General features: G+C 46.4%; 57 protein-coding genes, 1 tRNA gene, 1 other RNA gene and 1 riboswitch (1 of these 60 only partly in view). Of the genes, 39 read left to right on the forward strand and 20 right to left on the reverse strand.

Features of this window, described 5'->3' with window-relative positions; translation table 11 throughout:
* Positions 1–8 precede the first annotated feature (8 nt).
* From BLS14_RS00290 to BLS14_RS00320, 7 genes are all read left to right on the forward strand, one after another.
* Positions 9–1,064: an ABC transporter substrate-binding protein gene (locus BLS14_RS00290; RefSeq protein WP_090948932.1), complete on the forward strand. Its 1,056-nt coding sequence runs from the start codon at positions 9–11 to the stop codon at positions 1,062–1,064.
* A gap of 27 nt (positions 1,065–1,091) precedes the next feature.
* Complete coding sequence (locus BLS14_RS00295) at positions 1,092–1,868, forward strand: ABC transporter ATP-binding protein (protein WP_064639210.1); 777 nt, start codon at positions 1,092–1,094, stop codon at positions 1,866–1,868.
* 16 nt (positions 1,869–1,884) lie between these two features.
* On the forward strand, positions 1,885–2,658 hold the full coding sequence (locus BLS14_RS00300) for an ABC transporter permease (RefSeq protein ID WP_063564881.1): 774 nt from the start codon (positions 1,885–1,887) through the stop codon (positions 2,656–2,658).
* Between the two features lie 237 nt (positions 2,659–2,895).
* Positions 2,896–3,705 (forward strand): DUF92 domain-containing protein, encoded by an 810-nt coding sequence (locus BLS14_RS00305; RefSeq protein WP_090950164.1) that lies wholly within the window; start codon positions 2,896–2,898, stop codon positions 3,703–3,705.
* 13 nt (positions 3,706–3,718) lie between these two features.
* Positions 3,719–4,297, forward strand: a complete 579-nt coding sequence (locus BLS14_RS00310) for a TetR/AcrR family transcriptional regulator (protein ID WP_063564880.1) — start codon at positions 3,719–3,721, stop codon at positions 4,295–4,297.
* A gap of 79 nt (positions 4,298–4,376) precedes the next feature.
* Entirely contained in the window at positions 4,377–6,311 is a 1,935-nt protein-coding gene (locus BLS14_RS00315; protein WP_090948934.1) for an ABC-F family ATP-binding cassette domain-containing protein, read from the forward strand.
* A gap of 165 nt (positions 6,312–6,476) precedes the next feature.
* A complete protein-coding gene (locus BLS14_RS00320; RefSeq protein WP_072732300.1) occupies positions 6,477–7,415 on the forward strand; it encodes a hypothetical protein in 939 nt (312 codons plus the stop codon).
* 189 nt (positions 7,416–7,604) lie between these two features.
* Here the strand turns inward: BLS14_RS00320 and BLS14_RS00325 are convergent, their stop codons facing one another.
* The 5 genes from BLS14_RS00325 to BLS14_RS00345 all read right to left on the reverse strand — a co-directional run bounded on the left by BLS14_RS00325 (position 7,605) and on the right by BLS14_RS00345 (position 11,701).
* Positions 7,605–8,645 (reverse strand): M42 family metallopeptidase, encoded by a 1,041-nt coding sequence (locus tag BLS14_RS00325; protein WP_090948936.1) that lies wholly within the window; start codon positions 8,643–8,645, stop codon positions 7,605–7,607.
* Between the two features lie 117 nt (positions 8,646–8,762).
* Positions 8,763–9,152, reverse strand: coding sequence for a LapA family protein (locus tag BLS14_RS00330; protein WP_090948938.1), 390 nt, complete (start codon positions 9,150–9,152; stop codon positions 8,763–8,765).
* A gap of 135 nt (positions 9,153–9,287) precedes the next feature.
* The gene (gene pepF, locus BLS14_RS00335; RefSeq protein ID WP_090948941.1) at positions 9,288–11,078 is read right to left on the reverse strand and encodes an oligoendopeptidase F; all 1,791 of its coding nucleotides are present in this window, start codon (positions 11,076–11,078) and stop codon (positions 9,288–9,290) included.
* Positions 11,079–11,278: 200 nt separating this feature from the next.
* Positions 11,279–11,464 carry a hypothetical protein gene (locus BLS14_RS00340; RefSeq protein ID WP_024629224.1) on the reverse strand — a complete coding sequence of 62 codons (186 nt, stop codon included), beginning with the start codon at positions 11,462–11,464 and terminating at the stop codon, positions 11,279–11,281.
* A gap of 3 nt (positions 11,465–11,467) precedes the next feature.
* Positions 11,468–11,701 (reverse strand): hypothetical protein, encoded by a 234-nt coding sequence (locus tag BLS14_RS00345; RefSeq protein ID WP_024629225.1) that lies wholly within the window; start codon positions 11,699–11,701, stop codon positions 11,468–11,470.
* A 163-nt stretch (positions 11,702–11,864) separates the two neighbouring features.
* Between BLS14_RS00345 and BLS14_RS00350 the strand changes: the two genes are divergently transcribed.
* Positions 11,865–12,062, forward strand: coding sequence for a cold shock domain-containing protein (locus BLS14_RS00350; RefSeq protein WP_017689394.1), 198 nt, complete (start codon positions 11,865–11,867; stop codon positions 12,060–12,062).
* Positions 12,063–12,211: 149 nt separating this feature from the next.
* Here BLS14_RS00350 and BLS14_RS00355 read toward each other — a convergent pair whose 3' ends face one another.
* Together BLS14_RS00355 and BLS14_RS00360 are read right to left on the reverse strand one after the other, a co-directional pair.
* Positions 12,212–13,381 (reverse strand): MFS transporter, encoded by a 1,170-nt coding sequence (locus tag BLS14_RS00355; protein ID WP_090948942.1) that lies wholly within the window; start codon positions 13,379–13,381, stop codon positions 12,212–12,214.
* 36 nt (positions 13,382–13,417) lie between these two features.
* Positions 13,418–14,758, reverse strand: a complete 1,341-nt coding sequence (locus BLS14_RS00360) for a hypothetical protein (RefSeq protein ID WP_063564873.1) — start codon at positions 14,756–14,758, stop codon at positions 13,418–13,420.
* Positions 14,759–14,937: 179 nt separating this feature from the next.
* Between BLS14_RS00360 and BLS14_RS00365 the strand changes: the two genes are divergently transcribed.
* Positions 14,938–16,017, forward strand: coding sequence for a tetraprenyl-beta-curcumene synthase family protein (locus BLS14_RS00365; RefSeq protein WP_175381611.1), 1,080 nt, complete (start codon positions 14,938–14,940; stop codon positions 16,015–16,017).
* 54 nt (positions 16,018–16,071) lie between these two features.
* A complete protein-coding gene (gene pfkA, locus BLS14_RS00370) occupies positions 16,072–17,043 on the forward strand; it encodes a 6-phosphofructokinase (RefSeq protein WP_053783630.1) in 972 nt (323 codons plus the stop codon).
* An 81-nt stretch (positions 17,044–17,124) separates the two neighbouring features.
* Here the strand turns inward: pfkA and BLS14_RS00375 are convergent, their stop codons facing one another.
* From BLS14_RS00375 to BLS14_RS00390, 4 genes are all read right to left on the reverse strand, one after another.
* Positions 17,125–18,486 carry an MATE family efflux transporter gene (locus BLS14_RS00375; RefSeq protein WP_090950166.1) on the reverse strand — a complete coding sequence of 454 codons (1,362 nt, stop codon included), beginning with the start codon at positions 18,484–18,486 and terminating at the stop codon, positions 17,125–17,127.
* Between the two features lie 205 nt (positions 18,487–18,691).
* Positions 18,692–19,873: a putative glycoside hydrolase gene (locus BLS14_RS00380; protein WP_079694852.1), complete on the reverse strand. Its 1,182-nt coding sequence runs from the start codon at positions 19,871–19,873 to the stop codon at positions 18,692–18,694.
* A 161-nt stretch (positions 19,874–20,034) separates the two neighbouring features.
* Entirely contained in the window at positions 20,035–20,223 is a 189-nt protein-coding gene (locus BLS14_RS00385) for a hypothetical protein (protein WP_170867818.1), read from the reverse strand.
* A 175-nt stretch (positions 20,224–20,398) separates the two neighbouring features.
* On the reverse strand, positions 20,399–21,211 hold the full coding sequence (locus tag BLS14_RS00390) for a YitT family protein (RefSeq protein WP_371121400.1): 813 nt from the start codon (positions 21,209–21,211) through the stop codon (positions 20,399–20,401).
* Positions 21,212–21,525: 314 nt separating this feature from the next.
* On the opposite strand from BLS14_RS00390, the gene BLS14_RS00395 reads away from it, so the two are divergent.
* From BLS14_RS00395 to BLS14_RS00410, 4 genes are all read left to right on the forward strand, one after another.
* Positions 21,526–23,118 carry a degradosome RNA helicase CshA gene (locus BLS14_RS00395; protein WP_063564799.1) on the forward strand — a complete coding sequence of 531 codons (1,593 nt, stop codon included), beginning with the start codon at positions 21,526–21,528 and terminating at the stop codon, positions 23,116–23,118.
* Between the two features lie 183 nt (positions 23,119–23,301).
* A complete protein-coding gene (locus BLS14_RS00400; protein WP_063564798.1) occupies positions 23,302–24,138 on the forward strand; it encodes a YesL family protein in 837 nt (278 codons plus the stop codon).
* A 51-nt stretch (positions 24,139–24,189) separates the two neighbouring features.
* Positions 24,190–24,381, forward strand: a non-coding RNA gene (gene ssrS / locus BLS14_RS00405) — 6S RNA.
* 186 nt (positions 24,382–24,567) lie between these two features.
* Positions 24,568–24,960, forward strand: coding sequence for a DUF1499 domain-containing protein (locus BLS14_RS00410; RefSeq protein WP_024629239.1), 393 nt, complete (start codon positions 24,568–24,570; stop codon positions 24,958–24,960).
* A 73-nt stretch (positions 24,961–25,033) separates the two neighbouring features.
* Here BLS14_RS00410 and tpx read toward each other — a convergent pair whose 3' ends face one another.
* On the reverse strand, positions 25,034–25,552 hold the full coding sequence (gene tpx / locus BLS14_RS00415; RefSeq protein WP_076292035.1) for a thiol peroxidase: 519 nt from the start codon (positions 25,550–25,552) through the stop codon (positions 25,034–25,036).
* A 148-nt stretch (positions 25,553–25,700) separates the two neighbouring features.
* Between tpx and BLS14_RS00420 the strand changes: the two genes are divergently transcribed.
* Complete coding sequence (locus tag BLS14_RS00420; protein WP_063564796.1) at positions 25,701–26,327, forward strand: rhomboid family intramembrane serine protease; 627 nt, start codon at positions 25,701–25,703, stop codon at positions 26,325–26,327.
* 70 nt (positions 26,328–26,397) lie between these two features.
* Positions 26,398–27,309, forward strand: a complete 912-nt coding sequence (locus BLS14_RS00425; RefSeq protein WP_024629242.1) for a glutamate biosynthesis transcriptional regulator GltC — start codon at positions 26,398–26,400, stop codon at positions 27,307–27,309.
* Between the two features lie 34 nt (positions 27,310–27,343).
* Here the strand turns inward: BLS14_RS00425 and BLS14_RS00430 are convergent, their stop codons facing one another.
* Both BLS14_RS00430 and BLS14_RS00435 read right to left on the reverse strand, forming a co-directional pair.
* Positions 27,344–28,024 (reverse strand): zinc metallopeptidase, encoded by a 681-nt coding sequence (locus BLS14_RS00430; protein ID WP_063564795.1) that lies wholly within the window; start codon positions 28,022–28,024, stop codon positions 27,344–27,346.
* A 29-nt stretch (positions 28,025–28,053) separates the two neighbouring features.
* Positions 28,054–28,482, reverse strand: coding sequence for a MerR family transcriptional regulator (locus BLS14_RS00435; protein ID WP_063564944.1), 429 nt, complete (start codon positions 28,480–28,482; stop codon positions 28,054–28,056).
* 354 nt (positions 28,483–28,836) lie between these two features.
* Here BLS14_RS00435 and BLS14_RS00440 point away from each other — a divergent pair, with 354 nt between their 5' ends.
* The 3 genes from BLS14_RS00440 to BLS14_RS00450 are packed head-to-tail and all read left to right on the forward strand — an operon-like array spanning position 28,837 to position 32,099.
* On the forward strand, positions 28,837–30,237 hold the full coding sequence (locus tag BLS14_RS00440) for an ammonium transporter (RefSeq protein WP_063564794.1): 1,401 nt from the start codon (positions 28,837–28,839) through the stop codon (positions 30,235–30,237).
* Positions 30,238–30,270: 33 nt separating this feature from the next.
* On the forward strand, positions 30,271–31,365 hold the full coding sequence (locus BLS14_RS00445; protein WP_371121402.1) for a DUF294 nucleotidyltransferase-like domain-containing protein: 1,095 nt from the start codon (positions 30,271–30,273) through the stop codon (positions 31,363–31,365).
* Positions 31,362–32,099 (forward strand): exonuclease domain-containing protein, encoded by a 738-nt coding sequence (locus BLS14_RS00450; RefSeq protein WP_063564793.1) that lies wholly within the window; start codon positions 31,362–31,364, stop codon positions 32,097–32,099. Before BLS14_RS00445 ends, BLS14_RS00450 begins: the two co-directional genes overlap by 4 nt.
* Here BLS14_RS00450 and BLS14_RS00455 read toward each other — a convergent pair.
* Positions 32,085–32,573, reverse strand: a complete 489-nt coding sequence (locus tag BLS14_RS00455; RefSeq protein WP_090948945.1) for a M67 family metallopeptidase — start codon at positions 32,571–32,573, stop codon at positions 32,085–32,087. The genes BLS14_RS00450 and BLS14_RS00455 overlap by 15 nt on opposite strands.
* A 184-nt stretch (positions 32,574–32,757) precedes the next feature.
* Between BLS14_RS00455 and BLS14_RS00460 the strand changes: the two genes are divergently transcribed.
* On the forward strand, positions 32,758–33,309 hold the full coding sequence (locus BLS14_RS00460; protein WP_064640973.1) for a TlpA family protein disulfide reductase: 552 nt from the start codon (positions 32,758–32,760) through the stop codon (positions 33,307–33,309).
* A 94-nt stretch (positions 33,310–33,403) separates the two neighbouring features.
* On the opposite strand, the gene cimA is transcribed toward BLS14_RS00460, so the two are convergent.
* Entirely contained in the window at positions 33,404–35,023 is a 1,620-nt protein-coding gene (gene cimA / locus BLS14_RS00465; RefSeq protein ID WP_090948947.1) for a citramalate synthase, read from the reverse strand.
* A gap of 546 nt (positions 35,024–35,569) precedes the next feature.
* On the opposite strand from cimA, the gene BLS14_RS00470 reads away from it, so the two are divergent.
* The 3 genes from BLS14_RS00470 to BLS14_RS00480 all read left to right on the forward strand — a co-directional run bounded on the left by BLS14_RS00470 (position 35,570) and on the right by BLS14_RS00480 (position 38,847).
* Entirely contained in the window at positions 35,570–36,874 is a 1,305-nt protein-coding gene (locus BLS14_RS00470; protein ID WP_090948949.1) for a DNA polymerase IV, read from the forward strand.
* 119 nt (positions 36,875–36,993) lie between these two features.
* Positions 36,994–37,236, forward strand: a complete 243-nt coding sequence (locus tag BLS14_RS00475) for a ferredoxin (protein WP_024629252.1) — start codon at positions 36,994–36,996, stop codon at positions 37,234–37,236.
* Between the two features lie 171 nt (positions 37,237–37,407).
* Positions 37,408–38,847: a L,D-transpeptidase family protein gene (locus BLS14_RS00480; protein WP_176854267.1), complete on the forward strand. Its 1,440-nt coding sequence runs from the start codon at positions 37,408–37,410 to the stop codon at positions 38,845–38,847.
* Between the two features lie 86 nt (positions 38,848–38,933).
* Here the strand turns inward: BLS14_RS00480 and BLS14_RS32410 are convergent, their stop codons facing one another.
* On the reverse strand, positions 38,934–39,071 hold the full coding sequence (locus tag BLS14_RS32410; RefSeq protein WP_162842436.1) for a hypothetical protein: 138 nt from the start codon (positions 39,069–39,071) through the stop codon (positions 38,934–38,936).
* A gap of 256 nt (positions 39,072–39,327) precedes the next feature.
* Between BLS14_RS32410 and BLS14_RS00485 the strand changes: the two genes are divergently transcribed.
* From BLS14_RS00485 to BLS14_RS00495, 3 genes are all read left to right on the forward strand, one after another.
* Entirely contained in the window at positions 39,328–40,425 is a 1,098-nt protein-coding gene (locus BLS14_RS00485; protein WP_064640972.1) for a quinone-dependent dihydroorotate dehydrogenase, read from the forward strand.
* 135 nt (positions 40,426–40,560) lie between these two features.
* A complete protein-coding gene (locus BLS14_RS00490; protein WP_063564788.1) occupies positions 40,561–41,376 on the forward strand; it encodes a GTP diphosphokinase in 816 nt (271 codons plus the stop codon).
* Positions 41,363–41,857 carry a DUF309 domain-containing protein gene (locus BLS14_RS00495; protein WP_063564787.1) on the forward strand — a complete coding sequence of 165 codons (495 nt, stop codon included), beginning with the start codon at positions 41,363–41,365 and terminating at the stop codon, positions 41,855–41,857. The genes BLS14_RS00490 and BLS14_RS00495 overlap by 14 nt, the downstream gene beginning before the upstream one ends.
* A gap of 211 nt (positions 41,858–42,068) precedes the next feature.
* Here the strand turns inward: BLS14_RS00495 and BLS14_RS00500 are convergent, their stop codons facing one another.
* Positions 42,069–42,617, reverse strand: coding sequence for a thioredoxin family protein (locus BLS14_RS00500; protein ID WP_063564786.1), 549 nt, complete (start codon positions 42,615–42,617; stop codon positions 42,069–42,071).
* A 228-nt stretch (positions 42,618–42,845) separates the two neighbouring features.
* Between BLS14_RS00500 and BLS14_RS00505 the strand changes: the two genes are divergently transcribed.
* The 6 genes from BLS14_RS00505 to BLS14_RS00530 all read left to right on the forward strand — a co-directional run bounded on the left by BLS14_RS00505 (position 42,846) and on the right by BLS14_RS00530 (position 49,815).
* Positions 42,846–44,534 carry an RsmB/NOP family class I SAM-dependent RNA methyltransferase gene (locus tag BLS14_RS00505; protein ID WP_090948954.1) on the forward strand — a complete coding sequence of 563 codons (1,689 nt, stop codon included), beginning with the start codon at positions 42,846–42,848 and terminating at the stop codon, positions 44,532–44,534.
* Complete coding sequence (locus BLS14_RS00510; RefSeq protein ID WP_090948956.1) at positions 44,531–45,277, forward strand: pseudouridine synthase; 747 nt, start codon at positions 44,531–44,533, stop codon at positions 45,275–45,277. The genes BLS14_RS00505 and BLS14_RS00510 overlap by 4 nt, the downstream gene beginning before the upstream one ends.
* A gap of 343 nt (positions 45,278–45,620) precedes the next feature.
* Positions 45,621–46,424, forward strand: a complete 804-nt coding sequence (locus BLS14_RS00515) for a Cof-type HAD-IIB family hydrolase (RefSeq protein WP_090948957.1) — start codon at positions 45,621–45,623, stop codon at positions 46,422–46,424.
* Positions 46,425–46,523: 99 nt separating this feature from the next.
* The gene (locus tag BLS14_RS00520; protein WP_090948959.1) at positions 46,524–47,579 is read left to right on the forward strand and encodes a hypothetical protein; all 1,056 of its coding nucleotides are present in this window, start codon (positions 46,524–46,526) and stop codon (positions 47,577–47,579) included.
* A 101-nt stretch (positions 47,580–47,680) separates the two neighbouring features.
* A complete protein-coding gene (locus BLS14_RS00525) occupies positions 47,681–48,235 on the forward strand; it encodes a GNAT family N-acetyltransferase (RefSeq protein ID WP_072732310.1) in 555 nt (184 codons plus the stop codon).
* Positions 48,236–48,684: 449 nt separating this feature from the next.
* Entirely contained in the window at positions 48,685–49,815 is a 1,131-nt protein-coding gene (locus tag BLS14_RS00530) for a glycosyltransferase family 4 protein (protein ID WP_090948962.1), read from the forward strand.
* Between the two features lie 89 nt (positions 49,816–49,904).
* Here the strand turns inward: BLS14_RS00530 and BLS14_RS00535 are convergent, their stop codons facing one another.
* Positions 49,905–50,963, reverse strand: a complete 1,059-nt coding sequence (locus BLS14_RS00535) for a YkvI family membrane protein (protein WP_063564779.1) — start codon at positions 50,961–50,963, stop codon at positions 49,905–49,907.
* A gap of 204 nt (positions 50,964–51,167) precedes the next feature.
* On the opposite strand from BLS14_RS00535, the gene BLS14_RS00540 reads away from it, so the two are divergent.
* The 4 genes from BLS14_RS00540 to BLS14_RS00555 all read left to right on the forward strand — a co-directional run bounded on the left by BLS14_RS00540 (position 51,168) and on the right by BLS14_RS00555 (position 52,966).
* Complete coding sequence (locus BLS14_RS00540) at positions 51,168–51,749, forward strand: xanthine phosphoribosyltransferase (protein WP_063564778.1); 582 nt, start codon at positions 51,168–51,170, stop codon at positions 51,747–51,749.
* 98 nt (positions 51,750–51,847) lie between these two features.
* Positions 51,848–52,177: a hypothetical protein gene (locus BLS14_RS00545; RefSeq protein WP_090948963.1), complete on the forward strand. Its 330-nt coding sequence runs from the start codon at positions 51,848–51,850 to the stop codon at positions 52,175–52,177.
* A gap of 123 nt (positions 52,178–52,300) precedes the next feature.
* Positions 52,301–52,519 carry a hypothetical protein gene (locus BLS14_RS00550; protein ID WP_063564777.1) on the forward strand — a complete coding sequence of 73 codons (219 nt, stop codon included), beginning with the start codon at positions 52,301–52,303 and terminating at the stop codon, positions 52,517–52,519.
* A gap of 117 nt (positions 52,520–52,636) precedes the next feature.
* Positions 52,637–52,966, forward strand: coding sequence for a carboxymuconolactone decarboxylase family protein (locus tag BLS14_RS00555; protein WP_062322073.1), 330 nt, complete (start codon positions 52,637–52,639; stop codon positions 52,964–52,966).
* 104 nt (positions 52,967–53,070) lie between these two features.
* Here the strand turns inward: BLS14_RS00555 and BLS14_RS00560 are convergent, their stop codons facing one another.
* The gene (locus BLS14_RS00560) at positions 53,071–53,535 is read right to left on the reverse strand and encodes a C40 family peptidase (protein WP_064639184.1); all 465 of its coding nucleotides are present in this window, start codon (positions 53,533–53,535) and stop codon (positions 53,071–53,073) included.
* Between the two features lie 5 nt (positions 53,536–53,540).
* Positions 53,541–53,672: riboswitch (cyclic di-AMP (ydaO/yuaA leader) on the reverse strand.
* Between the two features lie 413 nt (positions 53,673–54,085).
* On the opposite strand from BLS14_RS00560, the gene pelA reads away from it, so the two are divergent.
* From pelA to BLS14_RS00575, 3 genes are all read left to right on the forward strand, one after another.
* Positions 54,086–55,045 carry a pectate lyase gene (pelA, locus tag BLS14_RS00565; protein WP_090948966.1) on the forward strand — a complete coding sequence of 320 codons (960 nt, stop codon included), beginning with the start codon at positions 54,086–54,088 and terminating at the stop codon, positions 55,043–55,045.
* Between the two features lie 118 nt (positions 55,046–55,163).
* Positions 55,164–55,247: transfer RNA gene (locus BLS14_RS00570), tRNA-Leu, on the forward strand.
* A gap of 366 nt (positions 55,248–55,613) precedes the next feature.
* Positions 55,614–57,455, forward strand: partial view of a X2-like carbohydrate binding domain-containing protein gene (locus BLS14_RS00575; RefSeq protein ID WP_256336110.1) — the start only. 2,013 nt of this gene lie beyond the right edge of the window; only the first 1,842 of its 3,855 coding nucleotides appear in the window; its start codon is at positions 55,614–55,616; its stop codon lies beyond the right edge, outside the window.

Genomic DNA, 57,455 nt, shown 5'->3' on the forward strand with positions numbered 1-57,455 from the left:
GACGAACAATGATTAGAACGAATGGGGTGCATATTGTGAGAAAACCATCCACCTTAACTGGTGCGTTATTAATGCTCTTATCTATGTTATTGATATTATCGGGATGTTCCGCAAACGAATCGGTATCCGAAGCAAAGGGTGCCTCCGGCACAGAGGCCCAAAAAGTGAAAGTCCGGATCGCAGATACAAGTACGAACCCAACATTCAGGGTAGCCATTGCCAAAGGTTTCTTTGCAAACCACGGCATTGATGCAGAGAGCATTACGTTTGGTTCGCCAGCGGAAGGTGTAAATGCACTGTTTATCAAGCAGGTGGATATTGCGTACGGAGCTGACTTTCCTGTATTGAATGCTTTGGCAAAAGGGGATTACTCTGTCATTGCTTCCGCAGGTCAGGCTACGAATGAAGCGGCAGCTGCGTGGAAGTTGTATGCCAAGAATGATATACAGAGTGGAGCCGATCTGAAAGGTAAAAAAGTAAGTTTCATCCGCGGTACGTTTATTCCTTATCTGTGGGATGAATATTTGAAGGACCAGGGACTGGAACTAACTGATGTAACCCAGGTGGGTCAGGGAGCATTTGACGAAGCCTACATTGCACTAAAGCAGGGTGATCTAGATGCAACCTGGGTCATTGGTTCCGCCTTGACTGATAAATTCGATGCGCTTGAAGGCGTGCATCAGCTCACCGATATGTCCCAAACCCCTGTACGTCTTGGAATGGGACTCGTAGCAAGCAATGAATTCATCCAGGGGAACCCTGAGACAGTGAGTGGTTTTCTCGCGGCGCTGAATGAAGCCTCCGTGTATGCCCAGGCACATCCTGAAGAGGTTGCAGACCTGATGTATAAGGAAACCAAGCAGCCTAAGGAGGCCACATTGAAGGATCTGCCAATCAATCCATGGGAAGTTGGATTTACCCAGGCAGCTTATGACAGTCTGGCAGGGCAGAAGCAATATATGGTGGATAACGGGATCATCGAACACGATTTCGATCTCGATAACAAACTGAACCTGGAGCTCCTGAAGCAGGCACTGCCAGATAAAGTGACTTATAGCAAATAACTCGCAAATTGCATTGGAGGTGTTCTCATGTCCTTACCTGCAGATCAGCATACGATTCGTATTGAGCAGCTTCGTAAAACATACAATGCCCCCACCCATGGGGATGTACACTATATTATCAAGGATGTTGATCTGGTCATCAAGGGAGGGGAATTCTTTGTCCTGCTCGGTCCCAGCGGATGTGGCAAGTCCACGCTTCTAAATATGATTGCAGGCTTTATCTCTAAGTCGGGCGGTCAGCTCAAGGTGGATAATAAGGAGATTGATAGGCCAGGCAAAGATCGGGCCATGGTATTCCAGCAGGCGGATTCTTCTCTTTTCCCGTGGCTTACCGTAAGGGAGAATGTGGAGTTTGGACTTCGGATGTCCAAGGTGCCAAAATCTCAGCGGCGTACGATATCAGACCGATACATCGAGCTTGTTGGACTGGGTAGTCATGAAGCCAAATTTCCGAAGGAGCTGTCAGGTGGCATGAAGCAGCGGGTGCAATTGGCCCGGGTGCTAGCCAACGATTCGGCCATCCTGTTGATGGATGAACCCTTTGGAGCGTTGGATGCAATGACTCGGCGTACGATGCAGAAAGAGCTGGTCAATATTTGGCAGGAAACCCACAAGACCGTTATTTTTGTCACTCATGATATTCAGGAGGCGCTCTTGCTGGGTCAGCGGATAGGAATTATGTCAGTAGGGCCTTCTTCCAAGATAACGGATATTTACGACAATACTCTGTCTTATCCAAGGAACATTGCCTCATCTGAGTTCAACACGCTATATGATCAGATTCAAAGCCATTTTGAAGAATAATTGAGGTGATAGCAAGATGAGATGGTTGGAGAAGAAGTGGGTGTCTATCCCTCTATTGTGGGTGACGGTTATTCTGATTTGGCAGCTTGGAGCCATGCTCTATGGACCCGACGTGATTCCCGGTCCTTGGGATACGATTCTTGGTGCTCGCGAACTGATTGCTGACGGTACACTGATGCAGTATATCGGAATTAGCTTTACACGTGTGCTTGCGGGTTGGGTACTTGGCAGTGTGATAGCGATCCCGGTAGGGCTGATTATCGGCAAGGTTCATATGATCCGGCTGTTTGCCGAACCTTTCCTTAATTTTATCCGCTTTATTCCGCCGATTGCATTCATTACTCTATTCCTGGTCTGGTTCGGAATCGGGGAGCAATCGAAGATTGCACTCATCATGTATGCAACGTTCTTCATCGTTGTGTTAAACACGCTGACAGGTGTACTCTCCATTGAAGAAGACAAGGTCCGGTCAGCCCGCAGTATGGGAGCCAACGAATGGCAGATTTTGCTGCATGTCGTTGTTCCGGCGACGACTCCGTATATCTTCACGGGGGTACGACTGGCAATGGGCACTTCCTATATGGCTATTATCGGCGCAGAAATGATTGCTGCAAATGAAGGCGTGGGTTATCTGATCTGGAATTCCCGATTATTCTTTCGCACAGATTGGATCTTTGTCGGCCTGATTTCTCTGGGCTTTATGGGCTTCCTCACCGATCGGTTGTTCAATTGGTTTGGTCGCAGCGTGCTCTACCGTTATGGTGTAATTGGTGGGACGAAGCGGGTCTGAACTGGAACTTGAGGTGATGTAATCCTCGAATTCTTGGTCAAACGGAAGAAGGATCACTCATCTCAGTTTTATCGCAATATCATAGACCTGATTTGGTAGCTTGCAAAGCTGCTGAATCAGGTTTTTTGTATGCGGGGCTAGGGAGTTTCGGCATTGGGATCAAACCGTGGTATAATTGAATTTCAAAAATATAAAACGTCATGTGGGCCATGGATGATGCCACATGCAGGAGAACTTATGGACTGGATTATTGGCGCCGTATGCGCTTTTATTGTGGTGGGTGCTGCCTACGCGAAGAAGTCGCTAACCCTGTCCGGCTGCCTCGCGGCTGTGATCATGGGTACGATATATTACGGAGCGGGCAACCTGTTCTGGTTTGGAACACTGCTGTTGTTTTTTATTACCTCAACGCTGTTCTCCAAATTTCGCAAGGATCGCAAGCAGGAGCTTGAGAAATCGTATGCCAAGACGGGTAATCGTGATGCTGGACAGGTTATGGCTAACGGTGGAATCGGCATGTTTCTTGTTCTGGGGAACTGGGTCCTCCCACACCCAGCTTGGATGTATGCTTTTATCGGTGTCATGGCTACCGTTACTTCAGATACATGGGCAACCGAGTGGGGAAGTCTCAGCCGTAAGCCGCCACGCTCTGTCGTGACGTGGAAGGTGCTGACTCCAGGTACCTCTGGAGGTGTTTCATTACTTGGGACACTGGCTGCTGCCATAGGTGGAGCTTTAATCGGCGTGGGTGCGTTTTTATTTTCCTGGATTGCCGGGATTGGAAGCTTGAGTCTGCTCAGCTGGACGTGTGTCGGCCTTGTAGGCGGATTGGCAGGAGCTTTTGCCGATTCTTATCTGGGCGCAACGGTTCAGTATATGTATCGTTGTACTGTGTGCGGCCGTGAGGTCGAGGTAAGTGAGCATTGTGGACACAAAACCGTTCGATCGCGTGGTTGGTCTTGGATGAGTAATGATCTGGTAAACGTGCTCAGTTCGTTGATCGGCGGATGTTTGGCGATCGGTTTGGGTATCATTTTGGCGTCATAGGGAGGGAGTGCATTTGAGCACTGTGCAAGGAGACAAATCGGAGGCTATTCTGGATGCAGCTTACGGTATTTTCGGTTCAAAAGGATTCTATGAGACGAAAATGTCCGATATTGCGGACGAAGCGGGCATCGCGAAAGGCACCATTTATTTATATTTTAAAAATAAGGAACAATTATTTGTTGCTGTATCCAAGCGTGACTGCGACAATTTTATCAGTCGCCTGGTTTATGCGTTGAACTCACATCAGAGTACGGGGGATAAGCTCGGTGCGATCGCCAAGACTCACCTGACGTATTATTATGAGCGTCGCAATCATACCAAGATGTTTTTCATGGCACCCAATAATGATCCGGATCTGATGAAATTCATGAAGGCATTTATGAATGAATATATGAGCATGGTGCGTGAGGTGTTAGAGAATGCTGGCGTACCTGAGCCTGTGCTGCTTGCAGAAGCTTATATCGGGATTCTCGATCGGCTAAAGATGGATATTATGCTGAATCCAGAGTTTAACGAGGAACATCTGAACAAACGAATTGCCTTTGCAGCAGCTCTGTTTCTAGACGGATGTCGTTCCTTTTTGCAAGTATAGCGTGAGTGAGCGTAGTTGCATTGCATCTTAAGTGCAGCTTCATATTGAATTTATTTTACAGAGAAGTAGGTTACGACCAATGAACATAATGACGGTAGAGCAAGTTGCGAAAAGCTATGGTGAGAAAATATTGTTTAAAGACGCCTCATTCGGTATGGGCGATCAGGACAAGATTGGTGTCGTTGGTGTCAATGGAACCGGGAAGTCCACATTCTTGCGTGTCATTGCAGGTATGGAGCCAGCGGATGAGGGACAGATCTCGATTGGTAATGACGTGCGTATACAGTTCCTGGCACAGAATCCGCAGTTTAACCCGGATAATACGGTCTTGCAACAAGTATTCGAGGGCGACAGCCCGGAGATGAAAACGGTACGTGAGTATACAGAAACAATGGAGCTACTGGAACTTAATCCTTCCGATCCTGCGCTGCAAGAGCGTTTGCTGCGCTTGAACCAGGAGATGGAGCAGCTTCAGGTCTGGCAGATGGAAAGTGAAGCGAAGAGCATTCTGTCCAAACTGGGCATTCGTCAATTCGATGCGCTGATGGGTACGTTGTCTGGTGGACAGCGCAAACGGGTAGCGCTTGCCTCTGCACTGATTCATCCCTGCGAACTGCTCATTCTGGATGAGCCTACGAACCATATTGATAATGATTCCGTAGTTTGGCTGGAACAGTATTTGCAAAAACGACGCGGCGCCCTGCTCATGATCACGCATGATCGGTATTTCCTGGATCGTGTAGCAAATGTGATGCTGGAGCTGGATCATGGACGTTTATTCCGATATGAGGCCAACTATACTCGCTACCTGGAACTGAAGGCTGAGCGTGAAGAGCGTGAATCCGCATCTGAACAAAAGCGGCAAAATCTGCTGCGTACGGAGCTCGCCTGGATTCGTCGCGGTGCAAAAGCACGGACCACGAAACAAAAAGCGAGAATTGATCGTTTCGAAGAGTTAAAGGATCAACAAGGACCAAATCGGTCAGGCTCTTTGGAGGTATCGGTGGGTTCCACTCGTTTGGGTAAAAAAATACTGGAGATCGAGCATCTGTGCAAATCGGCAGATGGCCGCAAATTGATTGACGATCTGAGTTATATTGCGGTACCTGGTGACCGGGTGGGCATTGTCGGCCCGAACGGAAGTGGAAAGTCAACCTTGCTGCAAATGATTTCAGGCAAGCTTGAACCTGATGCCGGGGAGGTTGTTGTGGGCCCGACGGTTAATCTGGGCTACTTCACTCAGGAGCATCAGGAGATGAATGAATCTCTGCGGGTTATTGAGTACATCAAGGAAGTCGCCGAGAATGTGAAAACGGCCGATGGATCTCTTATTACAGCAGCTCAGATGCTGGAACGTTTCCTCTTCACCCCTGCGTCACAGTGGACACCAATCTCCCGTCTGTCAGGCGGAGAAAAGCGCCGTCTATACCTGCTGCGTGTACTGATGGCTGCACCGAATGTTCTGCTACTGGATGAGCCGACGAACGACCTGGACATTCAGACACTCGCTGTACTCGAAGATTACCTGGATGATTTCCCGGGTGTTGTATTTGTCGTATCCCATGACCGGTACTTCCTGGATCGGACGGTGGATAAAGTACTGTCTTTTGAAGGTGGTGGTGCTGTGCGTGTACATGTCGGGGACTATAGTGAATATGCAGAATGGATGCTGAAAAATGCCCCTGGATCTTCTCAGGAAAGTGCGACGGGAACAGCAGCTAAAGTGAAACCGGCTACGGTGGAAAGTAAACCTGCTGCCTCGGCGGCGAAACCTAAGCTGAAGTTCAGCTTCAAGGAACAGCGTGAATATGACCAGATTGATGAGAATATCGAGAAGGCTGAAGCCAATCTCGCCCGAATTAATAAAGAGATGGAAGAATCTTTCAGCGATTCAGCTCGTCTGCAGGAGTTAATGGCAGAGCAGGCGGAGGCGGAGCGTCATTTGGATGAACTGATGGAACGCTGGACCGTTCTGAATGAGCTTGCGGAACAGATTGAAAACAGCAAGTCTTAAAGTATATTTTATTGAATCGTCCTCTCTTCAAAAGCGACTTGCAGTTGTCTTTTGGGGGAGGGCGATTTTTTTGAATTGATGTAAATGAATTTATATGAAACGTTAACCATATTCAAACCGTTTATTAAATAAAGAATTCCATAGAATGGGGAGAACTCCATATCCATGTACAGAGAACTGAATGAACAATTGGCAGTGATCAAGGAAAAGGGAAGAATGTACGAGAAATGGAATGATCGGCTGGAGAAGCTGAATCAGGAGGAAGCGGAATGGAAAACGAAAGTACAGCAGCGTCTGGAGCACCTACAGAAGGAACAAAACGATGTTGATCGACTCAACAGCATGACTTTATCAGCATTCTTTTATCATTTAATCGGCAAAAAAGAGGATCGACTGGAGAAAGAAGAACTGGAGTTGATGGAAAGTAAGGCAGAGTACGATACAGCAAGCCAGATGTTAACGGATATCCAGGAGCAGCGTTCGCGTGTGCAACAGGAGCTGGACGGACAGCGGCAATATCAATTCTGGCAAAGTGATTACAAGGTGTTATGGGGCAAAAAGGAAAACGATCTGCTGGAGAAAGATGCAGAATTGCAGCAAATGGCTGAGGATCGGGAACATCTCTCAGGAGAGCTTCAGGAGCTGAATGAGGCGGATCGAGAGGGGCAGTATCTGCTCGATGCACTTGAACGCGCTGAAAAGGCTTTGTCCTCTGCGGGAAATTGGGGAGTATACGACATGATGGGTGGGGGTATGATCTCGACTCATATTAAGCGCAGCAGAATGGATGATGCTCAGGTTGCCATTATGGATGCCGGAAGACGTCTTCGCCGATTTCAGAAGGAGCTAGAGGATGTGAAGATGGCTGTAAACACGGAATTACACCTTGGAGGCCTGCTTTCATTCGCAGACTATTTCTTCGATAATCTCTTTGTAGACTGGATGGTTCAAGACAAAATTCGCAAAGCAGAAACACAGGTGAAGGATGGACTGAGTGCAGTGCGAAGCACGATGCGTGTACTGAAGAATCAGATTCGGGAGCACAAGGTGATGTTGGAACTTCTGGAACGTAGGTATTGCGAACATATTGAACGAGCGAATTAAGCCATCTCAAAGAAGAAGGACACTTCCAGCTTGCCTCTAAACGGAGAAGCTGAAGTGTCCTTTTTTATATGATATAGGTGAATTATAGATGATCCATGTCGGCATGCCCAATAAGATCGAGATCACAACTCTGATCATTTATTCAAATGCTGTATTGCCATTCTACTTGTCCATGTGTGTGTTCACAATTTACTTGGTTGTAATATATGCAGCGAGCAGTCTCGCTGTATTCAGGACAGCGTCTTTATGCGTACGTTCCATGGAGTGAGAAGCATGAACGCCCGGACCAATCAACGCAGCGCGAATGTTATTTCCTCCACGTAATGCTGCGCTGCCATCGGAGCCGTATTGTGGATAAATATCAACCACATAATCAAGGTTTGCTTGTTTGGCAAGTTCGATCAGTCGAGTGGTCATATCGTAGTCATATGGTCCGGACGAATCCTTGGCACAGATGGATACATCCGTCTCTTTGCAGCTAAGGTCGTCACCCATTGCGCCCATGTCTACAGCAATCAATTCGCTGATTTCGGCAGGAATATAAGAAGCTCCGTGTCCAACTTCTTCGTAGTTCGAGATAAGTAGCGAAACGTTATGTATTGGTTTCCAGTTTTCTCGATGTGCAGATTCCAGTATACCGAACAAGGCAGCTACGCTGGCTTTATCATCAAGGTGACGCGATTTGATATATCCGCTGGGGGTAATGACCGCACGGGCATCGAAGGAAATAAAGTCCCCTACAGAGATACCCAATGCTAGAACATCTTCCTTGGAAGAGACCACTTCATCAATACGCACTTCCATATGGCTCTCGCTTCGCTCAAACGTGCGTGCATCTGGATAGACGTGTACAGATGGGTGCAGGGAGAGGATGGTGCCTGTATAGGTCTTTCCATCACGTGTGTGGATGTTGCAATACTCATTCTCGATACTGTTCATGGTAAACCCACCGACAGAAGTGAGCTTCAGTGTGCCGTAGGAAGTGATGGAACGCACCATGGCTCCCAATGTATCCACATGTGCGCTCAGTCCGATCGTTCTGGAAGAATCCTGCCCAGGCAATGTGAGCACAGCTCCGCCTTTGTTGTTCAATTCAAAAGCGATATTAAGTGATTCAGCTTCCTTGCGGATCATCTCAATAATATCGTGGGTATAGCCACTAGGGCTGGGAGTATCGAGTAACTTTTTCAGAAAAGATAGGACATAGGATTCGTCAATGGTAAAACTCATATAGAAATTTCCTCCTCGTTAATAAATATGCAGAAAGTTGTTCTAAAAAGAGAATACAGCCTGTCTGGCAGAATGTACAATTCCATTCTCGATAGCCAGCAGGCTGCCTCTGATGTGTTACAGCGTACCCGAAGGATTTCCTTTTCGTTGACTCTGAATGGAATCGGACTCCACAGAAGCGTTGTCCGAATCGGTCGTTCCGAATGTATCCATCGATTTAAACGAATCCAGAGAGGAGGAAGAGCTGCTTGCTGCGGAGCTTTCCAATTCGGATACACGCAGCTTCAATTGCTTGTTCTCGCGTTGCAGTCGATATTGGCGGAAGATGCCATAAGACCCTACAATGATTCCACCGATTAGGGTGCAGCCAAGAATGAGCAGAATCAGCGGGATTTGAACCGTGTTAAATAGCAGGTTGACTTGAATGGAATCCACATTAATGACCGCAAAAATTCCGGTAAGTAATGCAAAAACGAGACCTGCGATGAGTGCCCATTGCATTTTCATGGTGGTGCCTCCTTGTTGAACAATTCAGAACTATGTAAGCAATTACCCTAATTCATGGAGCTTGCATCTTGCTTGATTATAAAATCCCTTGCCCATTTGGGCAAGGGATCAGGTCACATGGACGAGAAAGCAACCTTATTTCGTTAGTTGTTCCATTTGCTCAATCAGTTCCTTGAACACACTCATAGCTTCGCGAATCGGCTCTGGCGTAGACATATCCACTCCTGCTTTTTTCAGGATGTTGATGGAATAGTTACTGCCACCGCTCTTGAGGAATCCAAGATAACGGTCCACGGCAGGTTGGCCTTCTTCCAGAATTTGCTTGGAGAAACTGGTCGCTGCTGAGAAGCCGGTCGCATATTTGTACACGTAGAAGCTGTTATAGAAGTGGGGAATTCGAGCCCATTCCATCTCAATATCTTTGTCCACAACCATGCTGTTTCCATGGTATTTGACGTTAAGGTCATAATAAATTTCCGAAAGCAACTGAGGTGTAAGAGCTTCACCCTGTTCAGCACGCTCGTGAATAATTTTTTCGAATTCTGCAAACATGGTTTGACGGAATACGGTGGTACGGAACTGATCTGCATAATACGTCAGCAAGTACAGCTTTTCCTTCGGATCCGTCGATTTATTGAGCAGATAATCCATCAACAAGGCTTCATTCGTTGTGGATGCAACCTCAGCCAGGAAAATGGTGTACTGTGCATCACGATACGTAAGTGTAGTGTCTGAATAGTGGGAATGTAGTGCGTGGCCCATTTCATGTGCCAATGTAAACATGCTATTCAGGTTATCTTTGTGATTCAACAAGACGTAAGGGTGGGTGCCGTAGGCTCCCCAACTGTATGCGCCTGAACGTTTATTCTCATTTTCGTATACATCAATCCAGCGATCATCATAGCCGGCCTGTAATGCGTCTGCATAATCCTTGCCAAGCGGCTTCAAGCCATCTTTAACCGTTTGTTTTGCTTCCTCGTAGGTAATGTCCATTTTGTATTCATCCACCAATGGGGCGAAAAGGTCATACATATGCAACTTATCTACGCCGAGCAATTTTTTGCGAAGGTCCATATAACGGTGTAACAGCGGAAGGCTCTCATGAATCGTATCCACAAGATTGGTATAGACATCCTTCGGAATGTTGTCGCCGTAAAGGGACATTTCCATGACGGAAGGGTATTTCCGAACATCGGCATAAAACATGTTTTTAGTTACGTTAGCGTTCAGAGCTGCAGCAATGGTGTTCTTTTGCTTAGCATAGGTTTCATACACCGCTTTGAAGGCACGTTCGCGAACTTCCCGATTCGGATTTTCCAAGAACTGAATATAGCTGCCATGAGTCAGTTCCACTTCGTTTCCATGCTCATCCTTGATTTTCGGGAACTTGAGATCTGCGTTGTTCAACATGCTAAAGATGGTCTGTGGTGCCTGGGATAGGTTGCCCACCTGTGCGAGCAATGCTTCCTCGGCTTGGCTCAGTACATGAGCCTTTTCACGTTTCATCTCTTCCAATGTGAACTTATAGGCAGAGAGTTTCTCGTTGGAGATGAGGGCATCCAACTGATCATCCGGAAGGGACAAGATTTCGGGTGTAACATAAGATAGTGCTTCACCAACCTGCACGCTTAACTTTTGTGCTTTTTGGGACAGGTTTTGATATGTAGGGTTAGCTGTGTCTTCATCTTGATGCATCCGTGCATACACAAAGAGGCGTTCGGTTTTGAGACTGATCTCATCTTCGAGTTCAAAACAGCTTTTGAGTGTCTCAGGTTTGTTCAGTTTGCCCTTGAATTCGGAGGCTTTCTTGGTCAAAGACGATACTTCTTCATATTCCTGATCCCAAGCTTTCTGATCGGCAAATAGATCTTCCAGTTTCCATGTTTGTTCAGTAGGTACCTCGGAACGTTTCAATAGTTGACTCATGGGAATCCTCCTTTGATGAAGTGAAGAATATATAGACGAAGCTGCCTTCGTCCCACTCGCTTGTGCGGAGAGAGACGAAGGAATCAGACTAAGTACCAGCAGAATGAACAGCGATTTGCGGTATTTCAACGGCCTTCCTCCTCACTATACGAATAATCCCGTATAGTATGACCTGAGGGGCATTGAAATATTTGAAGAAGCTAGGCTCCCATATTGACCAAAAAGTAAACGATCAGGAAAAATGCGAAACAAATCAGCAGGGTGGCAATCAGAGCCATGCCCCGTCTTAAACGATCCGGGATGGAGTTGCGTCCCAGAATCAGCACGATTCCTAGGGAAAAAGCAAGAATAATAAAGATGACAACATTGCTTGAGTCAAGCTGCATGGGCTAGACCCCTTTGAAGGCAGCCATCAGTTGACGCCATTCGTCCTCGCGGTTCTCAAAATCTTCTTTCGGGAAGCGACGTTCAGCCCAGTGCATCAACGCAGGACGGCTGAGGAATGTATGGCATTCTTCTCCCCATTCTTCCGAGATTTCACGAAGCACCAGATATTTGCCTTGAACTTCTACGGTCATCATATTCCACTTGTCTGTTTTGTATATTTCATGTTTTTTTATCATAGGTAGTCTCCAAACTAACGGTTTTGGTAAAATGATACCGTACCCTTGGATTCAAAGCAAATTTTTTCGACTTTTATGGAAAAGATAAATTGCAATGTAGGAGGTCATACAGTATAATAAGGGTATTCGCCATAGATGGCGATATTTTTAGGAGGTTGTTCATTTGAAAGGTACAGTTAAATGGTTTAACGCAGAAAAAGGCTATGGCTTTATTTCAGTTGAAGGCGGCGAGGACGTATTCGTACATTTCTCCGCAATCCAAGGCGACGGCTTTAAAACATTGGAAGAAGGTCAAGCGGTAGAATTCGAAATTACTGATGGAAACCGTGGTCCTCAAGCAGCTAACGTAAACAAATTGTAAGAATATTTCCGGTTAAACGGATTTCTTATAAATGATTGGCTTCTAGCTGAATATATGAACCCAAGCGCAGTCCCCCCCCATGGGAGGCTGTGCTTTTTTTGATATGTTTTGATATGTTGAGATCCATAAGGGAAATCCTTGTTGGATGCTTATGTGCTTCTAGTCATGCTTGACCAAAGCTTCATGGAAAATCCAACAAGTGCGGCCAGGGAAAACGCCATCGCAGTGAGATAGAAGGTGTTTCTGTTGGTATGCTCCAGCAGCAATCCTCCCAGTGTTCCGCTGAGCAGACCGGAAGCGCTGGACCACACAATGGTGAACAGGGCCATACCAGTGGCGCGATAGCCATCCGGAACAAGGCGGGTAATATAACGGACTGCAGTCACGTAGAAGATGCCAAAGGTCACGCTATGCATCGTCTGAATAGCAACGACTGCCGCAGGTGTATCTGAGATGGACATCAGAAATAAGCGAATCGTATACATCAGTGCAGCGAACGTGAGCAAAGGAAGTTCTTTGTAGCGATTGCCGTATCTGCTTAGCAGCAAAAACACTGGAATCTCACTGACCGAAGAGATCAACAGGGACCAGCCGATCAGCCCTTCACTGGCACCTAGATCTTTCAGCGTAATGGTAAGAAAGGCTTCATTCATCCGGTGACCCAGAGCGAGCAGGAAAACGCAACCGAAAAAGGTGAGGACATCCCTTCGTTTCAAGATGGACCACAGACCCGAAAGATCCATTTTAGTGCTGCTGCCCGAAGGCTGCTCTTTTAATCGAAAACCGATCAGAAGAGTAGTCGCGGCCAGGGCGATACATACCCACATCGTCCAACCCGGTCCGAAAGATCCGAGAAAATATCCAATGCTTAACGCAAAGAACGCATATCCGATCGAGCCAAATACACGAATGGAAGTGAAATTACGTCCATACTTGCTCGCGGTTGTAATCGCCATCGTATCGGAAAGTGGATAAACCGGGTAGTAGAAAAAGTAAAACAGGGCCACCAGTACAAACACCTGACCAAAGGTTGTGGCATTGGCAAGCATGACACCTGTGATCAGTTGCCCGGCAAGCAAGATGATCATCACTTTGCGTACAGTTTTGTAGCGGTCACTGGCCATACTCCAGAACATGTTGGAGAATACGGAGACGAGAGGACCGATTCCGTAGAGGTAACCGATTTCGGCCCGACTGAATCCCAGATGACTGAAGTAAAGCTGGAAATACGATACCACCAGTACAGTGGAACCGAAGATGGTGAACATAAGTGCCCGCAGCCAGTTTTGATCTGGCCGGGCGGTATGACTTGATTTCATGATGAAAGCTCCATTCTTGATTACAGTTCAAATTTATTATCCCTTGAGGGAAGATGATTTCCCGGATGAGGGTACAGACATGGTAGGTTCCTTCTGTGTACGCCGGATGACAAGCCAGACAATGACAAGCTCGGCAAGCAGTCCGAGGGATTGAGCCACTGCACCGATCATGCCGTTCCACGCAGGGAATATACTGACCAGAATGAGCAGGACGATCACCGTACATATGGCATTGGCCGTCTGGGAGCGGAACATCGTTTTGGTCTGTCCGCGCAGCAGAATCAAACCATTGCTGAAGTCGAGAAAAGGTGAAATCAGCGGAAACAGTACAAACGCACGCAGCGTCCACAAACTTTGCTGTAGCAGATTGCCCTGAACGCTCATTACATTTTCCAATACCCACGGTCCAATCGGGGTGTAAGCAATCGATACGGTCATGGCAAAAGGAACAAATCCGGTGACCAGAGCGAACTTCTTCACCAGTTTGGCATCAACAAGATAGAAATTCAGCACGATTTGGTGAATGTATGTAAAAAAGCTTAGCATCAGCTGCATTAGGCTACTCGCAACGGCAAAGGAAGAGATGGCCAGGGCAATCCCGGTCGTTTTGCCAAGTACGATATTAATAACGGGTCCGATAAACAGGGCCACGAAACTGGATAATAACAGCGGCTTGTAAAAGCGAAAGACGTCTGCCTTGTTTTCAACAGGATGATCCTCCAACTTGGCTGGCATCTTGCGTTTGATGCTGTTACCTTCAAGAAAACTGACCAAAGCCTCAATCATCATACCCGCGGCGAAAATGATAGCGCCTACACGTCCACTGTCAATGCTGTCTGTATATATGAAATACAAGGACAGGCCATACATGCCGGCAAGACGGAATAACATGCCGATCGTCAGCCATTTTGTACGGTTATTCGTAATAATGATGCCCTGATAGATATTGCGGATGACCGAAAAGATGCTGACATACATGAGAATCTCGTAGACGTCGATCACTTTGGATAACAGATCCGGGCTTACGCCGAACAGATATTTGAATACACCTGTACCAATGGGAGAATATACGATGAGAAATCCGATCAGAAGTACACAAGCGAGAAATATTTTGGTCACAAACGTGAGGGCCTGAAAGGAAAGGCGATCCCGAACCAGCGCCGAACAGGTTTGACGCAGCAGGGTTGAAGGGCGCTCGGTGAGGGTCAGCAGGCTACCGGCAATGGCGTAGCTGGCAATGACTGTCTCGGGATGAGCGGAACGTGCGAGTGTACTGTTAATGATTACGTGCGAAATGGTAACGAGAGAGGCGGATATGCCAAGCGGCACAAAAAATGCAAATAACCGTCTCCACGAAAGTGGTTCACTTGACGTCATGTCAACGACTCCTTTGATGGATGAAATATGCCTAGTATATCACAAAGCCTTGGAAGCGGATGCGATTTTTTGTGCGGAATATGCGGGAGATCATTTGTACAATTAAGGGGATCATATTATAATAGGATTGGTTAAAAATCGCTCTAATACGTATTCAACCAAGTGGAGGCACATTTATTTTGAGCCAATCAAATCGAAATCGTCATCAATATCCGCGTGGACCGTTGGCATTGATGAGAGGGGTGTACAAATACACCATTCCGGAAACGCGGAAGGAATTGGATGGATGGCGTGCCCAGGCTGAGAAAATTCCGAATGAGGAATTGCGCAATCAGGCACTGGCCAGTCTCAGGGACAAGCAGTTCCACTGTGAAGGCGGGACCGTTTATGCTTTACCTGATTTGCCGAACAGGCACATTCTGATTCCACTGATCGTTTCATATCAGACTATTAGTGATTATTTGGACAATCTGTGTGATCGCAGTACATCGATGGACCCGAATGACTTTCGGCTTCTCCATCAATCAATGCTTGATGCGGTAGATCCCGAAGCAACCCCTGTCAATTATTACGCGCTCCGTGAGGAGCAGGATGATGGTGGATACCTAAGGAATCTGGTGACCTCATGTCAGGAGCTGACCCGTCAGCTGCCAGGCTATGCATCCGCCAAGCCTCAAATTCAGGATCTGGCAGGCCTATACACGGACCTGCAGGTATATAAGCACATCAAGCCGGAACTGAGAGAAACGGCATTGCTGGAATGGTGGTCGGAACATCGTCACCGCACACCTCAGTTCCGTTGGAACGAATTTGCCGCCGCTACCGGCTCTACGCTGGGCGTATTCATGCTGTTTCTGGCTGCGAGTGATGATCAGCTGACAGAAGAGCAGGCGGCTTCGATCCACACTGCCTATTTTCCTCATGTATGCGCATTGCACATTATGCTCGATTATTTAATCGATCAGGATGAAGATCGCATCGGAGGAGATCTCAACTTCTGCAATTATTATGAGAATGTGGAGACAATGCTGGACCGAATTGCTTTTATTGTGGAGATGGCCCGCAGTGATGTGCAGAAGATTCCGGGAAGTTCGTTCCACCGGATGATTATCGAAGGACTGCTTGCCATTTACCTGTCTGATCCCAAAGTCAGCGAACAACAGGAAGTTCGCGTCGTTTCCAAGCGTTTGATGAAGAATAGTCCGATGACAAGAGTATTTTTCTTTATCTTTAGCCGCTGGATTCGTAAGCATATGTAAGTCAGGCGTATTGTGGTGGGAGCCTGAAGTGAAACTAGAGGAGGAAGAAACATCATGACAGCAGTAAAGAAAATCGCAGTTTTAACGAGCGGTGGTGATTCACAAGGGATGAACGCGGCTGTTCGTGCGGTTGTTCGCAGCGGACTGTTTCACGGTCTCGAAGTGTACGGGGTTCAACGTGGATACCAGGGTCTTTTGAATAACGATATTTTCCCAATGGACTTGCGGAGTGTAGGGGATATCATCCAGCGTGGGGGAACGGTTCTGCAATCGGCACGCTGCAAGGAATTCTATACCGCTGAAGGTCAGCAAAAAGGTGCAGACATTCTGCGTGCACGCGGCATTGACGGGCTGGTTGTTATTGGTGGGGACGGTTCATACAACGGCGCCAACAAACTGAGCAAGCTGGGCATCAACACGATGGGTCTTCCGGGAACGATTGATAATGACGTTTCTTTCACCGATTACACGATCGGATTCGATACAGCAGTAAGCGTAGTAGTAGATGCAGTTAACAAATTGCGCGATACCATGTCTTCACACGAACGTTCTTCCATCGTTGAAGTAATGGGTCGTCACTGTGGCGATATCGCTTTACATGCAGGACTCGCATCGGGTGCAGAAACGATTCTTGTACCGGAAGTTCCGTTTGACATGGACGAAGTGGCAGATCGCATGAAAGCCAACTTTGCACATGGCAAACGCCACAGTATCATCATCGTTGCTGAAGGCGTGGGCAAAGGTGAGGATGTAGCAAAAGAACTGATGGAACGCTGCCCAACATATGAGCCACGTGTAACTGTTTTGGGTCACATTCAGCGTGGAGGTACGCCAACTCCGTTTGACCGTAACCTTGCCAGTCGTCTGGGAGATTTCGCTGTTCGCAGTCTGATTGCAGGTGAGACAGACAAAGGTTGCGGTATTATCAAGGGAGAACTGACCCTGACCGATATTGATAAAGTTGTTAATACGAAAAAAGACTTCGATATGGTGACTTACGAGCTTGCACAGCGTTTGTCCCAATAATCCAGTTATCATCAAAAGTTCAAAACAAAAAGAGCACAGTCCCGATTTACAGCGGGCTGTGCTCTCTTTGTTATATTTCCATTATTTATTTTCAGCCATACGAACCGAGGCTTGCTTCTGCACAAGGAACAATCTCCAGAGAAGCGCCGTTGCTCCAACGGCGAGGCCGGCAATGAGTCCAACCCAGTATCCAAAGGCACCGAGTGAAGTATACGTAGCCGTGATGTAGCCGACAGGTAGACCGATGATCCAGTACGCGACAAACGTTATGATCAATGCAGGGTTCACGTCCTTGTAGCCCCGAAGTGCTCCCTGCGTTGGGGTGGCAATGGCATCAGAGATTTGAAAGAAGATGGCGTAAATCAGGAAATGCTGTGTCAAAGCAATAACCTCTTGATCATTCGAGTACACGCCTGCAATTTGTTCCCCGAATACCAGTAATACCACAGCTGTTAACAGAGAGAGCCCAATGGCACCTCCGATACCCAGGAGACTATATTGCTTTGCGTCTCTCACACGCCCTGCACCCGCCTCATAGCCCACAAGAATTGTAAGGGCCATACATATACTCACAGGCAGCATATACAGCGTAGAAGCGAAATTCAGGGCTGCCTGGTGGGCAGCAATCGTAATAGTGTCGAACCGGCTCATTAATAATGTGACTGCTGCAAAGATGGAAGTTTCAAAAAAAGTAGCGAAACCGATGGGAACGCCGATCTTGAGCAGCTCTTTCCATTTGGTCAATGAAATTTTGGGCATTTTCCGAAAGATACCATATTGGGCAAAGGGCTCAATCCGGTGTACGAAAAAGAGGCTGAGGAGAAAAATGAGCCAATATGTACTTGCTGTAGCCACACCTGCTCCAACACCTCCCAGTTGTGGGAAGCCCCAACGTCCGAAGATAAGTAAATAGTTCAGGAAGATGTTTACTGGCAGCGAAACCAGCGTAATCATCATGGTGATCCGTGTCTGTCCCAGTGCATCCATAAAACTCCGCAGCACAGTGTAGCCGAAAAGGGGGATAACCCCAAAAGCCAAAGCACACAGGAAATAGAAGGCGACTTGGGCAACTCGGGGCTCCAAAGGCATTCCGTTTAGAATCGGACTGAGCAGCAATGTGCCTGCTGCAAGAACGACGATTCCGACCGCCACACCGAGATATAAGGCTTGAATGACGCTATGACCAATCTTGTCATTACGCTTCGAACCGAGCAGGTGGGAGACGACAGGTGTAATGCCAATCAGAATACCACTTAGTCCTGTCTGCACCGGCAACCACAGACTTGTGCCAATGGCGACACCCGCGAGATCAGCAGGGGAGAACTTGCCTGACATATTGGTATCGAAAAAAGACATGGCAGAGAGGGCGATTTGTGTGGTGAAGATGGGTAGAAATATAATCAGGAATTGCTTTAGTTTTTGAGAAAAGCTGGTGGTGGTCATGTTCACTGGCAGTGCCTCACTATTCTTAAGAGTTATCACTAAACTGTCATGTACGGACAGCTATTTATTGTAGTGGATTTTGCCTGATTTGAATAGGGAGGGGAACGTGGTTATACGGAAGGTAAGATTGAGAGCATAGTAAAAAACCTCGCTCCGAGAATACGGAACGAGGTTATTGGAGTAAAGTGAACAAAAAAAGAGTGCATTATTTATAGTTTACATCTGGTGTATATCGATTGGAGGCATTCCAGAGCAGGTACTCATCCACATCCATGTCTTTCATCGCGCGAATTTGGTCCTCTACCTGTTTTTTGCCGTATTTGATGTAATGTCCACTGCCTAACCAGCTTGCTGTAAAGTCCTGAATCCATGGGCGGATAACGGGTTTCAGTTCCTTGGTTGGATCCAGTTTCTTATGTGTATCTTTCATGGAGCCTTTGATGGTTGTATAGGGATCTTTGTCAGGGTCCTTCACACCGTACCAGCCGGTGGAGTAATGACTCGGGTAAACCATCGGTGAGATGACATCCACGTTTTCAGATATCTTCACAAAATCCTGTCCAATACCCTCGGCTGCTGGAACAGAGGCGGCGTAACCGAATATATCAACCGAGACTCGAACACCCAGCGGTGCGAGCTCCTTGCGTGCATACTGCACGAATTCGGCTACAATGTCGACCCGGGACTTGTCAGACTTGGTGTATTTCAATGCGTCTGCACGCGTTTCAAAACCTTCCGGAAAACGAACATAGTCGAACTGGATTTCCTTAAATCCTAATTTAGCAGCTTCCTTGGCAATCTCTATATTGTAATCCCATACTTCCTTGCTGTAGGGATTCACGAAGCTGTCGCCTTTACCATTGGCCCATACAGAACCGTCCTTATTGCGGAAAGAGAGCTCCGGATTTTTCTTGGCGAGAATCGTATCCTTGAAAACTACCACTCGTGCGATCGGGTAAACATCGTGTTTTTGCAGACGTTTCATCAAGGCATCAATATCACGGATAAAAGGCTGAGATTTGCCCATTTCCTGTAACGTCTTGTTCTCCGTAGGGTAAGTTATGTATCCGAGATCGTCCTTGATATCAATGACCATGGAATTGAGCTCTGTGTTATCCATCAGATCGAGTAATGATGTCATCCGTGCACCACCGGCGCTGTAAGCCGTCACATAGATGCCTTTGACAACGGGTGCATCGGGTTGTGGGTCAATTTTTGCAGGTGGGTTATCCGCATCAATAACGACTTGATCTTTTTGAGATTGAATGATGGCGGTGTTGAAACTGTTTGTTAATGATTGAAAGGGTTGATTCCCTTGATCAGCTGTAGCTGGTGTACCACTGAAGGTTCCCCAGGCCATAGCCAGTAAAGCCCAAAACATGTTCATTCATTTCCACTCCCCTATGTGCATTCCATGTTTGAATTATACAATAAAGCCTCTGGGCTTTTAACCATATTATTCAAGTGATGAAACACATGGGGAAAATGAAAACCGCTTCCTGTTGAGGGGTAACCCCCACAAGAAGCGGCGTGATCAATCTAAAAAAATTATTGAATGTAGATCTCATTTTGATGCTCACAAATACTGTACTGAATGATTTCCATTGCGTCTCCCTGTTCCAGGATGCCCAGCCCATCCCGGAGAACAATCAGTGAGTCGAGCTCATTCGGTTTTAAGAAAGGGAGCATTTCCGGGCACCATTTGTTGACGATTTCAAACAGTTTTACCGTTTCCATATCCACAATAATCACCCTTCCCTACTCGAATTCCAAAATGGTAAGTCATTCGGCGCGATTCGGAAAAGCACATGGTTCTGTGAAATTGAAGGGCACATTCTGCTATACAACATATTTAGGAGCCGTACACCGTTATTATACCACAATGTTTAGAATTGTTAACCGTACATCTGTCTCAACTTCGGCGGAAAGAGCCCATAACTCCAACCGTTTCCACAATATTAACAAAGGCGTTCGGATCCGTTTCCTTGATAATTCGTTTGATTTCAACGAGTTCGTAGCGAGTAGTCACTGTCATTAACATGTCCTTTTCGATGTCTGTATATGCTCCCTGGGTTTTGATTTTGGTGACCCCACGAGGGCGAACAAGCAATTTTTTCAACATCGCTTCGGTTTCATTGGTAATAATGTACAATGTGACTTTGACATGGCTGATATGAATCAGATCCAGCACTTTACCTGTGATATAAATCGATACCATGGAGGCAAGCGCGATGTTCCAGTCATCATTCAGATAGCCTGCCAGCATAATAATGGCTCCGTTCATGCCAGCCATTACCGTACCGATCGGGAAATCACGATTACGAGTGAAAATGGAACCAACAATGTCCAGCCCGCCCGTCGAGCCGCCGACTCGGAAAGAAACTCCGGTACCTAGTCCCACTAACACGCCGCCAAATACACAGCTCAGAAGGGGATCTGTTGCCACAGCAAAAACAGGCAGAAGCGCGATGAACCATGAAGTGGCTGCTACCGAAACAATACTTAATGTAATGAAGCGTCGTCCAAGAATAAACCAACCTGCAATGAGCAGAGGGATGTTCAGAACAAAATACATTATACTAAGATTCAAATTCGTAAAATAGCCAAGAAGCATGGAAATACCGGATACCCCGCCGCTAAGAAGCTGATGGGGAACCAAAAACCAGTTGAAGCCGCAGGCAATAGCTGCAGCACCCAATACGATCACTAAAAAGTGCCAAATCATTTTGGGCAATTTAATCACCTCATTTATATTTAAAGCCAGATTGCTGGTAATCTTGAATTGTTTTGTGATATAATAATTTGTGGATATTCTTGAGTAGGAAACTTTTCCTAAATGGAGCAATAAAATTTTGAAATGTTTCAAACACATGTATGTAGTTTTAGTCTTATGTTTGGGACCCATTCATGGAATTATATTCGTTCGTGAAAATAATTTGGCTTGATGGGATACCCTATAAATATTAACGCTACTTAAGAATACAGACAACAAAGTGGATTGTCCACCATGTCCACCATATAAAAGGAGCATGAATAATTTTGACAAATTTAAATTTCACAGATTTCAATCTTGAACCACTGGTGCTGCAAGCCATCACTGAGCTCGGGTTTGAAGAAGCAACACCGATCCAATCCAAAGCGATTCCTTTGGCACTCGAAGGCAGAGATTTGATTGGTCAAGCACAAACAGGTACGGGTAAAACAGCTGCATTCGGTATTCCGTTGATCAGCAAAATCACTAAAAGTGACGAGAAAATCCGCGCCCTCATTATGGCACCTACACGTGAACTTGCAATCCAAGTTGCTGAAGAAATCGAAAAACTCACTCGCTTCAAAGGTCTGCGCTCCCTGCCAATCTACGGCGGACAAGATATCGTTCGTCAGATTCGTGCATTGAAAAGAAAACCACAGATTATTATTGGTACACCTGGACGTCTCCTTGACCACATCAACCGCAAAACAATTAAACTTGATGATGTACAAACTGTTGTATTGGATGAAGCAGATGAAATGCTCGACATGGGTTTCATGGAGGATATTCAATCCATCCTGAAACAAGTTCCAGACGAGCGCCAAACAATGCTGTTCTCAGCAACAATGCCTCCTAACATTCAAAAATTGGCACAACAATTCTTGAACAATCCTGAGCACATTTCTGTGATCCCGAAACATGTTAGTGCACCATTGATTGACCAATCCTATATCGAAGTACCTGAGCGTCAAAAATTCGAAGCACTTAGCCGTTTGTTGGATATGGAATCTCCTGAGCTGGCGATCGTATTCGGACGTACAAAACGTCGTGTTGACGAATTGGCTGAAGCTTTGCAAAAACGTGGATATTCTGCAGACGGTCTTCATGGTGACTTGTCCCAGAATCAACGTGATGCGGTAATGCGTAAGTTCCGTGACGGCAGCATTGACGTTCTCGTTGCAACAGACGTGGCTGCACGTGGTCTTGATGTATCCGGCGTAACTCACGTTGTGAACTTTGACCTTCCGCAAGATCCGGAGAGCTATGTTCACCGTATCGGCCGTACAGGTCGTGCGGGTAAAGAGGGTGCTGCATGGTCTTTCGTTACTCCGCGTGAGATCGACCACCTGCACTTTATCGAGCGTGTAACACGTCACCGTATTCCGCGCAAACCACTGCCAACAATGGCTGAGGCTGTAGAAGGAAAACAACGTTTGACAGCTGAGCGTTTGCTCGAAATCGTACAATCTGGCGAACTGAACGAATACAAAGGTATCGCGATTCAAATGCTTGAGCAATATGATTCTGTTCAACTGTTGTCAGCTGCTCTGAAGCTCCTGACAGGTGACAAAAAAGATGCTCAAGTTGATCTGACTCCTGAAGATCCGATCCGTGCAAAACGTCGTAAACCGGATGTTCGCTCTGGCGGACGCAAACCATCTGGTTACAGCGGCAACCGCAGCAGCAGTGGTGGTGGCGGTAGTTACAACCGTGATCGCAACAGCAGTGGCGGCGGACGTGGTGGATACAACCGCGATCGTAACAGCAGTGGAACTGGAAGTGGAAGTGGAAGCAGAGAAGGTGGTTACAACCGTGACCGCAAACCGCGTCCAAGCAACAACGAAGGACGTCGTCCTGCCAAAGATTCTTCTTTCGAATAATATACAAGTGTGAACTGGAAAATGGGGCAGGGCGACTGCTCCATTTTTTTATGTGCAGATTATGCCAAACCAGTGAGCCGTCGATCTCTTTTCGGGAAGGGCTGGCTTTTCCTATCTATAATAAGGTATATTAATATTATTAGAATTAAGGCTAGACGCAAGGCTGCGGAGGAGGAGAATTGTTTGGAATTTAAAGGAGCTATGGGTGGGATCTACCGACTTACAGAGTGGATTACGAGACTGGCCGCAACCAATCTGTTGTGGGCTATTTGTTCGTCTCCGTTCTTGTTTTTCTTGTTTATGAAACTGCTCGTGATGCAGCAGAACCTGGCTAACGAATCACTACAAATGAACTGGGCTATAGCCATTGTGGCACCGCTTACACTATTTCCGGCAACGTCGGCGCTGTTTACGGTTGTTCGTAAATGGAATATGGGTGATACGGACGTGCCGATCTTCCGTACTTTCTTCGTAGGTTACAAAGAGAACTACAAGCAGAGTTTAATCGGAGGCATCTTCTATACATTGCTGTTTGCCATCATGTATCTGGATTACACAGTATACATGACACAATTCAAGAATATGCAGCTGGTTGGAATTATTATGCTCGTACTGTTGCTGCTGCTCTTTGTTTCTCTCTTTAACTTCTTCTCGATGGTTGTACATTACCACATGTCCATCGGATTGATTATCAAAAATGCGGTTCTATTGACGCTGATTAGACCATTCCGTGTATTTTCCACGTTGTTGGGAAGTGGATTGTTGTTCTATATCGGTTTTCGTTATCCGGTCTTGTTCATCTTCTTCATTATTAGTATTGTTGCCTGGTTTGCTTTCTTCAACTTCTACGCAACGTTTAATAAGATGCAGGAGCAGATGGAGAAGATGCAGCTGAAGAAAGAAGAAGAGGAAGCTGCACAAGCCGCTGAACAGGCAGGGGAGTCAGTTGAGACGATAGAGACGGCTGAACCATCTGAGCTTAAATCATCTGACGAAAAACACGATAATCTCCAAAAATAAAACATGAGCTGTCACCATTTACTTTTTACACAGTTAGGGATATAATAATTGTACATCCTGCGATGTACGTTTCGGTTATTCGTTGTTTTGAACCAATGATGATGTCTTCGGGAGATCAATACAGAATGTTGCTGAAACGCCCTGTCTATATGACATGGGGACTTCAAAAAACATTTTTGCGGCCACCCACCTGCCAAGCAGGTTCATAAGACAATGTAGCCGGACGGCATAGGCGGGTTCCTATTTTATCATGTACAGCACCCTGACTCTTTCCTCTAATCGAGGAATTTCAGGGTGCTTTTTATTTGAGCTTATTTTGTTGAATAGGCTGTATTTTGTTAAAAGTGTCGCTTGCCCTTTTGTTACTACATGAACAATGTTACACTAGTATACATAAATGGAACGGTTACATTCAAAGGAGGAAGGGTCTTGACCTTAAAGAGAACGCTCGTCGGTATCATCCGCAGCATGGAGGGAACCAGCGATCGAGCCAAGGATCCCAAATTAAAAACACGGTATTATAACTTATCCAAAGACAGAGCCTGGGAAGAGGTTTCTTCGACACTCAAAAAAATTCCGGGTTATAAAGTGCTGCATGAAGTGCCTTCTGTAGGAGAGGTCATACTGGAGAAGCGGACTACCTTTGGACGGACGATGGATATTACGGTTTCCATTATATCGGTAAGTCCTGTACGCAGTGCGGTCGATATGTATTCGGCTTCACGTGGTTCACTTGGAGATCTGGGTTCTAATTATCGCACGATCATGAACTTGTTCTCCGTATTGGATAAGAAGCTAAGTAAGTATAAGTCAAATGATTGAAATAGATGGGTGAATAACAAAAAGCGAGAGAAGGTTAACCTTCCTCGCTTTTGTTCTGAACGTGAACTACCTTTTACAGCAAGGCTTTTACAGCGGAAATCGCTTGCTCGAAGTTAGGGGAGTCTGTCATTTCAGGCAGATATTCCACATATGTAATTCGGTCTTCAGCATCCAGCACGAAGATGGAGCGCATGTCCAATTGGAATTCTTTGATCAGAACACCATAGTCTTCACCGAATGAACGTGTTTTGTAATCAGACAGTGTTACGACGCGATCAACTCCGGCTGCTCCACACCAGCGTGCTTGTGCAAATGGGAGGTCAACGCTTACTGTCAATACGACAACATTGTCTCCAAGATCTCCTGCTTCAACGTTGAAGCGACGGGTTTGGGCATCGCATACGCCAGTATCCAGTGAAGGAACAACGCTGATTAATTTGATTTTACCTGCGAAGTCTTTCAAGGATGCATCTTCAACCAGGTTTTTACTCAGTGTAAAATTGGGTGCTTGATCGCCCACTTTCAATTCGGGTCCGATCAATGTAATAGGGTTGCCTTTAAAGGTGGCTGCGCCTGTACGTTCTTGTGCCATAATAATGTTCCTCCTTATAAGTTGGTGATCCGTGCCAAAATCCATTATAATCTTTTATGAAAGGCATTGTCCAATTCGGACGAAGGATCATTAGAATGGGTCAGACTTACAGGCCGATCTGAACAGGGTGGAGTGAAAGCAGAAACTTATGATATTTATAAGGTATGAGAACTGGAAAAGTTATTTGAAATTTTTTCCTTTGACGTCGATTCTTTTAATTGCCAATGTTGTTATGTTTATTGTATTGAGTTTGAACGGTGGTTCCACAAACAGTATGACGCTGCTTAAGTTTGGAGCGCTTGTTAACCACGAGTTATTTGCAGCAGATTGGTGGCGTTACATTACGTCCATGTTCTTGCATGCTGGTTTCAGTCATTTGTTGTTTAACAGCTTTGCTCTCATCGTATTTGCACCACCAATGGAACGGCTGCTTGGGTCGGTAAGATATGGTGTGTTGTACTTGGGTGGAGGCATTCTGGGCAACATTCTGGCTGTTGCGTGGTATAACTCGGTTGGAGCGACGACAATCTCGGTGGGTGCTTCAGGAGCAATCTATGCAATCTATGGTGCGTTTCTGTATGTAGCTTTGTTCCAGCGGACAATGATGGACGAGACCTCACGTAAAACGTTGTATACACTGCTTGTATTCGGAATTATTTTTTCCTTTGCCATGACAGGCATTAACTGGATGGCGCATTTGGGGGGGTTGTTAGGTGGATTCTTCATTTATGGACTTCTCATCCGCTTGTGGAAACCCCGCAGCTTTAAGCAGTAGTCGGATTGATCTGAAGACGGAATGCAATCAAGGATAAGTAGGGTATAGCAGATTGGAGAGATCAGTGGCAGTGGAATTAAGACAGTTGCATTACTTTTTGAAAGTGGCACAGAAGGAGCATGTTACGCAGGCGGCGGAGGAATTGCACGTAGCGCAGTCTGCGGTGAGTCGTCAGATTCATCAGCTGGAGGAAGAACTGGGAGTAGACCTCTTTATGCAAAAAGGGCGAAATCTGCAGTTGACCGCCGTTGGGCAGCTCTTTTGCAAACGGGTTGAAGGTATATTGAAAGATCTGGACAAAGCGGTCGGGGAGGTTCATGAGTTTCTCGACCCGGAGCATGGTGAAATTCGTATCGGTTTTCCTCATAGTCTCGGTATTCACTTGATTCCTTCGGTTGTAGCAGCGTTCCGTCAGCGTTATCCTAACGTCAAATTCAGATTCAAGCAAGGCATGTTCCCAACGCTCATTCGTGATGTGTTATCGGCTGAAGTGGACTTGGCATTTATATCTCCATTTCCGGAAAAGCACGACCAGGTAGATGGTGACATTGTGCTTACGGAAGAACTGCATGCAATCCTTCCGCCCAATCATCCATTGGCTGGTGAAGAGAGCATTGCGTTAGAGCAACTTAAAGATGATAAGTTTGTATTATTCAGTAAAGGGTATTCTCTGCGTCCGATTGTTTGGCACGCATGTCTTGAAGCAGGGTTTACGCCCAAGATTGCTTTTGAGGGTGAAGAGACGGATACCATTCGTGGGCTGGTTGCCGCTGGTATGGGAGTGAGTTTACTGCCAGAAATGGCCCTTTTCCAGACGAATCCGCTGCAACCGGCACATGTAGCCATTTCTCATCCCAAAGTCACGCGTACGATTGGGTTGATCCATCGAGCGGATGACAAGCTTCCGCTTGTTGCGCAGTCATTTCGTTCATTCTTGCTTAATTATTTCGGTTTACAGCAAAACAATACCCCATCCGATTAACGGTGGGGTATTGTTTTTTTGTTTTTGTATTGAATTAGTCGCGGCTATTGAAAATTCCGATGTAACGAACCAGTTCCAGCAATGAGATTAACGCTGCAGCGACGTAAGTTAATGCTGCGGCATTCAATACTTTGGCGACGCCTCTTTCTTCTTCGTTCCGGATATAACCTTCCGATACCATAATCTCTCTTGCGCGATTACTAGCATTAAACTCAACCGGCAACGTAATGAGTTGGAACGCAACGGTTACGGAGAAGAAAATAATACCAATACCGACAAGGTTCATTGCATTAAAGATGAATCCGGCAATGAGCAAGAAGGGCGCAAGTCCGGATGCAAAGTTGACGATCGGGAAAATCCGGTGACGTAGTGCCAACATTGGATAACTTTCCTTGTGCTGGATCGCATGGCCAACTTCGTGACACGCAACGGAGACAGCTGAGATTGAATTTTCATAATATACAGGCTCAGACAACCTTACGACACGATTGATTGGATCGTAGTGATCGGAGAGTGCTCCACGCACGGGTTCAATAGGGACGTCGTGTAGGCCATTGGAATCAAGCATGTGACGGGCAGCATCGTAACCGGTCATTCCATTCAGGTTTTTAACATTAGACCAACGATTGAATGTACTCTTAACGCGAAATTGCGCCCATAAGGAGAGCAAAAAGGCGATAATGATCAAAACGAACATACCGTTATTAAAACTCATATTCATTCCTCCGCTTTCTAAATAATAAGCTACATCATGGTGTTCTCAAGCAAGATTTTCAAAGCTTCCATCGTACCAGCACTTTTGGTGAGCAGTCCGGCCATCATCTTGCGTGCTTGTACAGGTTTCATCTCGCCTAGCAGCGGTTTAAGCTCATTCACCTCTCGCTCCAGCTGTTGCACGTGGAGCTCCAATGTTGTCAGTTTGCTGGCAACCTGTTCTTCCGTGCTCACCAGACTCCACTTCTCAAGAGATTGTTTAATCTCGTCGAGACTATATTTCTCTTGTTTCATGTGTACAATACGTTCGAGCCTGGTTAAAGTTTCATTACTATAAAGACGATAGTTTTTTTCTGTGCGCTCTTCAGGAGCGATGAGACCGAGCTTTGTGTAATAATCAATCGTCCGTTCGCTCACACCTGCAGTTTTGGCAAGTTCGCCAATCCGAAACAATTTCATATCCCCAATGATATTCACCTCGCTTGCAAGTTCAAATGTAGGGAATTGTAGATTCCAGTTGCGGCTTTGCATTACCCGCCCAATTTTTTTCTTACTATTAGTTATGATACATGATCTTTAACCATACAGTCAAACGTTACGCTTTGGCGGCTGTCAAGCTGCGTTTCTATATCTATGTACTCATGGGACATGATTATGTACTTAAGTGCAAGAAAAAGACGTATGACTTTATTCCCAGAAATATTTTTCAATTTTGCTGAAAATACTCTTGTCAACTTTCCTGTCTTCTGCTTATAATGGCATTAAGAGTTTCACGATATGTGAAGAAACTTAACATAAGAGGGAGTGGGGTATATGAGAAAGAAATGGTTGGTTTCGGTGTTAATAATGCTTACTTTATTGGCTTTCCCGGTCAGCGCATTTGCAGCTGCGGAGGGGCCGACTAACATCGAACTTCAAAGCGGTCTGAACTCAGCCTTTACGTTTCTGGCTGTTGTGCTGGTTTTCCTGATGCAAGGGGGATTTGCTTTACTTGAAGCGGGTTCAACTCGAATGAAAAACGCAGGACACATTGCGGGTAAAACAATCCTGACATTGGGAATTTCAGTTATTGCCTTCTGGGCTCTAGGCTTCGGTCTTGGTTTCGGTAATGGTAACAGTTTCTTCGGTACAACCGGATTTTTCCTGAGTGGGGACGGAATGGCTGCTTCGTTCGAATCACTGGCCTTCTCTGATGTTCCGCTAACAATCAAGTTTGTATTCCACCTTGCCTTTGCAGCGGTATCCCTGGCCATTGCCTGCGGTGGTATGGCAGAACGTGCAAAGATGAGTGTATATATCGTTTTCGGTACGCTGTACACCATTATCATGTATCCGGTTGTTGCTCACTGGGTATGGGGCGGCGGCTGGTTGGCTGAGCTTGGTATGCAAGACTTTGCAGGTTCGACGGTTGTCCACTTGACAGGTGCAACTGCCGCACTGGTAGCTACCATCTTGTTGAAGCCGCGTATCGGCAAATATAACAAAGATGGTAAACCTAACATCATTCCAGGTCATAACCAAGTTTATTCTGTACTCGGTGTAATTATCCTTTGGATCGGTTGGTTCGGTTTCAACCCAGGTAGTACATTATCTGCCATGGGTGATGGATTCTTCGGTTATGTAGCATTGACTACAAACGTAGCTGCGGCTGCTGGTGGTGTTGCAGCACTGTTGATCTCATGGGCTGTATTGGGTAAATCTGATATTCCTAGCATGCTGAACGGGGTGCTTGCGGCACTCGTTGCCATCACAGGTGCTTGTGCTTTCGTTGAACCATGGGCAGCGCTAGTTATTGGTGCTCTGGCAGGTATTATCACATTCTTCACTGCTCAATTCTTTGAGCGTAAAGGAATTGATGATCCAATCTACGCCTTCTCTGTACACGGTATTGCCGGTATGTGGGGAGCGATCTCCACAGGTTTGTTCGCAACACCAGAACTTGCTGAGAATGCAGGCGTAGGTCAAGCGGGTCTGTTCTATGGTGGTGGTTTCCACCAACTGGGCGTTCAGCTTCTGGGTCTGGCAGGGGCATTTGCCTTCGTACTGATTATGTCCTTCATTATTCTCGGTGGTATGAAAGCTATCATGGGAATCCGTGTAACAGAAGAAGAAGAAACGATGGGTCTGGATTTAAGTGAGCATGGTACTTACGGGTACCCTGAACAAATGAAAAATGTAGAAACTAAATCCAATGGCGGTACGTTCAGCTCCTAAGAGGAATGATTGCTGAATCATGCTTCAAGGAGGCTGGACATGATGGAACCCATCCCGTATATAAATCAATCCTGGTCCTATCAGGGAATAGATGGTGCGGCATCTTCTCAAGAACTGCGCCAGGCACGTGTGATATTGCAGAATGAGCTCCAGGAACTGTTGTCCGCTTCCTTGTCGCCGATTGAATGGTACCAGACGGTAAATGAACTGCATGACAGGGTTGCTCGGCGGGCAGTAGAGTTATGCATCCAGGGGATGGTAGAGGAAGGCTTAGGCCGACCTCCCGTCCCCTATGCCTTTATCGTATTTGGCAGTTCCGGCAGGCAAGAAGCGACGTTATGGAGTGATCAGGATAATGGCATGATTATCAGCGATACCCCGGATGAAGGGAAAGAGGTATATTTTGCCGAACTTGGACTTCGAATGACCGATATGTTGGAGGCACTTGGCTACGCCAAATGTGAAGGCAAAGTGATGTGCTCGGAGCCTTTATGGAGGAAAACGCTGGAGTCATGGAAGGAACAACTGAAAGCATGGGGATCGGACCTGTCATGGGAGCCGGTTCGCAATCTAATTATCGCTTCAGACATGCGTTTTGTTGCAGGTGAGCCACAGCTTGCGGAGGAATGGATTTCTGCATTTTACGAAGGATTCAGATCGGTTCCTGAGCTTTCTGATGCTGTGCTGCGCAATACCGTTAAACACAAGGCAACACTGAACATCCTCGGAAGGGTCGTAACGGAACGATTCGGTGAACATGCAGGTGGATTCGATGTGAAATACGGCTTGTATATTCCGCTGGTGAACAGTGCGCGTTTTCTGGCTTTACAGCATGGTATCAAAGAAACGTCCACGCTGAAGAGAATTCAGAGGTTGGTATCACTTGAAGCAGTTCCGCTTACTTTGCTGGATTCAGCTCAGCGAGCCTTTATGACGGCTTTGAAACTGCGACGTAGTACACCCGTTGTGATGAAACAGGGGTTACAGCATAGCGGTGGTTTCCTAAATGAGAGACAGTTGAAGGAAAAACAAATGCTTTATGAACTCCGGGATACGTTAGGGTTGGTGCGGCGAGTACATCGTGCGCTGCAAAGACAACTTCGTTTTGCAGAAAGGAGACGTCCATGAGAGAGCCGGCAAGGGGCAATACTGGATTCTGGAATTCGCTGCGCCAGGGAGGGGTTCCTTCCGCCATCGCTTCCATAATGGGAGCCCCTACGGCGCAACATATGGCGTTCATCCGTTCGATGATGAGAGAACAGCGCAGACCCGAGGTACTGCACACACCCTTGAACGAATTGAATGCTGTCGTATTCGATCTAGAAACGACGGGCTTCTCTCCTCAGCATGGGGATGAGATCCTTTCCTTTGGGGCAGTGCGTATTAATGGCGGTGTGATGCTGGAGAATGAGCAGTTCTATACGTTGGTTCAGTCCAAAGTCTCCGTTCCGGAACACATTACTGAACTGACGGGAATTACTCAGGAAATGACAATGCATGCTCCGTCGCTCCTGGAAGGCTTGCATGACTTCATGTCTTTTGTTGGCGGAAGTGTACTGGTTGCCCATGCAAGCGCGCATGATCGGGCTTTTCTGAATGCGGCCTTGTGGCGGACATCCAAAGTAAGGCTAACTCACCGGCTCATCGATACGATGATGCTGGCACGTTGGCTAGAACCGAACAGACCGGGTTATGGTCTGGATGAGTTGCTGGAATCCAAAAGCATTCCGATCTATGGACGCCACCACGCTTTGGAGGACGCCAAAATGACTGCACAGTTATGGTCCTGTTATCTGGAGGATATGTCTCGCAAAAATGTAGAAACATTGGGTGATCTGTACACCCAGTTAAGTCACGCATAGCGGGGCGGGTTGTAAGCTGTAAGATTGAATATGGCTCATTCTAATGCTCGAATCAACAGCTGCATGAATTCGATAACCATTTAGAAGCATCTTTGATTGTGTACCAGTTGTCTGATCAGGCGAGCCTATAAAATATACCTTAAGTAATCCAGCGAAAATCGGTAGGTTACGCAGATCCTCATTGGAAGGTACGGGAGTGGTTCGGGGGTGGGAGTGAAAGAGTCCGATAAGTTGTGGCTCATTGAACACACACCGGATCCATTCTGCATCATCCAATGCAAAATGGTGCAGCGGGTCAGGCGCTACGTTACGAATGGGCTGAAACCGACTAATTCGTATGCCGCCCGCTGCGGCTTCACCCAGCACAACCCCGCAGGTTTCCTGTGGCAGTGAAGCGAACATGTACTTAGACATCTCCTGTTCTACGGAGGAAGGGATGTATAAGGTGTTTTGCTGCCCGTGAAGTGCTGCCATTTGTATTCACCCCTCTCTCTTTGGCTCCTGCTTCGGCAGGAGTCCTTTTTTATTTTATTTTGTGTGACTCCGATTGTAAAATTTTAAAGGAAAAGGGTACAATATGATAGAGATCTTGAAATATCTCACATGTTAGAAGAGCGTGAATCTCAATATGTTTGATTATACAAAAGGGTGGCTGGTCATGAAACGAAATATATACATACTGCTGGGTGTTGTTTTGCTTGTGGGCATTGCTTTGGCCCAAAATGCAGATAACGGAATCGCAGCCGTGTTTAAGCAAGAGGAGCCAATGCCGACGGAGACGGGGCCTAAAGCGGGTTTACTGGCACCAGCATTCTCTTTGAAAGCCATGGATGGGAAAACCTACGCTGTAGGTGGAGCCAAGGAAAAGGCCATCTTCGTCAGTTTCTGGGCATCCTGGTGTGAACCGTGCAAGCAGGAAGCTCCTGCGCTCAATACATTGGCAGCGAAATACAAGGATAAACTGGATCTCTACGGTGTGAATGTAACTTCGTACGATAAAATCAGGGATGCCAAAGCTTTTGTAGATGAATACAAACTGACGTTCCCTATTCTGCTTGATGAAGACGGAACAGCATATGCCAAATATAACGGTTTAGCTTTTCCGACGAATGTACTGATTGATTCCCGAGGTGTCGTTCAGGAAATTATCTTGGGGATTTTGCCTGAGAAAGAGCTGGAGCGCAAAATCAAGGAGTTAATTGCGGATTAACCAAGCAAGAAGCTAGCCAAGCGAGAAGCAAAAGCGCCTGTCTTCCAATGTTTTTTGGAGACAGGCGCTTCTTTTATTTTCCGGGAAATATGCATTAATGGTTGCTTAGTCCGTGAGCAGGGATGTTGATTACGCCAGGCTCGTCCTGCAATTTTTCCTGAAGAAGGGCATAACGGAAACTGTGTACGAGGGCTTCCCAGCTCGCTTCAATCACGTTCTCGGATACACCGACCGTATTCCATGTGTTTTCTGTGTTTTTGGATTCAATTAATACACGAACCTTCGCGGCAGTAGCATCTTTCTCATCCAGAACACGTACTTTATAGTCTGACAGATGCATGTTGGCAAGGGAAGGGAAATACTGCACAAGCGCTTTCCGAAGTGCGTTATCCAGTGCATTAACCGGACCGTTGCCTTCAGCTGCGGTATACGCACTTGTTCCGCCTACGTTAAGTTTAACAAAGGCTTCCGAAACAACAGACTTGCCAGCCACTTTTTCAACAAGCATCTTGAACGATTCAAAGGTAAACAATTCTTTCATGTCACCGTTGGCTTCACGAATCAACAATTCAAGAGAGGCATCGGCGCCTTCAAACTGATAGCCCTGATGTTCCAGATCTTTGATTTTCTCAATGATCTGACGTGAGTTAGCACTGCTTGGATCGAATTTAAGACCCAGTTCCTGTGCTTTGGACACAATGTTACTTTGTCCTGCCAGTTCGGAGACGAGCACACGCTGTTTATTACCAACCAACTCAGGAACGATGTGTTCGTAAGTTCGGGAATCACGCAAGATGGCAGAGACGTGAATACCGCCCTTGTGAGCGAAAGCAGCATTTCCGACATAAGGCTGGTTGATTGGCATATTTACGTTGGCAATCTCACTGACATAACGGGCAACATTCGTGAGCTGTCTCATTGAATCCTCAGAAACGCACTCATATCCGAGCTTCAGTTGCAGGTTAGGGATAATGGAAGCCAGATTGGCATTACCACATCTCTCTCCATAACCGTTCATCGTACCTTGCACCTGTCTGACACCAGCTTGTACAGCGCTTAAGGTGTTGGCTACAGCAAGCTCACAGTCATTATGTGTATGAATGCCCAGATGGGCTTGCGGAAGTCGTCCAGCGAGAGTGGACACGATCTCGTACACCTCATGCGGCATCGTTCCACCGTTGGTGTCACACATTATAAGCCAGTCCGCTCCAGCTTCATGGGCTTTGGTCAATACAGCCTGTGCATATTCCGGATTGTTCTTAAATCCATCGAAGAAATGCTCTGCATCAAAAATGACTTCCATATCGTTTTGTTTCAGATAGGCAATGGAGTCGTAGATCATCGACAGATTTTCTTCCAAAGTAGTCTGCAAAGCAGTGTGTACGTGGAAATCCCACGATTTTCCTACCAGAGTCGCTGCCTGAGCACCGGATTCAATCATGCGCTTCAAGTTGGCGTCTTCACTGGCGATGCTACCTTTACGACGCGTACTGCCAAAAGCGACAACCTTCGCGTTCAGGTTCAGTTCCTTGACTCTTTTGAAAAACTCAATGTCCTTGGTGTTGCTGCCTGGAATTCCGCCTTCAATATAATGAGCACCCAGGTCATCGAGCTTCTTGGCAATTTTGAGCTTGTCATCTGCCGATAAGCTGACTCCCTCCCCTTGTGTGCCGTCACGTAAAGTCGTATCGAAGATGGAGATGGCCTTTGACATGAAGATCCTCCTTTAAGATGAAGCGCTTTTTTTAGAAAGTTTAATGGTGTGTTTAAAAAACATATGGGCATGTTGGTGACGAATCCTTCGATTCTGTACCGCTACACTGTATTAAATTCAAAGTGTAGATTTGTCCTAAAATCGTGAATTTGTATAATTAATTATTATAGCACCATTATCGCCAAATGCTACATCGAATTCACCATTTGGTGTAACAAATGATGGATTGTAGAGTTAAGTGAGCTGTAAACGTAGTCTTGTAATATGTTATGCTTCATCTAAATACAAGTATTACAGGATTGCATAGGGATTCAAATCCTGTCTTTATAAATGGAGGGAAGAGGATGCATTTTGTGTGGGAGAATACAATTATTTCATTCATTATAATTGCTATTATCGTCGTTGCCGTGTGGGGTATCATTCGATCGATCGTTAAATCTCGCCGATAACAAGGGGATATAAATGATTTTTACATAAGGGAATTTGATATAATAGAGTAGAGATTGCATGTAACGGAATTGTGTATACGAAAGGGCGGTGGGGATCATGTCTTCAGAGCAAACGCATAACAACATTAATGTAGATCGATATTATCCTACCGCCGGACGAGTGATTTTGCATGTCGATATGAATGCTTTTTATTGCTCTGTACATGAAGCCGAGGAACCGGAATTATATAGAGGAAAAGCGACGGCCGTTGCTGGCAGTAGTGAAGTGCGCAAAGGTGTCATTGTAACTTGTTCTTACACGGCACGAAGCAGGGGTATTTCCACAGGTATGGTCGTTCATCAAGCATTGAAGAAATGTCCTGACTTAATTGTGATTCGTCCGGATTTTCATTTATATCGTAGATATTCGAAAGAATTCATGAAAATAGCTTACAGCTATACACCATTGCTTGAAGCGACCTCAATCGATGAGTGTTACCTCGATATTACGGGGTCCAGACAGTTCGGTACACCGCTGGAGATTGCGGAAAGTATTCAGACCAGAATCCGGGATGAGCTGGGGATGCCCTGTTCGATCGGAATTGCACCCAACAAGCTGCTTGCCAAGATGGCCTCTGATTTGAAAAAGCCTAATGGCATTTCGATTTTGCGGATGAGGGATGTACCTCAGATTTTGTGGCATAGACCTTGTAACGAGATGTTTGGGATCGGCAAAAAGACAGCGGAAAAGCTGAAGAAGCTGGGCATTGAAACCATAGGCCAGCTGGCCAAATCAGATGAGCGGATGTTAACCGATGTGTTTGGAATTAATGGTTCTTGGTTAAAAAATTCAGCAAACGGCATTAATCATTCGGCAGTTCAGGCTGAACGTGAAGCGAACAAATCGATCGGACACACAACAACGCTGCCTGCGGATATATCTGAAATGGATGATGTACATCGGGTGTTGTTGAATATAAGTGACCAGGTTGCCAGACGGTTGCGCAAGCACGAAATGCTCAGTCAGGGCATTCAGATTACGATTCGTACACCGGATATGAAGACGATTACGAGATCACGGATGATAGAAGTGCCTACTGAAGATGCATCCATCATATACCGGGAGGCCTGTGCTTTATTTGCGAAACATTGGCGCGGCGGGAAGCCTGTTCGTATGTTGGGTGTGACCCTCCAAACGCTGATTCCACGTGAGGAGTCCGCGATACAGCTTGATCTGTTTGAATATGAGCAGAAACCGAAGAAGGAAAACCTGATTCGCATTATGGATCAGTTACGTGACAAATTTGGTGAGAATGCTGTCGTTACAGCTGGCATGCTGGGGGATGATCCTTCCGTATTACTGCGCAATCATAAAGTCCGGGGAACATCGCTGCAAAAAGATAATTTGCAAAGTCTTGATTAAATAGGGCATAATGGAGTCTTGAGGCTGTTAAAATTATTTGTAATAACTCTTACTTTGTATTAATATGTTTCTAGATAAAAATACTGTACGTTTTTGAATAATAGGAGGAGAGATTGGTAATGAGTAAATTTACTTGGGTAGAAAAAGATACATGTATTGCGTGCGGAGCGTGCGGAGCAACGGCGCCAGACATTTATGACTATGATGATGAAGGTTTGGCAGAAGTGATCTTCGATGGAGATGCCAACAAAGGGATCAAAGCAATTCCGGATGACTTGTTCGACGACATGCAGGATGCTTGCGACGGCTGCCCTACGGACTCCATTAAAGTTGCGGATGAACCTTTCAACAAAGAAGGTTAATTCCTTTCATATGAACATACAAGAGCACATTCTTCTGTCATTGGGACAGTCGAATGTGCTTTTTTTGTCGAATGTTGAGGCTTAGATCCGGGTACTCAAGTCCTATGGATTTCTTGTCATCATTTGCCGATATATATAGAAACGGAAAAAGGCGAAATGATGGAGGATCGGATGCAAAATACTCACCTACGGACATATGTAAAGAAACATCCTGATAATAAAATGGCCTGGTATTTACTTGGTAAGGAATATTTGGGTGAAGGGCAGGAAGCCAAGGCGAACTATTGTTTTCAACAGGCGGGTGAAGTCTACGAGGCTTTCGAGCGAAGCAAGGCACCGGCAGATATATGGGTGGATTATCAGGAGAAGCTGGTTGAGATGGCTGAGCAAAAGGAAAAAAAACATCGTGTTCGCAAGATGTGGCTTACCCTGCTTATGCTGCTTGTACTGGCAGGATTACCACCTGCAGACGCTCCTGGTTTCAATCGGGATGCAGCCGAGGCTTTGGCTTCAGCGTTGGAATCGACGGACGATTCCATGGATAGCGAATCAGGGAATAACCCGATGGAAGATTTGGCTCTTGTTGCAAAATCCAATGTGTTTACAGCTGGAGCATTCGGTGGAGGGGACCAGGGTGAGGCTGCACTTGCAGCTGCATGGTCAGGCTCTGGTGCGAAAGTGCAGACATCGGCTGTGCTTGGAATGCAGGTCTCAGGTAACTGGACATTATGGAAGCGAAATATGGCGGTGAAATACATCGTTCAGACAAACAGCAGTGGCAAATTAACGGCACAGAGTTATGATGCCAAACAGTGTAACTGTGAACCGCCGGAAGTATCACCGGAGATCAAGCGTCTGGCACAAGCCTGGACAGCCAAACAGGAATCCGCTGCAGCTCTGTCGAGTGCAATGATTACATATAAAAAACAAAACGGTAGCTGGCCGAAAAGTGTAGCACAACTTGCCCAGCCGTTTCCAAATAATATTCTGGGCGATACTGCACCTGGCATGACCCGGATGTTTCCGGCACTACTAGCCATGCATCAACAAGGGCAAATGGGAAAAGAAAAAAACGCAGCTAAGGGAACAGGTGAAGGTTCAGATTTGCCGCAAGGCAAAAACGCTGCATTTGTGGATACGTTAGGCGGAAAGCCTTTTTTGCAGGATCGGCTCGAGATCATCGTGGACAAGAGCAGACATAAGCTTGCGCTGATTAGTGGCGACACCATTATTCGGAATTACGAGGTTGGGCTTGGCGGAGATCGTACTCCAGAGGGTTCGTTTGTCATTTCAGACAAGGTTGTAAATCCAAATGGTCGCTCCAACGGAGAATTTGGAAGTAGGGGCATGCAGCTATCGGACACGAATTATGCCATCCATGGGACCAACGAGCCAAACAGTATCGGGCTGGATGAATCCCTTGGATGTGTGAGAATGAGTACTGAAGATGTGGAAGAGCTATTTGCTCTTGCTCCTCGGGGAACTCCGGTACGCATCGGGAAAGATCTGCTGCCAGAGACAGCTATGGTTCCAGAAGCGAAGGATCGTTACCGGTACACACTTGTTCCCAAGCAAAATAATCCGAATAAGACGTATCATTGGTTGAATTAAACGATAAACCAAGTGATTCAGACCGAAGAAAACGTAAAATCCATGCTGGATTGGTATGTAGATGCAGAAACAGTCGGTTGAAGCATTTACAGGTTGGCGATAATAATAAGCGCACCAATGATAATGATCAGTCCACCGACGCTGGCTGCGGTCCAGATAATGGCTTTCCGGTTGACCTCATCTTTCTTTTGCTGCAAAGTAGGTGGTTTGCGTTTGGGAGCCATGGGCTGTTCCTCCTTCATGGAATAAGGCTATATAGATATAGCCATGCTCCCATTGTAAAGAATTCAACTCGCCATTTCCAGTAGGCGGGTGGATTTCTTGTGAGCATTTTGCATAATACGATTCCTTCTGTCTATGCTCAAACTACTTTCCTTTTGAAGAAGAAACGGATAGACTTGTGTATAGAGTGTTTTTTTACATATGAAAAAGACGGAAAGCAGTTTTTTCAGCGTACCGGACCAGAACGGAGTGAGTGATTTGTTATACAGAAGTCTTGCTAAACCCTTGTTGTTCAAAATGGACCCTGAGCAGGCCCATCATCTAATTATCGGCGGCCTCAGTGGAATGGGGAGTATTCGCCCGGTTCCTTCCGGTTTGCGTGTCATGTATGGCGTGCGTGAAACATCGGATCTGGCTGTGGATATGTTTGGATGTCATTTTCCTACACCTGTAGGACTTGCGGCTGGTTTGGACAAAAACGGACAGGCTGTAACGGGCTTTTCTTCCATCGGGTTTGGCTTCATGGAAGTGGGCACAGTCACACCGCTTGCACAGCCAGGTAACGACCAGCCACGGTTATTCCGCCTGCCTCCCGATGAGGCATTGGTGAACCGGATGGGCTTCAATAACCTTGGAGCCGAAGCGATGGCGGGTGAATTGGCACGCCTCACGGAGCGCCGTATTCCAGTGGCCGTAAATATAGGTAAAAATAAGGCGACATCGAATGAAGAAGCGCATTTGGATTATGCAAAATGCATTCGAGCGCTATACGATTATGCGGACCTGTTTGTGGTGAATATCAGTTCACCAAATACACCGGATTTGCGTAATCTGCAACATGGGAATGAACTGAAGGAATTGCTTGCCGCTGTGATGAATGAGATGGAGACGCAGCGCAAGAGAGCGGGCGGTTCCGTTAAATCGGTACTGGTCAAAATCGCACCTGATGTGAATGACCAGGAGCTCGAATATATGGTAAGTACCATTGCAGATAGTGGAGTTGCCGGTATCATCGCAACGAATACAACGATTAGCCGTGAGGGTCTGTCTCATCAGCATGCCAAGGAGACAGGTGGACTAAGTGGCAAGCCGCTACGTGATCGTTCCACGGAAATCATTCGCCAAATCTATCGCCAGACGGAAGGCAAACTGCCAATCATCGGATCGGGGGGCATTTTCACAAGCGAAGATGCTTACGAAAAGATTAAAGCAGGGGCTAGCCTGGTGGAAATATATACGGCATTGATCTATGAAGGACCTGAAGTGAACCGGCGCATTCATGCCGGACTGCGTGAATTGCTGCGCAAAGACGGTTACAGTCATATTTCGGAAGCTGTCGGTGCAGAGCATCGTTAAGCAATGTTTCGGAGTTCCCCGGATTGGAAATTAGAAGCGTGGAAGAGGGTAATGTCGTACGGGACTCTTCCCCCCGCTTAACATCATGTATAATGGATAAGAACAGGGGAAGCTATAGAGACAGGAGGCATAAGCATGGACGGTAGAGACTGGGGTACATTTTTACTTCCTTATGAACAAGCGGTAGAGGAATTGAAAGTTAAGTTTAAAACGATGCGGGCGGAGCTTAAGAAAAGGGAAGAATACGCCCCGATCGAATTCGTTACCGGTCGTGTCAAAAAAATATCCAGCATTCTGGAGAAATCCAGACGCCTGAATGTGCCGCTTGATCAGGTGGAAACAGGCATTGAGGATATTGCAGGTATCCGCATTATGTGCCAGTTTGTGGATGATATTCGGCGGGTAGCCGAGTATATACGTGGACGTAAGGATTTGACGGTATTAATCGAGAAAGATTATATCACCAATTTCAAAGAAAGCGGCTACCGCAGTTTCCATATGATTATTGAGTATCCTGTTCAGACGGCTCTTGGGCAGAAGAATGTACTGGCCGAGATTCAGATTCGGACGCTGGCGATGAACTTCTGGGCCACGATCGAGCACTCCCTTAGTTACAAGTTTCGGGAGAGTCTGCCGGATGATATGCGCGCACGATTGAAAAAGACGGCGGAAGCCGCTTTTGTACTCGATAATGAGATGTCGGCGATCCGTCTGCAAATTCTGGAGGCGCAAAAGGCCTTTGAAGATGACTCCAATATTGTATCAAGAACGCTGAGCATCATACATCAATTGTATTTCTACCACCTCGTGAACGAAGCGATAGAGGCACAAAAGCGCTTCAATGACTGCTGGGAGCGTCATGATATGGAAGGGTTAAAAGACCTTCTGGATGATGTAAAAGCACTTCTGAATGCGGCTAGAAAGGGCGAAAACCCGGATGAGCAGCTATGAGCCGCTGTATGTTGACTATCTGATCTACTTCAATCGCGATCGGGACTACTTTGAATGCCATGAGGTATTGGAAGAACTGTGGCTTGAACGGGATCGAGATTCTCTGTACAAAGGATTGCTACAGATTGCAGTGGGGCTGTATCATTTCAGGAATGATAACCTTCGCGGAGGACGCATGATGTTACAGAGTTCGGTAGATCTGTTAAAGTCATATCCGGAAACTTCGCGAGGTATTGCCCTTGGACCGTTGGTGCAGGAAGTACAGGAGCTGGTTCATGGACTTTCGGGTCCTGAGCCGCAGAAGTTTCCTTACAGAGACTTGCATATTCAGATTCAGGATGAGGTACTGGTGCAGGAGGTTCGAGAACGTGCTCTTGAACTGAAGCCTAATATTCCCCAACGCCGGAGTCCTACACGTGGACGAATCTATGAAGAGAAGATGAAAGCATTGCAGCAGGAGCAGAACTTGCAGAGCGAGTAAGCTTGTAATACAAAGACATCATTCACTTTATCATTAACATGTTCTCAGACATATGATCTTTAAAAAACACCCCGACCGTTCCTCTAGAGGAATTGGCCGGGGTGTTCGATATTAAAGGACATCATTAAAGGTTGGAATGATTCCAGAGCTTGTCCATGAAAAGGACAATATAATCCATGCGGGTCCATCGCAACCACGAAGAGTTATACGATTAGCTTGCTGATGGAGTGGTACTGCCTTTATATTTCTCGAAAAATTGCTTGTAGTCATCCAGTGTATAACCGTTGGCACTGCCATTTTCCTGTAGCCCGCCAACCATGCGGTCTTTCTCAACACCATCCTGATAATATACCAGAGTTGGTGTGTACTCAATGTTATAATCGGTCCAACCGGAATCGAATTCACGCAGATTGAACTGAGGCAGTTGAATACCTTCCTCATCGACCAGTGGCATCAACTGAGGTGTTGTCGCACGGCAGTGTGAGCAGTCGGAGGCGAAGAAATATACAAAGAAGCTGTCTTTGTTATCAATTCTGGCTTTCAGATCATCAGGCAAAATGATTTGTTGGTAGTTCGGATCGTCCAGCAATTCGCGTGTTGCGGGATTAAGCTTGGAGGCGGCGATGCCATAAGCATTCCCCACGGCGTCCATTTGTTTCTTGGATTGCTGGTTCACCAGGACAAGTGCTGCAATCAAAACGACGAAAATACCCAGGAAAATAAGGATCGCAGCGCTTTTCTTTTTCTTCTTGGATTTCATTAAGACATCCCCCATCGATCATATCGAAATATAGTTTTGGCAAAAATACAAGATGGGATAATATGCATAAACACCCGAATTTTTGCACATCAATCAATCTACTTGCCATTATACTACATTACACGCTGTAGTGGAATATATATGATGTATGAAGCAATAGGAAAGCAATGCCCTGATATGATAACATAGAACTATATGCAATTTTAACAAGACAGGATGAGTGGAATTATGGCTGTACAGCTGCCTTCGATATTTGCCGAGCGAATGAAAAGCTTGTTAGGCGATGAATTTGAACAATTTATGAAATCTTATGAGCAGTCGCCACATGCGGGGCTGAGAGTGAATACGTTAAAAATATCGCTGGAAAAATTCAAGGAAATTGCTCCATTTGATATGCGACCCATTCCGTGGTGCGGAACGGGTTTTTATGTGCCTCACGGGGTTAAGCCGGGGTTACATCCTTATTATCATGCGGGTTTGTATTATATCCAGGAACCAAGCGCCATGGCCCCAGTTGAATTATTGAATGTGAAACCCGGGGAACGTGTGCTGGATCTATGTGCGGCTCCTGGCGGGAAAACAACCCAGATCGCAGCCAAGCTTCAGGGGAAAGGTGTACTTGTTACAAATGATATCCATGGGGAACGTACGAAAGCCCTCGCCAAAAACGTGGAATTGTATGGGGTACGCAATGCTGTTGTATTAAATGAATCACCGGAACGGATTGCGAGTGCATTTTCTCATTATTTTGATAAAGTGTTAATCGACGCGCCTTGCTCGGGTGAGGGCATGTTCCGCAAAGATGAGGACATGGTGAAATCCTGGGAAAATCATTCGGTGGAAAAATGTGTGCTGATGCAGCGCGATATTCTGGAGACTGCGGCCAAACTGCTTGCTCCAGGGGGTACCATCGTATATTCCACATGTACATTTGCACCAGAGGAAAATGAAGCGATGATAGCGGAATTCCTGAACATCAATCCTGATTTTGTGGTGAATGACATCCCGGAAAGTGCAGGATTTGCGCCAGGACGTCCGGAATGGGTGCGGCAGATGTTGCCCGAAAAAGCAGAAGAGACGGAATCTGTGCTGGACCAAACGCGCGGCACTGCGAGGTTGTGGCCTCATCTCTTGGAGGGGGAGGGACATTATGTTGCTGTATTGCAGCATCGTGCGGAATCTCTTATCGAAGAAGACGGAAATCAAGAAGAGGGCAGCGTTTTACAAAATGGACAGGCAGTGGGCGCAGATTTCACCGAACCAAGTGAATTGGTAGAACCATTTATCCGTGTATCTGCACCAATCAGTAAAGAAGAGCGGAAACGGGAACGTCTAATGAGAACCGAATCTAGAGAACGCGATGATAAGCATACCCGTGGTGGTAAGGCTCAGGGAAAACAGGGCACAGGAAACGAACGTGGTGGTCGCAAAAACGAACGGGCTCAGGGACGAGGAACCGACCAGGCAAATGTCGATCCAGGAACGGTGTATGCTCAATTTGTACAAGAAAATCTGGAAATCGAGCTTGCTGGAGAAACGGTGTATTATGGCGATCGAGTGTATCAATCTTCTGTGGGTGCTGCCCGTCTGGAAGGGCTCAAGGTTATTCGACCAGGGTGGTTTATGGGTACCGTAAAGAATGGGCGATTTGTGCCCTCTCATCCGCTTGCATGCGCTTTGAATGCAGCCGAAGCCCAGAGATCCGTTAACCTATCTTCCGCAGACGGTGAAGCAGTAAGGTATCTCAAAGGAGAGACGTTGAACATCGAAGAATCACGAGTTGAACGTCAAGCAGATACGGCGGCCAAAGGTTATGTGTTGGTGTGTGTGGACGGATTTGCGGCTGGCTGGGGGAAATGGCTGGATGGTGTACTGAAAAATGAATATCCGGCAGGCTGGAGGTGGACATCGGTATGAGTGGAAAAGGCAAACAAACGCTGCGTCTGGATAAAATATTGAGTCATATGGGCGTGGGGTCACGAAGTGAGCTCAAAAAGATGGTAAAACAGGGCAGAATCCGTGTGGACGGTAAACCGGTGAAAGACAGCGGTGTGCAGGTTAATCCAGACGTAAACGTAATTGAAGCTGACGGAGAGCGGATTGTGTATCGTGAAATGATCTACCTGATGCTTCACAAACCACCTGGCGTGGTGTCTGCAACCGAAGATAATCGGGATAAAACGGTGATTGATCTGCTGCGTAAAGAGGAGCGTGTCTTCGATCCGTTCCCTGTGGGACGACTCGACAAAGATACCGAGGGCCTGCTCATTCTAACGAATGATGGGTCACTTGCCCATGATCTGTTGTCCCCGCGCAAACATGTGCCCAAGACGTATGAAGCCCGTGTGCTGGGAAATGTTGAAGAAGAAGATATTGAAAAATTCAAAGCCGGCATTCAGCTGGATGATGGATATGAGACGTTGCCTGCGGAACTGACTGTGCTGGATCGTGAGGAAACGGAAGAGGGCGTGTTTTCTTCCATTTCATTGATCATTCATGAGGGCAAGTTCCACCAGGTGAAGAGAATGTTCCAGGCTGTTGGCAAACGTGTGGTTTATCTGAAACGTGTTGCCATGGGTGACCTGGAGCTGGATGCCAATCTTGAAATTGGCAGTTATCGCGAATTAACCGCTGACGAGTTAGAACGTTTGCGGAAGTAATAGTTCCCTGCTTCGCGAAGCGAAGCAAGGAGTCTGGGCAGTGTACGAAGCCTTGCCCACCGCGCCAAAGGTGCGTCAGCTCCCGTCCTTCGCGAAGCGGAGCAGAGAGCCGGGCAGAAGGCGAAGCCCTGCCCGTAATGGTCCCGCTTGAGCTTGGGCGGGACCGCCGCTGTCAAGCGGAGGACCCGACAACAAGCGCTCCCACGCCACCCGTCACATAGCAAGATCGAAACCGCCGCCGGTAAACGAGACGGGAGTCCAGAGGGCAGAGCCCTCTGGGGCCCTCCCTCGGAAGGGAGGGTTTGGGTGGGTGCGACTCTTTTACAGATAAGGAATGAAGACAATGACAATTAAATTAATCGCACTGGATGTCGATGGAACGCTGCTTAATGATCATCATGAACTTACCGAATTGACGCAAGAGACCTTAATTCGTGCTTCCCGTCAGGGAGCTGAGATTGTTCTGTGTTCAGGCAGAGGTCCTGCGAACACGATCCCGTTTATGGAGCAGATGGGACTTGACGGATATGTCATTACACATAATGGGGCAGTAACTGCACAGGTTCAGACTCGTGAAGTGGTGCACCATTTTGCCATGGATGGACAGGGGCTGGAGCCTTTTATATCTTACTGCCGTGCGCAAGGTGTACATTTTGACATCAACACGGCGTTTGGACTCTATGTGGATCAGCCCGAAGGTTTGGAGTTGCAGGTACGCGAAATGTATCAAAACTTCATGGCAGAGCCATTAAAGCTGCCGCAATGGGCGGATATGACAGAGCCACTTGCGAAATTCACAGCGTTTGGATCCATCGAGCAGATGAATGCAGTGCAACAGGAGTGGTCCACCTGGAATCTTCCATATTATATGACGCGTAGCGGTGATTTTTTCATTGATCTGATGCATCCAGAAGCCTCCAAAGGTGCAGCTCTAAAAAGACTAGCCGAAGCAAAAGGAATTCTGCCTTCCGAGATCATGGCGGTAGGTAACTACTACAATGACATCACCATGTTGACCTTTGCAGGCAAAGGGGTTGCGATGGACAATTCCCCGGAAGAAGTCAAGGCAGCTGCGGATGAGGTTACACTTTCGAACAACGATCAGGGTGTGGCCCACGCTATCCAAAAATATGTGTTGTCCGTCTAATAGTTCGCTCTTAAAATCTGAATAGCGTTGTATCTTATAAACTGTCGCTCTCAAGGGTAACCTAATAGAATAACGTTAGGAACCGAGGAGGACAGGTGCATGGAACTGAAAGTAGAGCTGATTCCTGATCTTCGAACATCAGGTGGCGAAGTACAGGATATTATGGTGGGCGGTCAATATATGGGTTCGCTGCTGCTTGTATTCAGGGAAGGGGATCGGGTATCCGGCAGCCTTCAGATTGAGCAGAATTCGCTACCTGACGAGACAGAACAATATATTGTGGAGCAGGTGCACGAATATATTCGTTCTCTCGCGGATGCGGTAAGTGCTGCTGAGTATGAAGTGCTTGTAAGCTGCGGTACACTGTATTCTGTGTTACAGAAGTCAGAGTCTCAAACGGATATGTTCAATCAGTCGTCACGGTCTGAAGATAGCTACAGTCACGATGGACAGAATGATCGGGCTGGTGTAAATGAAGTACACGTCATTCCTGGCTCACAAGCCGAATCATTTACATATGAAGACCCGGAACATTTGCTTGAAATGGAGCTGGTAAGCGCCGGACGCAGCATATCTACCTATGTATTTAATGACGCCAATGGACAGGAACTGGCTGAAGCCTCCCTGAAACAATATGGCGCTGATGTGCAGGGTGAGATCCATTGGTATGATGAACCGGCAGAGAATTATCAGGATGCGGCTGCCGAGCTGCTGGTACGAGAGCTGGATGAAGAAATCATCGATACGATTACAATCCGCATGTGGCATCAGGGGCAGGAGATGGAATCGGCGGAATGGGTGCACCGGGATTTTGCGGATGAGGATGAGATAGAGTCCGAAGAAGATCTCGAAGAGATTGAAGCTGCTGAAGAAGCCTGTTATGTCATGTTGGTGCGCAAAGATCGGGAGTTTCGGGTATATGAACTGTTTCTACAAGAACGCGGAGGGTTACCTGTAGGCACAGCAACGATTGATACCTCAGAAGCGGATTTGTCAGGCTATATTGATTATCAGGTACCCGGCACAAGTGTTCAGCGAAAGAGTCTGGTTGAAGTTCTGATGCGAGAGCTGGACAAAGAGCTTGAGTTTGATACATTACATCTCACGATGTTATACCGTAATCAAATTATCGATGAAGCGAAGATTGAAGGGTAAGAGGCACAGCCTCTTGCCTTTTTTGTTTTCTTTTTGACGAACAAGCCATTTCCCGGTATAGTACCATTAGTTTAAGAGAGACCTGGAAGTGGAGGAGAATCATGAAGCACTCATTCAGTATCACAACAGACTACATCAATGATGAATTTAAGGCATTGCAGGCTCAGCCGGAAGACACGGAGGATGTGATGTCCCTGCTCATGGAAACAGCCGAGTGGTTGCGGAGCCAGGGCTCTTCTCAATGGAATGCGTTGTTAAAAGGTGAGGATTCTCATAATACGGCGGAGGCTATTCAGCGTGGCGACGTATTTGTATTTAAAAAGGGTTCTGACGTAGCTGGCATGGTTATTTTGATGAGCCAGCCAAGTGCATGGGATGTGCACTTATGGGGAAGCAAAGCGCATGCCGGGGATGGTGCACTTTATCTGCACCGATTAGCCATTCGCAGAAAGTACGCCCAGAGTGGATTGGGAAGGGCGATTTTGCAATGGTCCAGCAGCGGGATACAGTTTGAGGACAAACATATTGTCCGATTGGATTGCGGAGCCGAGAACGCGACATTGAACGCATTCTATGGGCGTAACGACTATACCTTTGTGGGAGAGACAGACGGCTTCAGTACGTACGAGAAGGCGGTCACACACTTGTCTGTATAAACGCTGTATTCAAACATAAGAAGTACATTCAAAAAGCCGGGGGCTACCATTGCTCACTGGCTTTCATTTGTATGTCGGCAAAAGAGGCTTAACTTTCAAAATCATACATCCGCTTCTTAGCCGAGCATCTTCTGAATATGTTGTATATACGACTCCGAAGTGAGGGCGTACGCTCAAACAAGATGAATAAGATAACGTATAGTAGAATAAAGGCAGACAGAGAGCGATGATTTCCATTGGAATTGCCCCCCAGTACCTAACAGTACTCGTAATATCGTCAGCGTCAGATGCAACATGGTACAATTGATATTGAAATGAATTCTATTATTCGGCTGTAAATGAGCGAGTGATAAGAAATCTCATTTTGTACCTTTACTGAACATATGTTCTGATATATCATGATTGAAGATGTAATGAAAAGATTTATGCTAGAAAGGGGGAAACTAACGGTGAGATTGCTGCAGGCGCTTTTCTTTCCTCCGGAGCAGCCCGGAGGTGTATCCTCTATGATTCCGTATATGCAAGAGAGGTTTACAACCCCGAGGTGGGAGATGGATCTGTTCTCGTTGCCTAAGCGAATTCGCAACAAGGGCAGGGAAGATATCCAGTTTGAGACGTTCGATTGGACCCAATATCAGGATAGTCCTGTCGTGCAAAAATATATGCAAACCTACCGGGATTATTTGTGGTGGACCAAGCTGCGTATTCAGAAGCCTTACGATCTGATTCATGCCCATCATCCTATTGCGGGGCTTGCAATGAAGAAGGTTTTCCCGGATGTTCCTCTCATTCAAACGATCCACTCCAGTTATGAGCGAGAGCTGATACTGAATGGACGCATTGAGCCGAACGGACCGGAGCATCAATTCCTGCTGGCCATCTATGGTGAGCTGGAGCACCAGGCAGAGCGGTTGTTAACAGTATCGGATTCTTTCCGTCGTTATCTGGCGCCTTATGTACAGCACCCCGAAGTTATCGGTGTGATTCCGAATGGTTTTGATGAGAAAAGGTTTAAGCCAATTCCCCATGAGAATGCGATACCACAGCTGGTCACGGTATGCCGTCTGGTTCCGGCGAAAGGGCTGGATATTCTGTTCAAAGCCTGTGCCGAACTGAAAGCCCGGGGACATGATTATGTGCTTCATATTATTGGGGACGGACCGATCCGTCCAGACTTGGAAGAATTGGCCCAGCGGCTGGGCATTTATAATGAGACTATTTTTTATGGTTACACGCTGCACCCTGAGGAATTCATGCCATTTTTTGATATCTTTGTACTTCCTTCGCGGGCGGAGGCGTTCGGGTCTGTTTTCGCGGAAGCAGCGCTTAGCTGTCTTGCCCTTGTAGGTACAGATGTTGGCGGCATACCCGAACAGATCGAGAACGGCAGTAACGGCTTGCTGGTGCCTTCAGAAGATCCGTCTGCACTGGCAGAAGCGCTGGAGAAGGTGATGGTTGACCCGGCGTACCGTTATGAGCTCGCTCGTTCGGCATGCGAGAAGGCCAAAACCCATTACTCTTTGGGCAGATCGGTCAATGAACTGAAAAAAATGTATTTGCAATTCTCGAGCCAGTTTTAACTTCTGGAAAGGGAAAAGAAGGAAGCCGCTGTGTGCCAGCGGCTTTTTTTATGTTTAGGGAAATGATGCTTCGCAACAAAAATACGTTGTTATAGGTGTTTGTTACGACCTCGAAAGCTTCCCCATCGATCCATTACTAATTTTGCACCCCAGACCAGTGCCAAACTGCCGAAAATGGGGTAAAGGATAGAGAGCAGGGAGCTGAACCCAAACTGGCTAAGCGAATAACATAGCAGCATGATGGCCAGTATGATTAGTTTGGGATGTACGTGGACATGCTGTCTGAGTTGGAGGGTCATTCCATAAATATCGGCTACAAATGTACTGAAGATTTCCATAAAAATCAGGGATACATAGATAGACTGGACTACCCATCCAAGTTGAAAGGCAATGCTGCCCATTGGAATTTCAAATTGCGTGATGCCAGGCATCTGGGCTGACATGGCGAAGTGGGCTGCCATAAGCATGAATCCTACACCAATCCCGCCCAGAACGCCGCCCCATTTCAGTACCTTTCGGCTGCGAATCTGATTCCCCACCGGAACAAGAACAGCTTGGGCAAGTGCCAGGTTGAATGAAGTATACAACAGAGGAGATAACCAGACCTGGATTGGATTGCTGTCCGTGGTTAATGTAATAAATCGGTTTGCGCCGGGATGATGTATGGTGCTGGTGATCATAAGCAGAGAGAGCAGGAGCATCATTGGCACTACGATACTGTTCATTTGCAGAATAGCCTGAATGCCCCGTCCAAGCAGCAGATATGTACCGATAAGGGTAACAATCAGTCCGGTCTGGTAATGAAGCCCCAGATGCTCTACAAAGACCGACCCTGCTCCGGCCAGCATGACACTGTTTACTCCGATGAGAATAAGAAGAGTAACCCAGGTAATCCAGTTTCCTGCTTTATGACCGAATAGATGCTTGTTGAGATCTTCGTATGAGCGCGAGCCGGTATCATGGGCAATCAGCATCATTTTTGTACCTAACCAGACAAAGAGCATGGTCGATAAGCCAATGGTAATGGTGGCCCATTTGCCATACTGGGTAAAAAACTGCAATATCTCCTGTCCTGTTGCAAAGCCGGCTCCTACTACCGTTCCAATGTATGTAAATGCGATCTGCAGCACCCGAAATGCCTGTTTCATGCGTTTCCCCTCTCAGGCCCCTGAATAGTTTGGACATGCGGGTGCCATGGTACAAGGTATGCTTGACCCATCAAAGTCATGACAATTGAAGTGTGACATAGGGTCATTTCTATGCTCTGGACAAGAGCAAAGGCAATTTCGCTTGAACTGATAGCCGGATCTATGATACTTTTACGTCATAGGATAGGCTTGGGAGGTCAAATTATGGAAGTATTGAAACAACGAATTTTACAAGAAGGTGTAGTCATGTCAGATCAGGTGCTGAAGCTGGATGGTCTGCTGAATCACCAGATTGATCCTGCATTGACGATGGAAATGGGACGTGAATTTGCCGCTCGTTTTCGTGAGAGTGGTGTAACTCGGGTCATTACAGTGGAGTCTTCCGGGATTCCGGTCGCCTTTGCTGCCGCACATGAACTGGGTGTTCCTCTGGTATTTGCCCGTCGCAAAAAAACACTTTTGGCTGACCCCGACGCCTACTGTGAAAGAGTACCTTCTTTTACGAAAGGGATCGTAACAGATATTATGGTGTCCCGTGAATATATTCATGAGAATGACCGTATTTTGTTTATTGACGATATCATTGCGAATGGCGATGCCGCTCGTGGTGTCATCAAAATTATCGAACGTTCGGGTGCGGAACTGGTCGGATTCGGTGTCGTGGTCGAAAAATGTTTTCAGGCCGGAGCGCGCACTATTCGTGAGCAGGGTATCCCGGTTGAAGCGTTGGTGCGCATTCGTTCACTGAACGATGGCACCGTGCAATTTGACGATAACGAATTGTGACTTTTTAAAGGAAAAAGTGCCTATTTTTATAACAATGCCTTTGCATGACCGCTGATTTCATTTATAATGGGGTTATGTTAGGGAGAGGAGGCAACACCATGGGTAACCAACCGGCAACAGAACAATTTTTTATTGATAAGCTGGCGGAATCGAAAGTACATTTTGAGCGTGCCCTGGATTGTAAACATACGGAATTCGATGACCTTTATCCCTATATGATTGAACATCCTCAATTTTTCTGGTACAAACGCTACGTTGCCTGGTCAGAATTGCTGACGATTGTAGGCTTGTGCGAAGAGTTGTCCTTCGCTTGGAAAGAACAATTTACACCGCATCAAGTGGAGTACCTTGAAGAACGTGTGATGTCCGCCAAAGTGCTTGATTTTTGGTTTGAGAAGAACGACAGCAAGGAGCACGCGCAGCGGTAACTTTCAGTCGGGACATACTTTCGAATGACATGACAGTCCAATACAGTCACGTGAGACCTAAATGACTTTTCATTTAGGTCTCTTTTTGTAAATAATTTTTTTGGGAAAGTAGGCGCCATAAATATGATCAGTGATGCACAATTGGATGCACTGCGTTTATCGGGTGAAAAAGTAAGGGTAGTACGGGACGAGATTCAGTCCAATGATGTGACAGGTATTGTAGTGGCTTGGGACGGGGAGCAGGTACTCATTCGCCGTCAGAATCGTCGTGTGGTCAAGCTTGATCGGAATTACCGATATCAATTGTTCAGCGAACCACGCGAGAGCCTGCTCGAAGAATAGGACATGCCTATTTAGGTTCATTTACCATGGATGTTTTGGCATAATTACACCTCTCGGGAGAGAAGATAGGTACAGTGAGAGCTTGTAACATATCAGCCGAGAGGATGTGCGGTAACCATGACACTGATGAATGATAAGGTTCATGCCTATAAAGATCAGATTGGTGAATTAAGCGATGTGCTACCAGCAGTGGTGAAGTCTTATCATGAGTTCACTGGAGAATGCTTTCAGGCAGGGGCGATTGATGCCAAGACCAAACAGCTGATTGCGCTGGGTATTGGACTGTTTGCGAACAATGAGGTATGTACGTTTTACCATGTGGAAGAGGCACGTGCCAAAGGAGCGACCGATCAGGAGATTATGGAGACGGTTGCTGTGGCTGGAGCGGTAGGCGGAGGCCATGCGCTGTCTCAGGGTGCAATGAGAGTACAGAAGGCTTTACATTAAGTATAGAAGTCTACAGCACACCGGATTTGTAAACAAAAGCCCCAAACAAAGAGGAGGTCCCGGATTCACCCGGAGCCTCCTCTTTGCGCTATATCAAATCAAACTTATATTTTACCCAGCATTTTGTTATACATAAATTGTCCTGTTACCCGGCGTGCTGTTACGTAACGATCGTTGAAGTAAGGATTGGATAATTGTGTGATGCTGACACCCTTGCTGCTTGAAGCATGAGCGAACTGTCCGCCCCCGATATATACACCTGTATGTGAAATGCCATTGCCCATCGTATTAAAGAATACCATGTCACCAGTACGCAGATTAGCTTTGGATACCGGAGTTCCGGCCTTAGCTTGTTGCTGGGAAGTGCGTGGTAATTCAATGCTATATTTGTTGAAAATATATCTCATAAATCCAGAGCAATCAAATCCGGCCATTGTTGTGCCGCCCCATTTGTAAGGTATGCCAGTCATGTTGTTAACGACGGTGTTAATACTGCTTGCCTCTGTGCTTGCTGCACCGGATGTAAATAGAACTGCTGCTCCAAAAATGGAGATGATAAGCTTTTTCAAAATTTTTGTTCTCCCTTCGATGCCTACGGAGTTAGCTAAGGGTTCGGTAGAAGGTTCCCTATATTTCCTATGTATAAGAATAATTCACCCAAAATGGTTCCCCCGTTTTCAAACATGAAACTCGGCAAATGAATAATTAAGTTTTTGTAACCTTTTGAAACTATATTGCATAAATGCGAAAATGTCAAACCGATTTTGAACACTTCTTATCATCTCAATGTTAACGGAATTATCGCTATTTATGTAGAAATAACTCGAATATTGGGTTTTAATAGATGACAAAAAAGTAACTACTGTTTCAAATGGAGAAAAATTGGATAATTTATTGGCTTTCTCACATTTCGATTAGACGATACCTATAGGTTAAGACAAAGAATTTGTTACATATTGTTGCAATTATTGACAAAATTCATTGTTTTGCATAGAATTCTTTTTGTATAATCCACTTATTGGATGAAAAGAAATAGTTTGAGTTTAAAAACAAATATAAGGAGGGGAGACGCTCAAGGAAAACAGTTTGCAGAAAATGAATTGGGGAGTGTTCTAAACGATGTTGAAGGCACAAGCAAGGTTTGCATCTTTGGTAATGGCATGTACAATGATTTTCTCTGTTGTCGGAATGGTATTTCAGCCTGCTGCTAAGGTATCTGCTGCAGACGCATCTGGAACGACAGCAAGTATCTCAGATATTTTGAAGAATCAACGTCCTGACGGGGGATGGAAGAAGGATTACAAAGAAACAAGTGGTGAGTGGGCCAAATCTACGATTGATAATAAAGCTACATACTCAGAAATTAGAAGATTAGCCAAGGAATTTAAAAAGACAAATGATCCGCGATATTCGGCTGCTGCCATCAAAGGAATCAACTTTTTGTTAAATATGCAGTACTCCAATGGAGGATGGCCACAAGTATACCAGAGCTCAGGCTATCACAAACACATTACCTTCAACGACGATGCCATGATTAATGTCATGTACATGCTGGATGAAGTAGGTGCACGTAAAGGTGATTTCTCATTCATCGACAGCTCTCTTGCGGATCGCAGTAAAAAATCAGTTGCCAAAGGTGTAGATGCTATTCTCAATACACAGGTTGTAGCAAATGGTAAACTGACTGCATGGGGACAGCAGCATGATTCCAGCTCCCTAAAACCTGCAGGAGCAAGGATATATGAAGTGCCTTCTCTAAGTGCTGGAGAGAGCAGTACGATTGTAAAGTTTTTGAAAACAAGACCGTCGAACTCGAAAATTAAGGCTTCCATTCAAGCGGCAGAAGCCTGGTTCAACAACGTGAAAATTACAGGATACAAGTATGTCAGAGAAAACGGAGATAGCAAACTCGTAGCTGATTCAGGTGCATCGCCAATTTGGGCACGTTTTTACGAAATTGGAACGGATAAACCGATCTTCGTAGGACGTGATGGGGTTGTGAAATACAAACTCAGCGATATCGATAAGGAAAGAAGAGGCGGGTATGCCTGGTATGGCAACTGGCCTTCAAAGATATAATTTATAAAAAGCTTTATCATTGAAGGCGAAATTATATTTTTTTTGTTGACACTAATTACCTGCACATGATATATTATCTCTTGTCGCCGCGATATAATTTCTCGGAGATAAGACATACGCGGTCGTGGCGGAATTGGCAGACGCGCACGGTTCAGGTCCGTGTGGGCTAACCCCCGTGGAGGTTCGAGTCCTCTCGACCGCATCATATGTAACACTAAAAAGGTTCCTAGAATGGCATTGCTGCCACTCTAGGAACCTTTTTTATTTGTTTACAGATTTTGATCTTTGCTTTTCCTGATTCTTTTCAACCCATTCCCTCGGCTTGAGCAAAAATGAAGTTTCCATTTGTTTATTTATCCATTAATGGAAATATGTTTGTTCTGCGACGGTTTGCCCCTATATTTCAGGTTAATTGTACGTAAAATACCGAATTGTACCTATCTTGGGAATGCCTCATCCACTATTCTCTTCTCGTGTGGAAGCGCTATCAACAGGAATTTGAATGACCAAATTCAGAGGGGGTAGGGATAATTTGAAACGAATCGGAAAAAGGATGGCAATGTGTTTCATGGTATTTATGATTGCGGCGGTGCAGTTCGGGATTATGGGAACGACAGGTAATGTGGCACAAGCAGCAGATAAGAGTCTGGCCCAAAAGCCGTATATGGGTTGGAGCAGTTACAGCATGCAGGTATATGACGGGCCGGGTAACTGGACATCGGCCGAGAGTATAAAGAAGCAATCGGACGCCATGCGTGAGAAGCTGCAAGCCCATGGATATGAATACATTAATATTGATGCTGGCTGGAACGGTGACGAAGATGAATACGGCCGTCCTATTCCGAGTACTGTTCTTTATCCAAATGGATTTCAGGAGGTCATTGATTACGTCCATAATAACGGACAGAAGATCGGAATCTATCTGATTCCGGGATTATCAATCACCGCCTATGATAAAAATCTTGAGGTTTATGGGTCGGGCGGGGCATGTCGTATGCAAGATATTGCAGTAAAACCGCTCGTTGTTATGGATGCTTGGGATTCGTACACGTACAAAATTGATTTTTCGAACCCTTGCTCACAGAAGTACATTGACTCCATCGCGGATCTTCTTGGCGAGTGGGGTATCAACTTTGTCAAATTCGACAGTGTGACGCCAGGATCGGGAATCAATAATCTGAGCCGGGATGCACGTGGTGATGTGGAGGCATGGTCCAAAGCCCTGGACAGAAATAACATCTGGTTTGAGCTTTCCTGGGCGCTTGATCACAATTACGTGGACTTCTGGAAAAAGTATGCAAACGGCTGGAGGATCGACTGGGACGTTGAAGCTTACGACAGCAGTAAGGGATTGACCGAATGGTCGAGTATTTCCCGCTTGTTCCCCATCGCTGCCCTCTGGTGGCGGGATGCAGGTCCCGGAGGCTGGAACGACTTCGATTCACTGAATGTCGGGAATGGCTCGATGGATGGTCTGACCAAGGTTGAGCGGCAAACGGCCACGACCTTCTGGTCTATCTCTTCAGCACCGCTTTATACAGGTGATGATTTAACAAGGCTGGACAGCTATGGATTGGAATTGCTTACGAATGACGAAGTCATTGCCGTCAATCAGGCCGGACGTCCAGGCCATCCGGTTTCCATGGAGACCAAGCAGCAGGTTTGGTTTGCCAATAACGGAGATGGTACTTACAGTGTAGCCTTGTTCAATTTGGGCGACCAGAGTGCGGAGGTTAAAGTCAAATGGAGCGATCTTGGCCTCAACGGTCCGGCTTCTGTCCGTGATCTCTGGAGCCATTCCGAGCTGGGGAATTTTAATCATGAATTCAGTGGCGGCGTGCTAGAACCCCATGCTTCCCGGATGCTTAAAGTAACCGCACTGAACGGCACATCAGCCGTCAATGACGATGATACAGGCATGCTCTATAGCGGGGATTGGCAGCGCAACGGGGGCAAGGAGCAGACAGATGGGAGACAGGATCTGAGCATAGGGATTACGGATTCCTCTGGCACTGGTCCAGCGAATAGCAGTCAAGGGGGTGCCTTGGACGCTGAAGCTGACAATGCTGCAAATTCAATCTCCGTGGAAGATGCCACTGTTACCAATGAGGTCTACATTAATGATGATGACAGCAGTATTAAATACACGGGCTCATGGAACTCCAATACCGGCAGAAGTTACGGTGATTACAATGGCGATGTGCATTTTACTGAAAAAGACGGCGATTATTTTGAGTATAGTTTCACGGGCACAGGCATTGAACTGCTGACGGAGAAGGATAAAGACCAAGGAGACATGATTGTCACCCTCGATAATGGAGCACCTGAAACTGTAAACGCCTATACCAGTGGAGAAAGGGAAGTCCAGCAGGTTTTGTACAGCAAACTTGATTTGGACAACGGCCCACAT

Origin of the sequence: Paenibacillus sp. OK060 (genome assembly GCF_900101205.1) — a bacterium.
GTDB classification, from domain to species: domain Bacteria; phylum Bacillota; class Bacilli; order Paenibacillales; family Paenibacillaceae; genus Paenibacillus; species Paenibacillus marchantiae.

Excerpts from the sequence above, each read along its gene's own strand:
- cimA (WP_090948947.1), bottom strand. The coding sequence starts at position 35,023 with ATGTCAAAGGCCATCTCCATCTTCGATACGACTTTACGTGACGGCACA.
- BLS14_RS00435 (WP_063564944.1), bottom strand. The coding sequence starts at position 28,482 with ATGAAATTGTTTCGGATTGGCGAACTTGCCAAAACTGCAGGTGTGAGC.
- BLS14_RS00390 (WP_371121400.1), bottom strand. The coding sequence starts at position 21,211 with ATGATTTGGCACTTTTTAGTGATCGTATTGGGTGCTGCAGCTATTGCC.
- BLS14_RS00295 (WP_064639210.1), top strand. The coding sequence starts at position 1,092 with ATGTCCTTACCTGCAGATCAGCATACGATTCGTATTGAGCAGCTTCGT.
- BLS14_RS00540 (WP_063564778.1), top strand. The coding sequence starts at position 51,168 with ATGGAAGTATTGAAACAACGAATTTTACAAGAAGGTGTAGTCATGTCA.
- BLS14_RS00480 (WP_176854267.1), top strand. The coding sequence starts at position 37,408 with ATGCAAAATACTCACCTACGGACATATGTAAAGAAACATCCTGATAAT.
- BLS14_RS00535 (WP_063564779.1), bottom strand. The coding sequence starts at position 50,963 with ATGAAACAGGCATTTCGGGTGCTGCAGATCGCATTTACATACATTGGA.
- BLS14_RS00320 (WP_072732300.1), top strand. The coding sequence starts at position 6,477 with ATGTACAGAGAACTGAATGAACAATTGGCAGTGATCAAGGAAAAGGGA.
- BLS14_RS00305 (WP_090950164.1), top strand. The coding sequence starts at position 2,896 with ATGGACTGGATTATTGGCGCCGTATGCGCTTTTATTGTGGTGGGTGCT.
- BLS14_RS00510 (WP_090948956.1), top strand. The coding sequence starts at position 44,531 with ATGAGTGGAAAAGGCAAACAAACGCTGCGTCTGGATAAAATATTGAGT.
- BLS14_RS00290 (WP_090948932.1), top strand. The coding sequence starts at position 9 with ATGATTAGAACGAATGGGGTGCATATTGTGAGAAAACCATCCACCTTA.
- BLS14_RS00440 (WP_063564794.1), top strand. The coding sequence starts at position 28,837 with ATGAGAAAGAAATGGTTGGTTTCGGTGTTAATAATGCTTACTTTATTG.
- BLS14_RS00505 (WP_090948954.1), top strand. The coding sequence starts at position 42,846 with ATGGCTGTACAGCTGCCTTCGATATTTGCCGAGCGAATGAAAAGCTTG.
- BLS14_RS00470 (WP_090948949.1), top strand. The coding sequence starts at position 35,570 with ATGTCTTCAGAGCAAACGCATAACAACATTAATGTAGATCGATATTAT.
- BLS14_RS00525 (WP_072732310.1), top strand. The coding sequence starts at position 47,681 with ATGAAGCACTCATTCAGTATCACAACAGACTACATCAATGATGAATTT.
- BLS14_RS00375 (WP_090950166.1), bottom strand. The coding sequence starts at position 18,486 with ATGACCACCACCAGCTTTTCTCAAAAACTAAAGCAATTCCTGATTATA.
- BLS14_RS00555 (WP_062322073.1), top strand. The coding sequence starts at position 52,637 with ATGACACTGATGAATGATAAGGTTCATGCCTATAAAGATCAGATTGGT.
- BLS14_RS00325 (WP_090948936.1), bottom strand. The coding sequence starts at position 8,645 with ATGAGTTTTACCATTGACGAATCCTATGTCCTATCTTTTCTGAAAAAG.
- BLS14_RS00515 (WP_090948957.1), top strand. The coding sequence starts at position 45,621 with ATGACAATTAAATTAATCGCACTGGATGTCGATGGAACGCTGCTTAAT.
- BLS14_RS00360 (WP_063564873.1), bottom strand. The coding sequence starts at position 14,758 with ATGACGTCAAGTGAACCACTTTCGTGGAGACGGTTATTTGCATTTTTT.
- BLS14_RS00545 (WP_090948963.1), top strand. The coding sequence starts at position 51,848 with ATGGGTAACCAACCGGCAACAGAACAATTTTTTATTGATAAGCTGGCG.
- BLS14_RS00520 (WP_090948959.1), top strand. The coding sequence starts at position 46,524 with ATGGAACTGAAAGTAGAGCTGATTCCTGATCTTCGAACATCAGGTGGC.
- BLS14_RS00495 (WP_063564787.1), top strand. The coding sequence starts at position 41,363 with ATGAGCAGCTATGAGCCGCTGTATGTTGACTATCTGATCTACTTCAAT.
- BLS14_RS00355 (WP_090948942.1), bottom strand. The coding sequence starts at position 13,381 with ATGAAATCAAGTCATACCGCCCGGCCAGATCAAAACTGGCTGCGGGCA.
- pepF (WP_090948941.1), bottom strand. The coding sequence starts at position 11,078 with ATGAGTCAACTATTGAAACGTTCCGAGGTACCTACTGAACAAACATGG.
- BLS14_RS00300 (WP_063564881.1), top strand. The coding sequence starts at position 1,885 with ATGAGATGGTTGGAGAAGAAGTGGGTGTCTATCCCTCTATTGTGGGTG.
- BLS14_RS00490 (WP_063564788.1), top strand. The coding sequence starts at position 40,561 with ATGGACGGTAGAGACTGGGGTACATTTTTACTTCCTTATGAACAAGCG.
- BLS14_RS00430 (WP_063564795.1), bottom strand. The coding sequence starts at position 28,024 with ATGAGTTTTAATAACGGTATGTTCGTTTTGATCATTATCGCCTTTTTG.
- BLS14_RS00340 (WP_024629224.1), bottom strand. The coding sequence starts at position 11,464 with ATGCAGCTTGACTCAAGCAATGTTGTCATCTTTATTATTCTTGCTTTT.
- BLS14_RS00460 (WP_064640973.1), top strand. The coding sequence starts at position 32,758 with ATGAAACGAAATATATACATACTGCTGGGTGTTGTTTTGCTTGTGGGC.
- pfkA (WP_053783630.1), top strand. The coding sequence starts at position 16,072 with ATGACAGCAGTAAAGAAAATCGCAGTTTTAACGAGCGGTGGTGATTCA.
- BLS14_RS00450 (WP_063564793.1), top strand. The coding sequence starts at position 31,362 with ATGAGAGAGCCGGCAAGGGGCAATACTGGATTCTGGAATTCGCTGCGC.
- BLS14_RS00380 (WP_079694852.1), bottom strand. The coding sequence starts at position 19,873 with ATGAACATGTTTTGGGCTTTACTGGCTATGGCCTGGGGAACCTTCAGT.
- BLS14_RS00475 (WP_024629252.1), top strand. The coding sequence starts at position 36,994 with ATGAGTAAATTTACTTGGGTAGAAAAAGATACATGTATTGCGTGCGGA.
- BLS14_RS00420 (WP_063564796.1), top strand. The coding sequence starts at position 25,701 with ATGATATTTATAAGGTATGAGAACTGGAAAAGTTATTTGAAATTTTTT.
- BLS14_RS00550 (WP_063564777.1), top strand. The coding sequence starts at position 52,301 with ATGATCAGTGATGCACAATTGGATGCACTGCGTTTATCGGGTGAAAAA.
- BLS14_RS00500 (WP_063564786.1), bottom strand. The coding sequence starts at position 42,617 with ATGAAATCCAAGAAGAAAAAGAAAAGCGCTGCGATCCTTATTTTCCTG.
- BLS14_RS32410 (WP_162842436.1), bottom strand. The coding sequence starts at position 39,071 with ATGGCTCCCAAACGCAAACCACCTACTTTGCAGCAAAAGAAAGATGAG.
- BLS14_RS00315 (WP_090948934.1), top strand. The coding sequence starts at position 4,377 with ATGAACATAATGACGGTAGAGCAAGTTGCGAAAAGCTATGGTGAGAAA.
- BLS14_RS00385 (WP_170867818.1), bottom strand. The coding sequence starts at position 20,223 with ATGGAAACGGTAAAACTGTTTGAAATCGTCAACAAATGGTGCCCGGAA.
- tpx (WP_076292035.1), bottom strand. The coding sequence starts at position 25,552 with ATGGCACAAGAACGTACAGGCGCAGCCACCTTTAAAGGCAACCCTATT.
- BLS14_RS00330 (WP_090948938.1), bottom strand. The coding sequence starts at position 9,152 with ATGAAAATGCAATGGGCACTCATCGCAGGTCTCGTTTTTGCATTACTT.
- BLS14_RS00455 (WP_090948945.1), bottom strand. The coding sequence starts at position 32,573 with ATGGCAGCACTTCACGGGCAGCAAAACACCTTATACATCCCTTCCTCC.
- pelA (WP_090948966.1), top strand. The coding sequence starts at position 54,086 with ATGTTGAAGGCACAAGCAAGGTTTGCATCTTTGGTAATGGCATGTACA.
- BLS14_RS00345 (WP_024629225.1), bottom strand. The coding sequence starts at position 11,701 with ATGATAAAAAAACATGAAATATACAAAACAGACAAGTGGAATATGATG.